The organism is Photobacterium sanguinicancri, from assembly GCF_024346675.1.
Lineage (GTDB): Bacteria > Pseudomonadota > Gammaproteobacteria > Enterobacterales > Vibrionaceae > Photobacterium > Photobacterium sanguinicancri.
The window spans coordinates 230,686-288,356 of record NZ_AP024851.1; the positions used below are offsets into that span (position 1 = coordinate 230,686).

Below are 57,671 nucleotides of genomic sequence, written 5' to 3' on the forward strand. Positions count from 1 at the left end.
GCAACGAATTCGTTATCAGACTCTCAACCTGCTGAGACGTCGGAGCCAGCGGTTCCAACAGCAATGGAGCAACAACCTGCAATAGCCAAAGAAACACAAGAAGAGACACCCGTAACCAATGAGCCGAAACGTAAGCCCGCGTCATCGCGTCGTAAACGAGCAAGCGCAACAAAATCGCAGGGAAGTAAAAAATGATTAATACGGCATTAATGAATCAAATTCAGCTGCGCCTACCTGCTTCACAAGCGTGGGCACAAGCCGTGTCGTCGGATACCCCTGTTGGTATTCCAACTGGGGTATCAAACCGCCATGTACACCTTTCGCAACCTGATATTGAAGCACTGTTTGGTGCAGGTTATCAACTAACGCCGCTAAAGGAACTGCGTCAACCTGGTCAATTTGCAGCCCAAGAGTGCGTCATGGTTGTTGGTCCTAAAGGCAGTCTAAGTAAAGTGCGTGTATTAGGTCCCGCAAGGGCAGAAACACAACTCGAAGTATCAAAGGCTGATTGCTATGCCTTAGGCATTAAAGCCCCAGTTCGAGAGTCTGGAGATTTATATCAATCTGCTGATGCATTGCTAGTGGGCACTGCTGGGCATGCCAATCTGCAATCAAAAGTTATCTGTGCGCAACGTCATATTCATATGTCACCGCAAGATGCTTTGGTACTAGGGGTTGAGCATGGTCAAAAAGTACGCGTCAGTGCTGGGCAGCAATGTGGGTTGGTATTTGAACAAGTGGTTGTTCGAGTCGATAGCCGTTACGCACTTGAGTTTCATATCGACACGGATGAAGCCAATGCCGCAGGTATTCGTTCAGGCGACGCAGTTTATCTCGTGAGTTAACGGAGTAAAGCATGAGTGAGCAAGGTTTTAACGACAGCACTATTAACACCATCGTTGAACAAGTACTCGCGAAAATGGGTAAGCCAACATTAATTGTGCTGACTGCAGCCAATGGTTATCACCATGAAATAGCGAATCAATTGGCTACATGGCAAGGGATACATTGGCATATTTTGGCGAGCCAAAACTCAAACCAGCACCTTAAAAATGAACTGATGGCAGTCCAGCACCTTGGTACTCAAGCCCACTGGGATGGCACAAATCCATCAGAGTGGCTTAACCAATATGCGCAAATACTGTTTCCTTATTTGGATTTTGCCACCCTTGGTGAAGTCAGTAACGGGATGTATTTAAGCCCGGCGGCAGTCTTGTTTCAGTATGCGCTGATGAAAGGCATGCCAACGTACGTATTGGATTATCAGTGTGATTTAACCAGCGAGCTTAATCAATTACTCGGTCTATCGACTAATGCCGCTATGTGTGAGAGAGCAAAACAACAACTCGTAACCATAACAACATTAGGCGCTAAAAGCGGGTCGTTAACTGACATAAAAGCGGTAATGCAAGAGACGGAAACACAAGGCATGGCGTTAAATAAGCCAGAAACACCGAGTGTATCTACAGCTGATCCGCTATCAGGATATATCACCCTTAATGAGGTGAAAAGCAAAGGAGTGAATGCCTACACGTTGCAAGATAATTTAACGGATCTTGCCGCGGAATACATAAAAGAACAACAACAGTGAGTGTGACAATTTTATCCAATCGTAAGACAAAATTTAATTTAAGCTAGGAGCTGAAAATGTCTGAATCTGTAAAAAAATGGTTGTGGATGGTACTGGTTATTGCATCTGAAACCTCGGCAACATCAACCCTAAAAATGTTTGATACCAGTGTTGGTTTCACTAAAACGGCATTGCTAGCGGTTATCGTTCTTCTTTACATCGTTTGTTATTACTCTCTGTCGCAAGCAGTGAAATACTTACCGGTAGGTTTAGCGTATGCGACATGGTCTGGTACTGGGATCTTATTAGTATCAACCTTGGGCATGGTGTTCTACGGTCAACACCCTGATATGGCGGCAATGATAGGTATGACGATCATTGCCAGCGGCATCATCATCATGAACCTGTTCTCAAAAATGGGTGAAGAAGAAACCGAAGAAGTGGAAGTAAAAACAACAATTAAAGAGGGAGAAGTACAATGTTAAATGCAGGCGTATTATGGTTAGCTTTGTCTATCTGTTCTGAAATCACAGGTACCTCGTTCATAAAAAAAACCAATAACTTCCGTAAGCTTGGTCCGTCAATCCTTGTGATTAGTGCTTACAGTATTTGTTACTTTGCACTGACAAAAGCAATGGGTTATATCCCCGTTGGTATTGCTTACTCTTTATGGTGTGGTTTCGGTATTGTTGGTGTAACGCTTTGTTCTATGGTGCTATATAAACAAAAACCTGATCTTCCCGCGATTATCGCAATGGGCTTGATTATCACTGGTGGCATTACCATGAATATGTTCTCACAAATGTAATCACCCTGTGGTTGAATTTGTATTTAAAGCCGGCGAATAGTCGGCTTTGTTGTATCGGTAACTTATTGTTTTACTTGCTACAAAGTAATGTGATTTATGCTGTGGTAGAGTGGCGCTACTCATAAAAGAATAACAGGTCAAAACCAATGAAAGGGATGATGATATTACTGAGTGCGCTTTGTATCAGTGCTTCTGCCCAAGCATTTGAGAGTAAAACGATTTCTACAGGTACGAAAACGAAGGTACAAATTGATGTGCCAAACGTTGGAAAGCGGGTGTGCTTTTATGATGATAAAGCTTATTCGTTAGGCGCTGTCATTAGCGTTGAGAAGATATTACTGGAGTGCTTGCCAGAAAAGTCGTTTGAACAAAATGGTGCACTAAGTTGGCACAAAGTCGGTGTTTGATAGCTGCGGATTGGCTTTATTGCTTTAAACGAAAGAGCAGTGGCGATAGACCACTGCTATTACACTAAATTTGTTTGATTCTAGCGTACCATGCGGCCTGAATTAGGTGCTAGTTTACCAGTCCCACCTTGGTGGTGAGTCGCTGTTACACCCATCTCATTCATTAGCAGTTCTTTCATTGCTGCAGCTTCACGACTGTTGGTTGGTTTCCAGCTCGAAATCACTTTTGCCTTGTTAGTTTTCATAAATGCATCCCTTCTTAAATTAAACCTGGTATAAATGTAATGCGTCATAATGCATACTCTGGTTTAGATTTTATACAAAGCTGAGATAATTTCCAGTATTTAATTCGCATAGCGAATTTGAGCTTTTATGCGAAGGGGGAGGCTTAAGCTGGGTTTTTATTCGCATGCAGTGATTTATTTTGCGAGGCTAACCAAGGTTAGTAGATAAGTAATGTATCAATGGTGAAAAAATAATCAGGTGCTGAATGTGATAAACCGTTAAGCACCTGATTAGTTATCCATTCCTATTAAGAATGTTATGAGTCTCTTGATTACTTAGCGATAGAGCGGCTACGTAATTCAAAGATAAGCTTTTCAGCACTGCATTCAAACTCGATACGAGCTGTTAGCTGTTGACTATCTTCTGTGATTTCATTTGTTTCGTGCTTGAAATTTGCATTCACTTCTTTAGCCAATGCTAAGTAGTTATTTAATTCAGCAAGTAGTGCTGTTTTGCCATTAGCAAAAATCTGCACTTCAGCAACATCATCATTTTCTTTAATGATAAATCCCATTTCAGCTGAAACGCCACAAGCTTCACAGGCTTGATGTTCTAAATCTTGGTTTGACATGACTTTAATCCCCATTGGTTTTATGGGCATAGTGTAATGTCTTGGCAGGTTGAGTGCTATGGAATATTGATGAAAAATAGGATTGTAAAAGTTGAATATTCATCCATTCACGTTCATAGAGCGAAAAAAGAGCCTGATAACAGGCTCAAATGACCTAAGTAAAATAATACTAAATGTAATGTCTAGCGATTATTGGCTTCTCGAATGTCATAGCTGTAACCAAGGTTGACGATAGCGCGGTATTTGACATCCCCTTGAGCGGTTGAAAATTCATCAACTTCAATCTGCGAATCATCAATTTGGATTGAATTTGTTTTAAGGCCGTATTCGTAAATGCCCAGTGTGCGTTTGAGCTTTTTCGGTGATGATTGCTCTATGTTTGACGCGAATTGTCTACCCAGCTTATATGCGCCTTCCCGTGAATCGCTGACGCCTGCGGTAAGGTTAATATTCTCTTGTTTAGAATCCCACGAAAATGCGAAAGCGCTGCTGTTAATCAATAACGCTGTGAGTGCTACCAGTAACTTTTTCATGTTCAATCCTCTCTTAATGCTGCTGTTGTTAAGCACATAATGAAGCAGGTGCAAAAATTGAAGTCGGTTATTAAATCAGACCAGTAGCAGAGCTATAACTTTCACCAGAGATGGTAAAAAAAGGAAATTTCAGCAAAGAAACGAAAGGGGATGAGCGAAGTACTCGTAAAACAAAACGTTAAGGCTGTGATGATGTGGTTGGTGGAAAGCTCGCTAATAGCCGCGTAGATAGAGGCTATCAGCGAGATGCTTTTCTAGTTTCTAGTTTCTAGTTTCTAGTTTCTAGCTTGGCGAAGATATGGATATTGTCCAGAATATGCTGGAAAGGATACTGCTCAAGTTTGGCAAAGCCACTCATTTGGCGTGCTTTAACCTTAGTATTTAATGGCGTTGTCATGCCAATTAAAAAACGAGCAATTGCATGTGGTGACGGTGTTGTTTGAGTTTGCTTAACAACAGCTTCAATAAAAGGATCACACCATGCTTTTAGCGTATTCTCTGAGGGTAACTCAGCGTCCAAGCTCTGACTTGGTAGTGTCGCAATACTGTTGCGACAGACTGAGCAATGGCCACATTGCTGAGGGGCATTCTCATCCGCAAAGTATTGTGCCAAACGGTGGCTTAGACACTCACTGGACTCAAAGAAAGCCAGCATATTGTTAAGCCGCTCAATCTCGTTGGTTTCTTTTTGGGTAAATACACCGTGCAATTTCAGCGCGAGCTTTTCAGTGTCAAAGTGCAGGTTATTAATACTATAAACATCGGTCATTTGCTTGCTTTCTAAGGTGATCCAGCCTTTTTCATTAAAGTAATCTATCGCTGAAACAACGCGTTTTCTGTCTGTGCTGTAGCCTTGCCAAAGGGCATCAAAATCAATGCTGTGCCAAGTGCGAGCTTTGGGTGAGCATGCAAAAATTGCACGGACAAAGTTTTGTCGTTCTCCGGAAAATTGCGACACAATCCAGTCAACAGATTGAATGGTTTTGAACTTATAGTCAGCGAAATAAGTGTATTTAGCCTCGATTACACCTTCCATTTCGAGATAGACCAGCAGTGTTTTTAGCGGCAGGGCGCGAATGTTGGTTTCACGAGACAGTTGGGTCATCATGATTTCCCATTGACCTGTTTGCTGCTTAATGTCACTTAATACTGCTTGAATGCTGGTTAAGTCTGGCGTGTCACCATAAACGAAGTTTTCCAGTACATTCACCCCGTTTCGATTCGCTAAAACCGTACAGTGAGACAGCATATTATCTCGTCCAGCGCGGCCGATTTCTTGGCTATAATTTTCAATTGATTTAGGTAAATCAAAGTGAATAACATGACGAATATCTGACTTATCGATACCCATACCAAAAGCAATGGTGGCGACAATACATTGAATCTCTCCAGCCATAAAACGCTGTTGTATCGCTTGGCGTTTATCACTTTCTAACCCTGCGTGGTAAGCCGTTGCTGGTACACCGTGGTAGCTTAGGTACTGCGCTACTTCTTCGGCAGTATGCTGCAAAGTAACATACACAATACTCGACTCTTGTTGGGCGCTAGCAAGGATTTCGTGTAGCGTGTTGCGCTTTTCTTCTTCATCGACAGCTTTAATACTGAGGTCGAGATTGTGGCGATAAAACCCAGTAATAACGGTGCATTCCTCACTGATAGCAAACTTGCTTTGCATATCAGCAATAACCGCAGGTGTCGCTGTTGCTGTGAGCAGTAATACTTGTGGAATATTAAGCGCTTGTCGGTATTCCGGTAGTTTGAGGTAATCAGGGCGGAAGTTATGCCCCCATTCAGAAATACAGTGTGCTTCATCAACAACGAGCATAGAGATCGGGACTTGTTGGATGAACTGACGGAAGCGTTCATTCTTCAAACGCTCGACAGAAATCATCAAGACTTTCATTTCACCTTGACGTACGGCCTGCATGACCTGTTGTGTCTCTTCCCATGTTTGGCTGGAGTCGATAGAGGCCGCCGCAATGCCTTTGTCATGTAAAAAGGCCAGTTGGTCTCGCATTAATGCTAATAAAGGGGAGATAACTAAGGTTAAATGGGGTAAATGCAAGGCTGGTAATTGGTAGCACAATGATTTCCCTGAGCCGGTCGGGAAAATAGCGGCAGCTGACTGGCCTGAAAGGACATGATTAACGACAGTTTCTTGTCCGCCTCGAAGGCTTTCAAAGCCAAAAATGTTCTGGAGAGTTTGCTGATACATGACATGACCTCTAACTAGTTAGCCGCAGTGTACGAAAGATAAGGTTATCTTTCCATCATCAGCTTAATTTATGAATAAGGTTGATTTATCTAATGTGATTATTTTTACAAACACAATTACCTCCTAAAATACGTAAATATTTGATTGTGATAATATTTATCGATATTGATTGTAGTGTTTTTGAATACACCTAATTGAGTCAAACGCGCCTCAAAAAAATAATCCACATCAAAAATAAAGATACTTGAATCCATTTTTTAATAATCAACAAGTAGCACAGTTAGGCTGTTTTTTATTTGCGAGTATATTGCCCTCAAAATTACAAAAAAGGTGTTAGTATGCAGTGGTTTAATAACCTTTCTTTTCGCTTCAAAGTAGCAGCACCCACAACGTTAGTGACAATTGTTTTTCTCGCAATTTTAACGGTTATTTTTGTGGTCTTTGCCGATCAGCGCAATGCTGAAACGCTGATGAATGATGAAGTAGAGCCTGTCCTTGTACAATTGGATGAAGGTTATCGCGATATGTATCAGGTTATCGCTGCTGGGCAAGGTGTTTTGCTAGCAGGTGGTGATCAAGCATTACTTAAATATAATCAGGAAGAATATTACGATAATGCACGTAAAGCGTTACCGCGCTTAACGTCGGCTCAACGTTTGATTGATATTCAGTTCATAGATTACTCCCACCAAGCTCTCTTAGACCAAATGAAGGGGAGTTTTGCTGAGTTTAATCAACATTATCGCTTTATGGTTGATAACCCAGAAATCGCTCATACTTACTTTGTTGAAAATCAAACGGCGATAGTTGCATCGTTTGATAAATGGCGTAGTGAGTTCAAATCTATTTATGAAGCAATAGAAGTCGCGCAAGCAGAGCTTAGAAAACTGATAGATGATGAAGTTACTATTGCGACATTAGTGCTGGAAGTTGGCGTCGTTATTGCGGTTTTGCTTTCTATTTTTATTACTTGGACTGTTACGAATGCCGTGTTAGCACCATTGCGTCGTCTAACCGCTACAATGAACGATATTGCATCGGGCGAAGGTGATTTGACTCAACGTGTAGCGGTGGAAAGTAAAGATGAAATTGGCGAATTAGCCTCTGCATTCAATCAGTTTACATCAAAAATTCAGCATACGATTCGTGATGTCACAAGTATTGTGCAATCGGTTCGTGAAGAAAGTCATAACATTCATAAAGAGAGTGAAGCAATTCTAGTTGCTGTTACTGAGCAACAAAATGAAAGTGCACAAGTTGCTACAGCTGTACACGAGATGAGTGCAACCAGCGACAGTGTGAGCTCTCACGCTAATGAAGCTGCAGAAGCGACCCGTGTTGCTAATAATGAATCAGAAGCCGCAAAAGAAACATTAGGTTTTACAGTGAGCTCTATTCACCAGCTTGCGAATGAAATCGAATCTTCCAGTGCTGTGGTGAGTAATTTAGAGCGAGATGTAGGCAATATTGCTTCTATTCTTGATGTCATTCGCGGTATTGCCGATCAAACAAACTTATTGGCATTGAATGCGGCTATTGAAGCGGCACGTGCTGGTGAGCAAGGCCGTGGCTTTGCGGTAGTTGCCGATGAGGTACGTTCACTTGCAAGTAAAACACAATCTAGCACGGGAGAAATCCAAGTGATGATTGAGCGCTTGCAGCAAGGTGCTAATGAAGCTGTATCCGCAATGGAATTAAGTCGAGAAAGTGGTACTCGTACTGTAGACCAAGCGAATAGTGCCAATGAATCACTGAATGCAATTGGTCAATCGATTGAAGTCATTAATGAGATGAACTTGCAAATTGCTACAGCGGCAACTCAACAGAGCCAAGTGAGTGAAGATGTAAATCAGAATATTCAAGCCATCGCAGATAAAAGTCAGGCAATGTTGGATAAAGTCCAATCAACAGAGCAGTCATTTGAGCAATTAGCGAATGAATGTGAGCAACTTGATAGACTAATTCATCAATTTAAAGTTTAAATAATTTAGACTTTTAATCCATAAAGGCTGGTTGGTTATTAATAACTGCCAGCTTTTTTGTTTTTTATTGGCTAGATATTCAATTAATCAGAAGTTATTTATTGTTTTGAGTGATTAAGTAAAAATCCCTTTCATATCATTGGCAGCGCAATGTTATCATTATGCCGCCATGTAATAGAAGCCATATACATACTGGACAGAAAAGGCGATTAGACAGTGCTAACATCGAAGTTATTGAAAGGGATCCCTCATAATCATGATGATATTCATGCTTTATTGACCGACGATTCAGGTGGTTTTATTCAAGCTATTTTGGATTGTATGCCTATGCCTGTATTTTATCGTTGTAAAAAAGGTATTTATCTTGGCTGTAATCATGCGTTTTCTGAAGTTATAGGTTTGCCTAAAACAGAAATTATTGGCAATAACTTGTTCCATGTTTTCCCCAAAGAGCAGGCTGAAACCTATTTAGAGAATGATGCTCAGTTATTAGATAAACCGGGAAGAAGTGTTTATGAAAGTGAAATGCAGACTTTCGATAAACGTAATTTCTATGTCCGTTTTCATAAAGTCTCTTTTAATGATCGAACGGGTAATGTTGCGGGTTTCTTGGGAATGTTTGAGGATCTCACTGAACAAAAAAAGATGGAGCAAGAGCTACATCGTTTAGCGACGCGTGATCATCTTACCCAAATTTATAACCGTCGTGCGATAGAAACTAAACTAATAAAAGAAATTGTTATCGCGATTAAATATTATCGTACCTTATCCGTAGCCATGTTGGATCTCGATGGCTTTAAAAAATTAAATGATAATCACGGTCATCAATGTGGAGATAGGTTATTACAATGTGTCGCCAATCAATTATTAGGGCAACGGCGTTCCAGTGATTATATCGGTCGCTTTGGTGGTGATGAGTTCATTATTATTATGCCACATACGCTATTAGGTGGTGCACAGGAATATACCTTTAAGTTGCGACGCTATCTGGAAACGCACTGCTTTAAGGCGTTCCCATCGGAAGTGGGTGTCAGTGTGGGTGTTGCGTCACTTAGCCCTGATGACATGGTAGGGAAAAGTGCTTCACAGATACTGGATGAATTAATTGCACAAGCCGATAGTGCGATGTATCGCGATAAAAGATTCGGGCGTACATCCACTCTGGCTAAGGATGCATCAGTTGGCAGCTAATTAAAGTTATAAGGCGAGAGTTTCTTTTACCATAGCAATAAACCAATCATAACGTAGCGGAAGAGGGCGGTGGCGTTTTCTTACCAAATATAATGCTTCGCTGACTTGGTGCTTCAGTGGATAGACGTGGAGTAACTGAGGTTGATGAAAGCTCTCAACAGCAGATTCTGGCAAAACGGTATAGCCTAGCCCCTGCGAAACGGGCACTAATATTTGGCTTAATTGGTTGATATAGCCTGTGATCTTGAGTTGGTTGATGCTCTTAAATGTCTCTGAGAAATTGGGTGTAAGCACTTGTGAGGCATAGTGGGAACCATCAGGATGATGAATAAAACCAAGTTGATTCAGTGTCGCAAAATCTAACCACTGCTTAGCACCATCATTGCTAGTCGCTTTGTTGTCGGTAATAAACTGCGCGGGTAAAATAAGGCTAAGGGATGACTGACCAATCTCTTCAAAAAACAAGTCACTATTCGAGTCTATTCGCGTCACAATCCCCACATCTAAATCATCGCTAAGAATATTTTTTATTGTTGATTGGTTAGGTCCAGCTTCAACATGAAAAGATAGCTGATTATATTCCTGTTGACGTTGTAGTAAGAGCGGGTAAAGCTGCATTGCTAATGAGCCGGAGCAGCCTATTTTAGACATGCCGCAATAAACATCGTCTGCGGATAAGCTTGCTAGAAACTGGCTCTCTTGCGTTTGTTGCTGCTGGCCAAATTCATACATTTTCTGGCCCGCTTCTGTTAGCTCGAACCGTTTACCAAAACGAATGAGTAATTCATTCCCCAATTGCTCCTCTAACTTCTTGATGTGCTGGCTGACCCCTGGTTGAGTCATATACAACTTTTCTGCGGTTTGGGTGAAATGGCCAGTATTGACTAGGGTGATGAAGGTGTTTACCCATGTTGGATTGATCATTTGTCACACCATAACAGTAAGTTATTATTTAAAAGGAGTTTGATAATTATATATAGTAACTTGTTAATCGAGAAGAGTAGCGTGTTTTCTCTATTGTCAGGTACGCCATTCTGTTAAATTAGTGAGATAGCACACTCTCCCCGTCGAATTATGTAGAGAACCCGCATGGATTTTTTTGAACGCATTAAGTCTTATCTGAACCCGACAGCCGATCCCGATCTGACCGCAGCGTTTGATCACCAAACAGCACGCTTACCAACCCTTTGGTTGCTAGGCAAAACAGGTGCAGGAAAATCTTCGCTTGTTCATGCAATAACACAGCAGTCAGAGATTGAAATTGGTAATGGTTTTCAGCCCTGCACGCAAACCGCCAGTAGTTATGATTTTCCAACGGATAAGCCGCTAGTACGTTTTTTGGATACACGCGGGCTCGCTGAAGCTGAGTATGATGCACATGCTGATATTCAAGCGTGTGAGGATAGGGCAAATGCGTTAATTGTGGTGATGAAGGCTGAGGAACCCGAGCAAAGCAGTGTCTTGAAAGCATTAAAGCAAATTAAAAAGTCAAAGTCGCTCAAGCAAATTTTATTGGTACACACGGGTACATGCTTGATTGGTGACTTAACTGAACGCAATCAGTGCGTGGCGCATAACCAGCAACAGGTTGAGGTTATTTGGGGGACAGAGGTTAACACCGTTGAAGTTGATTTTGAATGTGAAGATGGCAGCCAAGTCGGTGTTGATCTATTGCGTGAGAAGTTGGCAGAACTGCTACCTATTGTGGCGCAGATTGGTGAAGATGCCGAGCATGAAAGCCAAGAAGAAGCGAATTTTGCCAAGCTGCGAACGGAGATCCTTTGGTATGCAGGCGTGGCTGGTGGCAGTGATGCTGTCCCTGCTGTCGGCTTGGTGTCTGTCCCTGTTATTCAAGGAAAAATGATCCATAGTTTAGCCAATCAATATGGTGTCGAATGGGATAAAAATGCCATGGGGGAGTTTATGGCAACCTTAGGCACCAGCTTTGGGGTGCAATATGCTTCTAAGCTAGGGATTCGACAGTTAGTGAAGCTGATCCCTGTGTATGGCCAAACTATAGGCAGTGCGACTGCTGCAGTCGTGAGCTTTTGTACCACGTTTGCGATAGGACGTGTGGCTTGCTATTACCTCTACCGTCAGAGTAAAGGCGAGTCGGTATCAGAAGAAGAATTGAAAGCCATGTACAAATCGGCGTTTGAAAGCATTAAAGAGGTAGCGAAAAGTGAAACGAACAGCCAATAGTGTGAAAGCCGTTTCGTCAATGTCGGCAGGGGTCATTCCCTTATTGCTTGCAGGTATCATACTGCCACTGTGTATTTTGGGCGGTTTTGGTCTGTACGCCATTGTTGAGCTTGGTTATCTCATTCCATTTCTTTTGTTATTAGCAGTGAGTGCTCTGCTGGTGGCATTGCCTGTTTTCTGGTTGAAACGACAAATTAAAGCAGACAGTGAGAATCAAGCCCACGCAGAAGATGGCGAAGGTTTAGTGCGTCCATCAGATGACTGGGGCGCGGGCGATCAGAAAGTGTGGACTGAGCTTAACGATGATATTACCCAGCAACTGGCGACAGACGCTGAATGGGGATCACTACGTGAGCACGCACTGACTTTAGTCACATTAACGGCAACACGATACCGCGGAAAACAACAAAAAGAGTTGGCTTTTTCTTTGCCTGAATTGCTGAAAATGACCGAAGAAGTGAGCCGTCGTTATCGCATTATTTTGAAGCAACATGTCCCGTTTATAGAAAAAATCAGCCTGTCTTTGATTAAAAAAGGGTTAGATAACAAAGAAAAAGCGAAAGCAGGATTAGGGTCGGCCAATTGGTTGTGGAACAGCTATCGCGTTGTGCGCATGGCTAACCCTTATACGGCTATCATGTCTGAATTTCGCAGTAAAATTCTGGGTGAAGTCTTTAATCAAGTGAGTAGTGAACTGCAATACAAACTGAAAAAAGCCTTACTGCAAGAGGTGCTATCGGTCGCAATCGATCTTTATAGCGGTCGATTCAAGGGTGATGACGATGAGTTAGCCATCAGTGCATCTCATGCGGCAGACCAACAAGCGATGGCCGCACCGCTTGAGCCTTTACGGGTGTGTTTAGTGGGGCAGGTCAGCGCGGGTAAATCTTCCTTGGTGAATACACTAACCGGTGAGTTAGTCGCTGAAGTGAATGCCTTGCCCTCTACCGATAAAGTCACAGTGCATCAGTGCCAAGTAGAAGGTTTAGATACCTTGCACTTGATTGATTTACCTGGATTAGACGGGGATACAACCACAGAAGCTTTATTGCTTGATCAACTGTCACAGGCTGATTTAGTGCTGTGGGTATTGAAAGCCAATCAGTCTGCGCGTGATCTCGATACTCAGTTTAAAGCACGACTGGATGCGTATTATCAATTACCAGAGAACCAAAGTCGCAAACGCGCCCCTATTATTGGGGTGTTAAACCAAGTCGACCGTTTATCGCCAGTATCAGAATGGCAACCGCCTTATGATTTGACCAGTCCCACATCGCGCAAGGGTCAAACCATTAAAGCGGCGGTTGATTACAACCAAACGATGTTGCAGTTCCTGTCGGTATTACCTGTTTGTATCAGTGATTCAAAGCCTCACTATAATATGCGCGAACTCGAAGCCTTGATCGACCAATATTATGCTGAAGGGGCGCAGGCGCAGTTAAATCGTCGCCGTTTAGAAGCCAATGGTGATATTAAGGTGAGTGAGCAGTTTAAGCGGGTCTATCAATCGGGTAAGTCACTGTTTAAATTAATGCGTAGATAATCGCTTACTGTTGTTTTAGCCCCTAGACCTAGACCTAGACCTAGACCTAGACCTTGCACTATCACGGTATTGTGATAGTGCAACCTGTGTTGATTAGGCTTTGGCATTGATTGCATCGCGAGTAAAGCCACGGTGCTGGGTGAGCAGTTGACTGGCTTGCTCGGCATTGCTGTTAGTCAGTATCATCACAATGGCTGTTTTGCAGTGACCTTCGCAAGCGTTAAGCGCAATCTCGGCCTGTTCACGTGTGCAGTCTGTGGCTTCAATCACAATGCGCTTTTGGCGCTCAACTAATTTGGCATTAGTCGCTTCCACATCTACCATCAGGTTGCCGTAAACCTTGCCAGTGCGGATCATTGCGCCCGTAGTAAGCATATTCAGTACTAACTTTTGTGCTGTTCCCGCTTTCATGCGTGACGATCCCGTCACGACTTCAGGCCCAACAACGGGGGTTATACTCACATCAGCCAATTCCGTCATAGGGCTATGCGGGTTACAGCTGATACAAGCCGTTGTTGCGCCAATTTCTTTGGCATATGTCATAGCACCCAGTACATACGGCGTGCGCCCACTTGCCGCTATCCCGACCAATACGTCCTTATCGGTGAAGTTTAACGCTGTTAAATCACCCTTACCGAGTTCTTGGTTATCTTCGGCATTTTCAACGGCGCGAAGGATCGCTGTGTGCCCACCCGCAATAAGACCAACCACCTGTTCTGCTTTGGTGCCAAACGTAGGTGGACACTCACTTGCATCTAAAATACCAAGGCGGCCAGAGGTCCCTGCACCTGTATAGATCAAGCGCCCACCTCGCTGAAAAGCCGCTGCAATCGCATCAACAACTTGGGCTATTTCAGGTAAGGTTTGCTCAACAGCAATGGCGACTTTTTTATCTTCGTTGTTGATAACGCTCAGCATATCAAGTGTTGATAAAGTATCGATATCTTGGCTGGCAGGGTTGCGACTTTCAGTCACCATGCGGGTTAAATCTATCTTCACGGTAGCCACTCTTAATGATTTTTTATAAGCATATCACGGTTCGAGCGAATGGAAGGTTAACGACATGTCATGCATCACAGGAATGTCAGTGAACAGACTGAAATCACGAGTTTTTCTATAGTCGATGCGAGCTTCCTGATAGTATGAAAAAACACCTGTTTGACACCATACTTCGTGTGCTGGCATCGAAGAAGGCTTTAATCAAAGTGCCTATTGTTATTGATGCAGTCGTGAAGAGAAGGACATTACTATGCGCAAGTTAATGCCAGCTTTGTTGCTCATTTCTTTTTTGTTTGCCAGCACTGTATGGGCACAAAGTGCCGTTGATATCGTGACAAAATCTGATCGACAGATGAGGGGGGATTCAAGTTATTCCGAAATGACGATGAAGATCATTCGCCCTGATTGGACTCGCAGTATGAGCATGAAAAGTTGGACTAAAGGCCAAGATTTATCCTTGGTATTGGTAACGGCTCCCGCAAAAGATAAAGGCAGTGCCTCGCTGAAACGTCAGCGTGAAATGTGGAACTGGTTACCAAGTATTGAGCGTGTGATCAAAATTGCTCCCTCAATGTTAGGGCAGTCTTGGATGGGATCAGATTTCACCAATGATGATTTGATTAACCAGTCTTCTATCGTGGTCGATTACGATCACCAGATGGTAAAAGAAGATACTGTCGATGGCGTTAAAGCCTGGGTGATCGATGCTGTGGCGAAACCTGATGCGCCAGTGGTGTGGAGTAAAGTGCGTTTATGGATTTCTCAATCCACTTACTTACAACGCAAAGTTGAGTTTTATGACGAGTTTGATGAGTTGGTTAATACCATGGCGACTTTTGATGTCAAAACACTGGGTGATCGTCGAATCGCGACCCGTATGGAAATGGTGCCTGCCGATAAGCCGGGTAATAAAACCGAGATGATCACCCACCAAGCTCAGTTTAATTTTGCCATTAAAGATGACTTTTTCTCCCAAAGCCAAATGAAGGCATTACGCGATTAGTCTTGCTTTTTTAGAATGCGTGAATGAGGCCGTGGCAATGAGATTTCAGGGACAGTACAGCAGAGGGTCGCGATGTTAGTTAAACTTGCTTGGCGTAATTTATGGCGACAAAAGCGGCGTACTGTGCTGACGGCTTCGGCCTTAGCGCTCGCGTTATTTTTGTCGTTAATTATGCGTGGATTTCAAGAAGGCAGTTACGCCAATAATATTGATAATGCAGCGCGATTCTATACTGGGTTGATCCAATTACAAAACAGCGACTATGTTGAAAGCCAAAGCATTGATGATTTGCTGCCAGCATCAGACGAATTTATCCAACCGGCTAAGCAACACGCTAATATTAGTCAGATTTTACCGCGGATCGAGTCCTTTGCGTTATCTGCATCAGGCGATAAATCCAAAGGCGTGATGGTACTTGGGGTACTACCCGAGCAAGAGGACACTTATTCGGGTATTGCCAGTAAATTAAGCCAAGGTGAATTTCTCACTCAAGCCGATGATCAAGTGCTGATTGGTGAAGGATTAGCACGTTATTACAATATTACCGTCGGTGATGAAATCGTCCTGTATGGGCAAGGTTACCAAGGACAAACCGCTGCAGGCTTGTACCGTATTAAAGGCATTTTACATTTCCCCGTTACGCAACTCGATAACCAACTAGTGTACATGCCATTGGCACAAGCACAGGCGCTATACAGCACTGGTGAGCAGGTTACATCCTGGGTGTTACACACCAAAGAATTAGCTGGGTTGACTCAAACAGAACAAGAACTGCAACAAGCTTATGATGTGATGGCATCGCAAGCCTCTGGCGGTCGATCTCTGGACGTTGTTGTTCGGGATTGGCAAGATTTATCGCCTGAAATGGCGCAACAGATCTTGCTTGATCGCGCGGGTGGCTTGTTCTTAATGTACATCTTATACGGTGTGGTTGGTTTTGGCTTATTTGCGACGCTTATGATGATGACATTAGAGCGTCAGCGCGAATTTGGGGTGATGTTAGCAACGGGCATGCTACGCAGCCGACTTTTGCAACTTATCAGCATTGAATCACTCTTTATCGGCTTACTCGGTATTGCGCTTGGTGTTCTTGCAGCGTTACCCATTTTACTGTGGTTTAGTGCTTTCCCTATCGAGCTAACAGGTGAGACAGGTAAAATCATGCTGGAAATGGGGTATGAGCCCATCATTCCCGTGCTGATCAATAGCGCGTTGTTTTTCGATCAAATTCAAATCGTGCTGATTTTGTTAGCGCTGTGTTTGCTGTATCCAATGTGGCGAACGTACCGACTTTGCTTGGTTGATGCATTAAAAGGAGGCGCTCATGGTCATTGATATCTGGTTGGTTAAGCTGGCGTGGCGCAATTTATGGCGTAACAAACTCCGCACTAGCATCATGATAGGTGCGATGGTGTTTGGCTTAATGGGGGTCGCTAGCATGATGGGCTTCATGACGGCGCTACTCGATAATATGATCACCAATGCGATTGCATGGCAAACCAGCCATCTACAAATACACAATACTCAGTATATTCAAAATCCAGATATTCAAGCCACGATAGTTGACGCAGAAAATATTGAAGTGTCTCTTGATGAAAGCTCAGCAGTACAAGCATGGTCGGGGCGCTTATTGGCGGATGGCATGATTGCATCCGCGCGCAGTACGCGTGGTGTTAGGATCAACGGTATTGACATTATTTCAGAAGCCAAACTGACTCCAATAGCGTCGCACATAGTTGATGGAGAATGGTTACCTGAAGAAGGGCGCCACCCTGTGCTGGTCTCTGTCAAAACGGCAGAGCGTTTAAAATTACGGGTGGGCTCGAAAGTGGTACTGACATTCACCGATGGCAATGGAGAAGTGACAGGCGCTGCGTTTCGCGTCAAGGGCTTATTCAAAACCCCATCAACTAGCTTTGATGATGGTAACGTCTATGTCCGAAAAGTCGATTTAGCGACACTGAGCGGCATTAAAGGCATCCATGAAATTGCGATTAAGCTGAGTGATGATGAACAATTGTCGTCTGTGCGTAAGCAGTTATCGGCAACGATGTCAGTGAAAAACACCGTGCGAGACTGGCAGCAAATACAGCCGATGTTGGCATCTGTCATGGCATCATTTGGGGTCAGTAACTTCATCATGCTAATGATTTTTGTGGTGGCTATGGGCTTTGGTATCGTCAATATCATGTTGATGTCTGTGTTTGAGCGTACCCGTGAATTTGGTGTATTGATGGCTGTTGGCATGGCGAAATCAAAAATATTTATTTTGATCATGTTCGAATCGGTATTACTTGGCATCGCGGGGGTGGTGCTGGGCGTGTGCGCAAGTATGTTACTGATGCTTACTTTACAAACAACGGGCTTGCCGTTAGGCGGATTAGCTGAAGGGTTAGGTGCATTTGGTGTCGATACTGTGTTGTACCCCACCTTGAGTGCACAAGATTATCAATTAATGGTGGTCACTGTGGTGATTACCAGTTTATTCGCGGCGATTTATCCTGCCCGACAAATATTGAAGCAGCGTCCAGTTGATGCAATGGCGGAGAAGCACTGATCATGACAATTCAGACTCAGCAACTTTGTAAAATTTATAATCAGGACACTGATTACCCCGTTCATGCCGTGCACCAGCTTGATTTGACCATAGCCCAAGGTGAATTTGTTGCTGTGATGGGGCCATCAGGATCGGGTAAAACCACCTTATTGAATATGCTCGGTGGGATAGATACACCCAGTTCAGGCACTGTGGATATTGATGGCTGCAATATTTGCGATTTAGATGAAAAAGCCTTGATTGCTTTTCGGCGGGATCACATTGGGTTTATCTTCCAAGATTACAGTTTGTTACCTGTTTTAACGGCACTCGAAAATGTTGAATTTGTGATGCAGTTGCAAGGACATAGTGAACAAGAGTGCCGTCAACGTGCAACGGAGTTATTGACCCAAGTAGGGTTAGCTGACCAGCTCCATAAGGTGCCATCTAAACTGTCAGGCGGGCAGCAACAGCGTGTTGCGGTTGCCCGTGCATTAGCGCCGCGTCCGCGTTTTGTGATGGCTGATGAGCCAACAGCTAACCTCGATGCCAAGAGCACCGCTGAGCTGCTTGATATTATGCTGCACTTGAATGAACAAGAAGGCACGACCTTTATTTTCTCGACCCATGATCCTCGTGTTATCAAGCGTGCGCGTCGTGTAATTGTGTTTGAAGATGGCCAGTTGAAAGAAGACAAGTTGCAACAGGAAAATGCGCAAGAGGACGTGGCCTAGTGAAAACTCAGGGACTATTAGCCACTGTTGCTATGATGGCATTGCCTGCTGTTGGGCAAATACCGGGCTTAGCCCCAGAAAAAAATTGGGATTTAGGCGGTTATGTGAAATACATGGCCACAGCGACAATCCCCGATGAATCATCAAATAGTCTCGATCATTTAATTCACCACCGACTCAATTATGAATACCGCTTTGACGATGAGCTACGTTTTAATCTTGGTATGCGTAATCGCTTATTGTTTGGTGATTCCGCTGAGCTAGCAGGGTATGGTGACTTGATTGGTTACGATCCTGGTTATATGGATCTCTCGAAAAACTGGTTAGATAAAACGGGTGTTGTCGGTAATAGTCAGTTTGACCGTTTATATATTGATTGGCGTCGAAATGATTGGCAACTTCGCGGTGGTCGCTTTCGTATAAATTGGGGAATGGCGACCTTATGGAACCCCAACGACTTATTTAATTCTTACTCTATTTATGATTTTGACTACGAAGAAAGACCTGGTTCTGATGCGTTTTTCGTCAGTAAAAAACTCGGCTATGCCAGTTCGATCGACCTTGTTTACAGCCCAAATAATGATAGCGAATTAACGAGTTATGCGGGGCGCTACTTGTTTAACTATCAAGGTTGGGATGCCCAACTGCTGGTGGGTAAATCGGGTTTAGATCAGGTAATAGGGACTGGTTTTGCTGGCGACATCAAAGGCGCAGGTTTACGCGGTGAACTGAGTTGGTTTAATCCTACCCAAGATGAATGGCAAGGTGCTCAGGTTGCATCTGCGGTTGTCGGGAGCCTTGAACTTGATTACAGCTTTGGTGGGCAACGAAACTGGATGGGCCGTACTGCCATGCTCTATATTTCAAATCCCCAAGCCCCAACTAGCGCGATTGCTTTCTTAAATTTACCGCTTACTGCACGTACGCTTAGTTTTACTGAATTCACATGGTATGGCGATGTCAGTTTTGATATATCTCCCCTGAGTCGCGTCACGTTTTCTACTACGTATTATCAAGATGGCTCTTATTTTATTGGCGCATCGAATAGTTATTCTTTGGCAGATGATTGGCAATTGATGACAGTATTGCAACGCTTTGATGGCACAGGGAATAGCTTATTTGGTAAAGCGGCCAGCACCTTATTATTTGCCCAGTTAAAGTGGAGTTATTAGCTTTAAAATTTTCATTGTTAAATTCGGACAGGGTAGGGAATAACCTTATTGTCTCGTTATAAACGTAAAAAAGCCCGAGCAGGAAAAAATTCTGCTCGGGCTTTATGGATATTTTCAAATGTAAACGTTAGGCAGTTGCGAGTTCGATAGGCTTTGTTTCGGCGCGTTTTCTTTGTGCCATCGCTACGCCACTTAATACCATTAAACCACCAACGTAATGATAGATAGCCAGTTGTTCACCAAGGGCGATACTGGCAATGACTGCTGTCATCATTGGCATTAGGTTCATGAACATCGCCGTACTATCTGCGCCTAAACGCTGAATACCTTGTAACCAGCACCAAGGTGCGATCACGGAAGCTGGAATGGCTGCGTACATGATCAGTGGCAGTGCTTCTGGTGTAATGGTCATACGTTCACTGGTAAGTAGCATCGGCGTTAGCATAATAACGGCTAGAACCCCTTGGCTATATACCGACTGCCAGTTAGACAGTGGTAGATCCCAGCGTTTGAGTAAGACACAGTAGAGCGCATAAACAAATGCCGCGATCAGTACTAACATGTCACCTTTATTAATGCCTTGCGCTAATAATTGATTTAAGTCGCCATGGCTCAGCATTAACACTAATCCCGCCAGTGATAAAATGGCGCCAACGATGGCCAGTGGCGTTAAACGCTTATTTAGCAAAGGTACACTAATGAACATACTGATCAGCGGTACTAACGATACTATCAGCGCCATATTGGTGGCTGTCGTTGTCTCTGCAGCGAAGTAACCTAATGACTGATTCAATACCATACCAAGAAAGGCGAGAAAGGCAATTTTAGGTAAGTATGGTTTAATTGTGTTGCGTGCTTTCCATACGGATTTAGCCATGAAAGGCGTTAATACCAACATTGCAAAGAACCAGCGATAAAATGAAATGGCACCAGGATCGATCACACTGAAAGCCATTTTATTTACGATGGCATTCCCTGCCCAAATCGAAACGGTAATTAAAGGGAATAAATAGAGCATTGTTTGCCTTTATTAGAAAATAGAGAGAAGCAGGACGCTTGATAATAGTATTGTGTCACGTCAGCTAAGGTATACATATCTCTAATCGGACATCGTAAGGGCATAGTCAGACATTTAAGGGTTTTATATTAATCAAGCCTAAAAATGGTCACTGTTTCATGGATTGTTTGATTTTTATCTTATTGATAAATAATAATTATATTTCTATTGATGATTTTATTTCTTATTCTTTCTTAAAAGGAAAGGGTGTCAGCACTGTGAGGACAATCACGCTCAATTTCGTGCATTTAGAAATCTTACGCTATAATGTGGTCAGACCAGAATGTTGAAAAAGGAGTTTTCAATGCGCAAGAATCTAAAAATTTACCAACGGTTAAGTAAAGTCCCATTTGGTCATCGAATTTTCTCGTGGGTTGTTTGTAGAATGGCACCGTATTTTGGGTCAATTAGACCTATAGTGACAGAACTAAAACCAGGTTATGCCCGTGTTGAAATTAATAAGCGTCGCCGAGTGACAAATCACTTGAATACGGTGCATGCGATAGCCATGTGTAATATGGCTGAATTAGCGGGAGGTTTAATGACGGATGTTTCGATTGCAGGTAACAGCCGTTGGATCCCAACCGGTATGACGGTTAAATATGTTAAAAAGGCCAAAACCGACTTAACGGCGATAGCCAATGGCGAGAATATTGATTGGCATAGTGGCGGCGATAAATTGGTCCCTATTGAGGTAACAGACACGGAAGGGAATACCGTTTTTACTGCAGAAATAACCATGAATGTACGTACAGCGTAGCTACTCTGCAATAAGAGAGTATTGCGCCTGTGTTGTAATATGTTTACCTTAGCTGTGTCGGCTTTAACCCACCTCACAGCTTTGGTGAACATGAGTAAAATTTACCAGCCTCTTTTTGATGATCAAAATCCACCCGGAGAGATTTTTTTTGGTCATGAAGTCTTTCTTCCGAATACATCAACATTAAAGCATCAGCATTCTTGGGGGCAGTTACAGCTAATCAGCGGCGGTATTCTGGAGCTGAATGCAGAAGGAAAGCGTTTTTTATCTCCGTCACAGTATGCTGTCTGGGTTCCCGCAGGGGTGCAACACGAGAGCTTTATGCGTCGTAGCATGAATTATTGCTCAATGAACATTATTCATCCCCTTGCGGATGCGCTACCCCAGTACGCTTGTTTGCTTGAAGTCAATCCAATCATGGAAGCCATTATTAATGATCTAAAAAATCGACGGGTCACAGTAGCTGAAACAGAATCTGATCGACGTTTAGTGAATGTATTGTTTGATCAGGTCAAAATAGCGAACGAACATGATCAATTTTTACCAATGTCGGATGACAAGCTACTTAAACCGATTTTAGTAGAATTAGAGCGTAACCCCATAAGTACTGTCACACTGGCGGAGTGGGCTAAAAAACGACATACAACCGAACGAACATTAGCGCGTCATTGCCAAGATAAGCTGGGAATGAGTTTTACAGAGTGGCGACAGCGACGTAAGTTTGTGTATGCATTGCACTTGCTGCGAAAAGGCATGTCGGTAAAAGAAGCTGCATTGACCCTTGGCTACCACCAAGCATCGCCGTTTATTACTCTGTTTAAGCGTCACGCAAATTGCACGCCAGAGCAATACCGACAACGGCTTGGCTTGGCGCTATTAGAACGAAGGTAATATACGTGAGCGAAATGTGCCGACTTAGCGAATAAGTTGCGACGTATTCGAACGATATACTTTTATTATGACAATGCCCCCAATTACCCCTAAAACATTGGCGATAAAGTCAGCGATGGAGGCAATACGCCCCGTACTGGATGCTTGTAAAATCTCAAGTATTCCGCCGTATATCACAATAGCGATACACAATATGTATGCCCATCGTTTACTTTTTGTTGAAAAATACGCGAGTAGAGTGAATAAGCTATAAGCGGCAAAGTGCTCAACTTTGTCATGATAGATAAAAGTGAGGTGCAGCAGCTCTACCTGCGTTAAAGACAGTAGACAAATGAGCGCACCGTATCCAATAAATATGAGTTTACGCATTGGCTGATTTTTCATGCTATTGCTGCTTTCACCTGAGAATGAGTGAATGCTTAGATCTCAAGGCTAAAGTCAGCATATGGTTCGTTGTTTAAGCGTAGCGAGCCTGAGGTGTCTCATTTTGTGGGATTGAGACAAGAGGTGTTCGTAAAATCGTATGTGAAGGAGCAGCATGATGCTAAAATATGTGAACTTTGCACACTGAGAAACCTGAGGAAAACATGCATAACCTGACACTTTTATCGCCAGCAGAGAAAAACCGCATAGAGTTAGATAAACAAGCCGCATATATTGTGTGGCAGTTAAAGAATGCGAAGGCGGGTTATGAAGCGATCACAACGCAAGCAGAAAGCATTGCAGATGATGACGAACGCGATTTCTTTAATCATGCTATTACGAAATATAAAATAAAAATGGGCGTGCGCTAATTAACATTAATGGCTGTAAGTAGACGTGTTAACTATTTAAAAATGAAGTTAGAATGTAGTAAAGTGTTAGCAAATATAACGCGATAGAAATAGCGACTATTTAATATGTATATTTTGGTCAAATAAGTTAATTAAACCTGTCATTCATCATGTTTTCATACAAAACATACCGTAAAATATGTTTATGCTGAATAAGTACAAAGGATATTAATGACACTTTCTATTGAATGGTTCAACCAATCTGAAGCTCGGCATGCGCGCTGGGATAATGCAGGACTATCTCTTTGCGATGTTGAGCAAGCTTTGCAGCATTATGGTTCGGATGATTTTCCGATTGCTTTAGAAATGGCGGAGTATTTGTTTGGTTGTTGGAGCGCTCGGCGTATAGCAATGTTACCTATTAACACGCGTGATACCTTGTTTGATATTTGGGATAAACACCTAACCAAAACGTTATAAGCCGCAATCATTGCGGCTTTATTTAGATAGCATAGCTGAAGATAGAGGCTTAACGTAATGGCTTTTCCACATATTCATAACGCTCACCTGCTTGCTTGTAAAAGACATTATCGATAATGGCATAAGATGCACCAGCAATGATGGCAAACGTTGCTATTTCCGGTAACGATGAACGGTGATAGTGCTGCTGACGTGGCGGTTGCTGCACAACAATGACCTGACTTGAATGGTGATGTTTGTGCTTGTGCTTATGTTTGTGCTTTTTTTGTTTAATCACGATGACATCGTGATGGTGATCTTTTTTAGCCCATACTATCGTTGGTGATAAAAAAGAAATAACTAATAGATATGAAATGAAATGTTTCATAAATGTTTACTCACTCACTATTGATAAGAATAATAGTACATTCCAAAGTGAAAACTATTGTCAGGCTCCTGTCAGTGGCGTGTCATAAAATCCCCACCGTAAAGAATACGAACAATAATATGATTACGCCCTAACGTTGATATGCAAGGCGCCCCTTACGTTAGATATTGGTGCTGAGTAATATTTGATTAATGTTAAATTGTTTATTGGATTTAGAATGAAAAATAGGCTGATTTAACTAAGAGTGGCTCATGATTACTGGTTTATAGATATTAAAAATGGCGTACAAATGAAGTGCCAATCCTTTTTGGATGGTTCCGTGGCGTGATTTTGTGCACTTACTTCATGAAGGTGTCATTCTGTCATTTGTTGGTTGACTCTGTTTGCTAACAGTCGGAAGATGATTACTTACTCAATTGATATAGTAATCGAATGTATTCCCACAGGTCATCACCCTTCATGTATGCAGTCCGAATTGGTATATTGTCGCTAATTATTGCTACTGGGTGCATAGTATCTGTTCAAGCGAAGCCCAGCGATTTTATTTATACCCCCTCAGTTATTCAACACGACAGTCGCTTAATGTCTGCTTATATCCAATCGTTACGCGATCCTGAGCGAGCGTATGGTTTTATCAAGCAGTTTATTGCCTCTAAATCGGGCAAGCCCATGACAGGTTGGGAGCGTGTCTACTATGTACTGACGATGTCGCGTCTAGAGGCTTACACTCTCACTGAGGAAAAGCCATTAGATGTTATTGGTGAACTCGAGGAGTTAGCTAAAACACTGGATCAGCCTTGGATAGAAGGTGAAGCTTTGCTACATCGGGCTATATTGGCCAAAGAAACAGGGGAGTATGAAAATGGGTTACGCTATTTGGATGAAGTACTGTTAATTGCTAAACAAACTGGGTTTAAGAATCTCACTGCTCGTGCATTAAAATGGCAGGCTAATATTTGGTATTACCAATCTAAATACGATCTGGTTTTGTCTAATTATCTGAAGGCTTTGTCATATTTTGAAGAACAGCAGGATTATGCTCAAGTAGTCTTAGTCTTGTCGAATATCGGTAATATGTATACAGATCTCGATCAGTGGGCTTTAGCGAAAAAATACAATGAAAAGGCATTTGAAGTCTTTAATCACAATCATATAAAAAATGATTATACAGCAACCTTGCTCTATATCCATGCAGGGCTGGTGGCGAATTATTTTAACCTTGAAAATGAAGAAGCCGGTTATATCCGTAAAGCTATCAAGCATGCATCAAAAACAGGCTCTAGTTACATTCAGCTAGTCACGCTGACCAACTATACATCCGTGTTACTTGATGAGAATAAACTTGAAGCATCGCTGAAAATGTCGAAAGAATGCTTGCAACTCGCTGATAACATTAAAGATAGGGTAGGTCGAGCGTTTTGTTATGAATCAAAATCGTTAGCGTATCTTGAGCTCAAGGAACTTAATGAGGCGATCAGTACAGCGTTAGTCGCTCTCGATATTTATAAAGAGTATGGTAGCAATTCTCAGGTGATTAGGTTGTACAAATTGTTGTCTGATATTTATAGTAAAAACGGTAACTATAAAGTGTCATTAGAGTATTTCCAGCGTTATGTAAATGAAAAAGAAAGTCACTATTTACGTGCAAAGCGAGAAGAGATTCGTTCACTTCAAACACAGTATATTACTCAGAAAAAAGAGCATCAAATTGCTTTGCTAAAGGCTGATAGTGAGTTGAAATCAGCTCAGATAACGTCTCAACATTCACGAGAAATTATTTTATTGCTAAGCATATTATTAGGTGCCGCGGTATTGGGGTTACTATATCGCCGCAATAACCACTTATCTAAAGATAATGTTGAATTGGCACAATCAAATGTGTCGTTAACTGAACAGTCGTTCCAAGATCCTTTAACGGGTATGTACAATCGCCGTTATATTCAGCAATGGATCACAGGGGAAATTAAGGGCGAGATGCCTAGAGTTAGTAAGTATATTGTTGCTTTGCTCGATATCGATTATTTCAAGCAAATAAATGATATCCATGGTCATGATATTGGTGATCGTGTGTTACAAGAAATATCATCTCGGCTTCAACATAGCTGCCGTACTCATGACAAAGTTGCCCGCTGGGGAGGCGAAGAGTTTGTCGCTATTTTCTCCGTGAGTGATAGCTCAAATACCTACGAATTATTAGATCGTATTCGCCGTGCGGTATTACTAGAAAATGTCAGTATTGAAGGTCGGAAGCTTGAAGTAACAGTATCGATTGGAGGGGTTGAAGTGGAATCGAGAGATCTACTTGCTTCACATTGGCAAGAGTATTTAGCGAAGGCAGATAATGCTTTATATCAAGTGAAGTCGAATGGCCGTAACGGCGTTGGTATTGAACTTAATTAACCCTTAGTCAGGTGCTTTCTGAGCGGCAGATAGTGGAATGATTATTGCGGCTAATCCGTAATAGTAAAAGAGAGGCCTTAGCCTCTCTTTTTGATCACTATTAAAACATTCGGATTTTACTGGGTAGCAAGTACTCTGTTTTTTTGGAATACAAAACGCCAGATAAATAAAACAAATGCAATATAAGCTAAGCCAATCGCTAACGCGTGCCAGTGATAGCCTGAATACATAGCCAGCGGCATTAACGAAATAATAAAGATATCGGTAATAGAGCCAGGTACATAAGCGATTGCATAGTCATCTAACACCTTGCTCTTCATCTCCGGATCAACAATGCGCAGTAATGCGATACCCATCGCTACTGTACCGGTTAGCCAGCCCCAAGAGAAAATTCCTTTTTCAAACCAATTATCACCCATGATGCGTGGGGCAACCCAAAAGATAAGGAATAAGGTAAAGAGTACGCCACCTGTTGCGAGTACAGCCATTGGTGCAATGTACTGGACTAATACCGTTACCTTAATGGCTGAAATACCAAATACGATAAGGTAGTCGGTACTAATACCAGAGGCATGATGAAAAGCGCCATCACATAGATATTGTGATGCACCTGAACGCTGCGCAATCATACGAACGAACATACCGCCCAAGAAACCTGTTACAAAAGTTGGGATTTGTACTTTGTCATGGAACGACGACAGAAAATCAGCAGAAACATAAGAGAACGCCGTTACCACAACAACTAGCGCAGCATGAATAGCGAAAGAATCAACAGACAGTGATGACATGGTTGATTTCATTGCCCAGCGCTGATCATTTTCCTGAATTAAGCCTTTGCGTTCATGCTGGTTCATGTTGGTAAAAGTACTGAATGTTTTGATCAAACCTAGCTTGAGTGCAACTTGCAAGATCAACATGCCAATAGCGATTGAGATGAAAATCCCAGCAGTGGCAAATGTTAAGCTAAGTGTAAAAGCATCTTCCCAGCCAAGGTTTGTGAAAATATCACCCACTACCGCAGAAGTACCATGGCCACCCATAAAGCCCGCGGACATTGGAATACCAAAGGCAGGGTTTAGATCGGTAAATACAAAAGTTGCTAAGAACAAGCCAAACATGGCAGCAAATAACCACTGAGAAACAGATGCTACCTGGTTAAATGCCCACATGCTTCCTGCGCGCTTAGCCACAATTGAAGGGGATGGAACATCGGTTGCTAGACCAAGTGCAGAGAACAGTGCCGCAGTCAGTAAACCAGCGTTGCTGGCGAAAGTGTCGCTCCAAGGTAACAGGTCTAAACCTGCTGAACCCAGCGCTAAACCTAAAATGCCTGCGATTACCGCAGAAGGCAGGTACATACGCTGCAACAAAGTGATATGCACACGTAAAACCTTACCAAGAATCAACAGTCCGCCTGCAATCGCAAGATCAGATAGCATTAATCCGTTAGGCATAAAAACTCCTATCGTATAGAGAACGCAAAGTCGCAATAAGCGACGTAGATGCACGACAATGAATGACATGCAAAAACACGTATTATTGAATGTGTTGGTGAGTACGGGCGAGTCCTGCCGGTCAGCCAACTGAGTGGCAGAATCTTACTGATTCTGCGAGAGTCGGTACGAAAGTACCAAAATTGATATGTTGAGCGTGATGAGGTTCCGATCCTCATCTGATATTCGTACAGCTTAGAACTATTGTACGGTATGGAGTAAATGCTCAATTCACTCTGTGCGCGGATATTAATCAAAAAATCACCGCAAATCAAACAGGATTGATTGTAATGATGAATAATTTCAATCGAAAGCGATGGCTTAATGTATTTTAGGCATTTTAAATTTATGAAGATAAAACACTAAGTCTTTCTATTATTGGTGCTTTTGGGTTTTTATGATGACTTTAGCTGATTCCACTTCTGTTCTTAGTTAAGAGTATCAAAACTAAAATTAAATTAAGCATAACTTACTAGTTAAATGACGGTAGGCTAAAGTTTGTCCATTTTTTGCAAAGGAAAACCGATGTCTGCACCTCCAAGTTCAACAAGTGAAGAGCTAAATTCAGATGCGAAATTAAAAAATAGTGTCCCTATAGCTGATGATGAGCCGTTGTTAAAGTGGTCGCGCTTATCTCATTTTACCCCAACGGTATGGACTGTACTCATAGGTACGTTAATGGCTCGTACGAGCTATTTCATGGCGTGGCCATTTTTGATTGTAATTCTGTATAAGGAATATCATGCGGATGCGATCACCGTAGGGGCAATGCTCGCCTCTTCTGCAGTATTAGGCGTGTTTGCAGGGTTATATTCAGGATTTCTCTCTGACAAATTTGGCCGAAAGTGGGTAATGATTAGCGGTTGTATGGTGGCAGCATTTTGCTATGCAGGGATTGGATTTGCTGATTCATTATGGCAGTTTTTCGTTCTTATTATGTGCTGCGGTTTGATGAGACCGATGATCGAAGCGCCTGCAAAAGCCGTGATCAGCGATAATTTAACAAACTTAAAAGACCGTGAGTTGGCAATGAATGTTCGTTATTTCATTATTAACCTCGGCGGGGCTATTGGACCGCTAATTGGTATTACGTTAGCAGTAAACCAGCCCCAAGTACTGTTTGTGGTGACTGGGTGTGTCTATGTCCTATTTAGCTTGCTGTACTGGAATTGTTTTCGCCAATACCCAGAAGTGAAGCATCAACGCTCGGCTGAAGTCATGCACTTTGGCAGAACATTACGGGTTGTATTAAAAGACCGATTATTCGTTAAATTGCTGATTGCCAACATCATCATGATGTTTGTGTATGGGCAGTATGAATCTTCAATACCTCAAATTATTGTGCGGTCAGGCTTAGATAATGCCGCATTTTTTGTCAGTGCATTAGTGATGGTAAATACCTGCACGATCATACTTTTTCAATTCCCTATTTTACGATTATTGCAGCGTTTCCCGTTATTTACCCGTAGCCAAATAGGAATGGGATTAATGGCAATGTCGCAAGTGGGATTTTTAATGGTGCCTGTGGATTGGCCGGTAGGCTGGTTGATTGCGTGTTTCATCTTAAGTCTTGGTGAGGTTATAGCGTTTCCTACACTTAATGTTCAGATAGATAAATTGGCACCTGCGCATTTACGTGGGAGCTACTTTGGTGCCGCTGCTATTTATTCTTTAGGCTTTGCACTGGCACCTTTGGTCGGCGGCATTATGATTCAGGCGTACGGCGCAAGTGAGCTGTTTATTTTATGCTTGGGAGCTTGTGCAGTAATGATGATTCTGTACCGTGCGGTGAGTAAGAGTGAAAGCGAGAAAGCGTTAGACGCGAAAGTTGCACCTGAATGTTAACAGTACTTTTCGTCTGCGAGTATGCCTAGAAGCCACATAGCCCCAGAATAGGTGGGGGATGTGGCTTCATTGTTAGGTATATTTACCGCGTTGACTCGGAGACCTGCTGCTCCGTACGCCAAGTCAGTAGCGGAAGCTTGCTGGTGTTGACCGTTAGTTTGCCATCTTGGTTAAAGAGTACTAGCGCAGTATCTTGTCTTTGGTATGGCATCAGGTCGAGTTCTACTGCGTAGTTGATATTTGAGTTTTGTAATTTGCAGATATCAAGGAAAGACTGCTTAGTTGCGTCATTTGGCTTGCTGAAGGGGGTATCTGCGGGCAATGTACTTTCATCCAGTGTTAGTCCAACCAATAGCGTTTTACTGGATACTTGCTTTGGTAAAGCGCCTTTTACAAAATGGCTGAGGTCGGTGTTCTTTTGAGCCTCAACAAGCTCGGTATTGAAGTAAGGATCACTGTTATTGGTGATGACTGCAATACAAGCTGTGAGCGCATCGCTTTGAACATTATTGTGAGTCAATCGATTGATGATAGCGACTTTACCTGCCTTATCCCAATAATCTGCAAGCGTTACTTTTCCTGTTTTGTAACTGCTATCAACAAAAAGACGGAACATGCTTTTTTGGTAACCGAACTGATTACTATCGGGGTCGGTTGAAGTTGGGGCGAAGAAGTAATGTGCTTTAGCATCACGGTAATGTTGGTATGTGACCTTATCTGTCCGCTGGCTTGCATCAGCAGTGTACGATAGCGTAATACTCACTTCTTGGGTATTACTACCGTAACTCTGTAGGGCAAATTGATGACCGTTTACTTGTGTGTCAGATTTTTCTTGGCGAATATCATAGTGACGGAAAATTGCAGATGATTGGTTTTCGATAGATATCCTTACTGGGGAGGTTGAAGATATATCTGTGCGTTCGTTAACAAAGCTAAAGCGAAAAGGGGTATAACCATCAAGGATAGGGGCTGCTTTATCATTTGCTATGCCTGTTGCTAGGCTAAATGCACCATTTTTAACTTGGGGCTTCACTGGCGGGATCGGTTTTGTGCTAGAACCGGCGCCAGAGCCATTACCGTCACTACTGCCTCCACCGCAACCCGTGAGCATGGTTGCTAAAATGATTGATGTGGCTAGATACTTTACTTTCATTGGTTAAATCTCGTAATAATTGTGGCTGCATTTTAATTTGAACGGTGTTTTTTATCAATGAAAGAGTGCTTTCGATTTGCTGTGTTCAATGGTTTTAGCCCTAAATAGTAAAAGTGTGATTTGTTGATATTGAAGCGGTACGGTAGGGAAGTGCAGTATTCATGTGTAAAAAAGCCCGCTATAAAAGCGGGCTTAAGAAGCTATATGCTAACCCGTTAAGGGTTATATATGCTTAGCGAACGTTTTCTGCCATAGCAGCAACAGGTGCTGTTGAAGCACAATTTTCGCTTTTTTCAGTACGTTTCTGTTGTGCTGCATGCATTTTCACTACAGCAATAGGGCCTGTAACGAAGGTTACTGCAACCAAGAAAGAAACAGGTACCGCTGTAATAACGATGAATGACTGAAGTGCATTCAATCCGCCATCACCCGCAATAAGTAAGACGCCAGCCACAACACCCATCATGATAGCCCAGAATAGACGCTGAACTTTAGATGGTTCTTTATCGCCAGATACAGCCATCGCAATGGAATAGGCCATGGAGTCACCTGTGGTCGCCACAAAAGTAGTGGTTAGTACAAGGAATGCTGGGATAAGCAGAGTGCTAAATGGCAGCTGAGCTAAAGATGCAAGCAGTACTGCTGGTAAACCGCCTTCATTTAATGGACCTGAAATACTACCAGGGTTCGCTAATTCAAGACCAATACCCGTACCACCAAGTACAGAGAACCAGAAGTTAGTCGCAATAGGCGCAGCCACAGCAACGGTTAGGATTAGTTCACGAACACTACGACCTTTAGAAATACGAGCAATGAAGATCGCCATCATAGGTGCGAAACCAATGAACCAGCCCCAGAAGAACCATGTCCACCATGAGTTCCAGCTTGGGTTAGAAGAACTTAGGCTCATTTCTGGTAGGTTTTGGATGTAGTGGCCAAATGCTAAACCAAACTGCTCAAAGATGAAGCCCGTCGGACCTAACACCAAAATAGCAAGAAGTAGTGTACATGCACCAATTACATTCATACGACTTAGCCATTGAAGGCCTTTGTCCATGCCTGTGAAAGCTGAAACAGAGTAAATTGCGACTACACCTGCCAGAATCATCATTTGGGTGAATATTGAGTTCTCCATGCCTGTTAGTACAGTCAGGCTGTAACCTAACTGAGTCGCAAGGAAACCGATTGGACCAATAGTACCTGCCGCAACGGCAATGATAGAACAAGAATCGATCACTGAACCAAACCAGTGATTTTCAAGCTTGTTACCTAGAATAGGGTAAAGCAGGGCACGAGGTCGTAATTTAACACCGCACTGGTAGTGGGCGTACATCAATACAATTGTGCTTAGAGTGCCAAGAACGGCCCATGCAAGGAAACCCCAGTGCATGAAACTTTGGCTTAAGGCTGGGGTAACGGCGGCTGCAGTGCTGCCCTCTACGCCAGGAAAACTTGGTGAAGGAGTAATAAAGTGGAAGATTGGCTCTGCCGCAGACCAGAATACACCACCGCCCGCAAGCAGGGTACACATGATCATAGCTACCCAACGAAATGTACCAATCGTTGGCTTGGACTCACCACCCATTTTTACTTTGCCGTAGCGGCTTGCTGCAATGATAAGCGCTAGAGCAAAGTTCATGATCATTAAGCATTGCCACCAATAACCGAAAGTCGCCGATGCTGAAGTAAACATTGACTGGATCGCAGAGGTGAAAGTGGACAGATCAAAAAGGGCTGCAAGTATAAATAAGAGGATAAATCCAATTGTTAGTGTTGGAACAAGTTTGTCGCTAGTTTTGTGACTAATCGTAGACATAAATATCTCACAGTATGCGTGAGGGAAGAGACTCTACCAGCTTGAATCATGAAAAACCAGTCAAAAATGTTTCGTGTACGAAATAAATGATAAGGATTTAGTGTGATGGTAATCACTATTGTAAATCGATATTTCACAGGCATATTAAAGGTTTAACCAATCATAATTGCAGTGTATTGGCTTTTTTTATTGAGGTTTTTCCGTGGGTTAATTCTTTTTTATTTTATGAGTGGCTATGTAATCACAGAGTTTGAAGGGGGATGCCATTATGCAATTATATGTATCGTTGTTTTTACCTCTAATGAGTTAGATACAACACAAATTGAGATCGAAGTGAATGAGTGAATAATTTTACAAAAAGGTGTGTTTATTTTGACATGCATAACTAAGAGGCGGAGAAAACAATCCGCCTCATTTCACCACACTGTATATAGAGGGGTGCGTGGTAAAAGATGGATGCGTCGAGTTAATAGTTGCAAGATCTGTTGAGTTTACGAAGTAGGTTGTTCGATTTCATAAATGGCTTCACGGATATCATCAAGACGGCGATCCAGAATAGCTTGCGCATCATATAAGCCTTGATTATAGAAATGCGCCCCCATCTCTTTGGCAATAAAGTCGAGTAAGAATTCACCGTCAAACTGCGCTAACTCATGATCGAGTTCTTGGCTAAAGTATTTTTGAAGCTTTGAGACCAGTACTTCTTTCTGGTCTCGAGTCAGTTTAATTGCGCTCATGGTTTTGTTTCTCCGATCATTTGCTTGAAAGCTATTACGAGACAATGGGTTGTGACGTTTTTACCGTCGTCACCATAACGTAGCTATTTGTAAAATATCAGGTGTAGGTTCATTATCAATGGTGTTTCGCCATTTTATAGTGAGGTAAATACCTTGGCTGGACTCAGTTTATTAACATTGTTAGACGATATCGCCAGCGTGTTGGATGATGTTGCCGTAATGACAAAGGTTGCAGCGCGGAAAACCGCGGGGGTACTTGGTGATGATCTTGCGCTAAATGCCCAACAAGTCTCAGGTGTACGGGCTGAAAGAGAAATTCCTGTCGTGTGGGCCGTTGCTAAAGGCTCTTTTCGCAATAAGCTGATATTAGTCCCTGCAGCGTTGCTGATTAGTGCTATTGCACCATGGCTAATCACGCCTATGTTGGTCGTTGGCGGCCTATATCTTTGCTTTGAAGGTGCAGAGAAAATTGCGGAGAAATGGTTTCATTCACAGCCTGATGACCAAGTTCCGATCTCACAAGTCGACAGTCAGCGCGTAGAACAACAAGAAGATATAGATGTTGCAGATTTTGAACGTAAGAAAATAGCGGGTGCAATAAGAACTGATTTCATACTATCTGCAGAAATTATTGTGATTGCATTAGGCACAGTGCAAGGACAGGTATTTTTGACGCAGCTGGCGGTAGTGAGTTTAATTGCTATTGTAATGACAATCGGCGTCTATGGCTTAGTTGCTGGCATTGTGAAGCTGGATGATGCGGGTTTCTATCTAGTTGCTAATAGCAAAACGGGTTCTTTTAAAAATACATTTGGCCAGGGGCTTGTTCAGCTTGCCCCTCATTTAATGAGAGCGCTTGGGGTTATTGGCACAATTGCCATGTTTCTTGTTGGTGGGGGTATTATTATGCATAGTATTCCACAGTCACATGATTGGCTACATACCTTAATTAGCATGCTTCCAGACTCAACGCTTATTACAGTGCTGCTGCCTTCTGTGGTTAACGGCATGGTAGGGGTACTTTCTGGTATCTTGGTACTATTGATTGTAGATTTAGCTAAGAAGCTAAGAAGCTAAGAAGCTAAGAAGTTAGACATAAAAAAGCCGATGCAGTGTAGACCGCATCGGCTTTTCTAATTATGTCGTGAGTTGTGCTGAATTAATCAGGCATCTCAGCATTGTGGTAAACGTTCTGAACGTCATCACAATCGTTTAGTGCATCAAGGAATTTCTCGAATGCGGCAATATCGTCACCTGAGATTTCAGTCATTGTTTGTGGAACAAATGAAATCTCTTCAACATCGATGTTGGTGTCAGGCATTGTAGCTGCAAGCGCATTCTTCACCTTGAAGAATTCAGTGTGCGGTGCGTAAACAGTAATTACGCCGTCTTCACACTCGATGTCAGTAACATCTGCATCTTCCATCATTAGGTTTTCTAGAACGGCTTCATCGTCGTCACCTGCAAATTGGAAAACAGCTTGGTGTTCAAACATGTGGCCAACTGTACCTGGGCCACCAATTTTTGCGTTGTTCTTAACAAACGCTTGGCGAACATCCATGAAAGTACGGTTGTTGTTGTCGGTAAGACAATCAACGATAACCATGCAGTTACCTGGTCCGAAACCCTCGTAGCGCGCAGTAGAAAAATCTTCACCAGCACCACCTTTGGCCTTATCGAGTGCTTTCTCGATAACATGGCTTGGCACCTGATCTTTTTTGGCTTTTTCTATCAAACGCTTGAGTGAAAGGTTGCTGTCTGGGTCTAGGCTACCGTTTTTAGCACAGACGTAGATCTCTTTACCGTATTTTGAGTAAACCTTGATCTTTGCGCCAGCCGTTTTTGCCATTGACAATTTGCGTACTTCGAATTTTCTTCCCATGGGGAAACTCTCTATCTTTGTTTATTACATAGTTGTCGCGATTTTATCAGTTAGTAGGTGAGAAAGGCTAGTCTCAACCAGTAACTAACTGCGATTAGCATGACAAATAGCAATTTTTGTGAAATTGATAAGAACGAAGTAAAGATAATAGCCTAGAAGGCTGAAATTTAAGCACTTATTGTGATTGTATTGCAGAGTTAGCGACAAATTTGTGAAAAATGGTAGTTAACGCGCATATTATAGACAATTGAGCATTTTAGGGGTTTACAGCTAACAATTATGAACGTATTATTCGCCGCACTTACGGAGAGATGGCTGAGTGGTCGAAAGCACCGGTCTTGAAAACCGGCGGCGGTTTATCCCGTCCTAGGGTTCAAATCCCTATCTCTCCGCCATATTTTAGCAGTTAGTAGAAATACTGATTGTTTGACTTCTGGGAACTAGGGTTCAAATCCTCCGTTCCTAGAGCGTCTCCACCATATTCTGGAAATTGGATTCTTTTATAGATTCAGGTTTCATAAAGAATTGGAGCGGTAGTTCAGTTGGTTAGAATACCGGCCTGTCACGCCGGGGGTCGCGGGTTCGAGTCCCGTCCGCTCCGCCAACACAACGAAGCCTCGTCAGAAATGACGGGGCTTTTTTGTGTCTGAAATTTGAGTCAGGTTCGCTGAGGCCAGAGTCGTTTACCTGTCTTTATAGTTTTTTAATATGTAAAAAATGTCAAACAGTATATAGATTAGATGCCTATCATAGTCAAAAAGAGTCGATGATTGCCATCGACTCATAACCGCTAAATTACGTTTGTGTTAGTCATCTTTTCTAGTTGATGATGAATTGTAGCTTTTTAGTTTGAAAAACCTAAGGTATACAGCAAGAATACATTTAAAATAATGACTAGAACCACAATCAAGTTGCCAATGATAGAGGTGGCTCTATGATTGTGAAATGGCCCCATGATTGTTTTGCTGTTTGTGAAAATTAATAGAGGAATAATAGCCAGTGCAATCCCAAAGCTCAGTACCACTTGGCTCATGATCAAAATTTTAGTGCTGTTGACACCCATTGCTACCACAATAAAAGACGGCAGCATGGTGACTGTTCGACGAACCCAAATTGGGATGTGAAAGTTTACAAAACCCTGCATGACGACTTGTCCAGCCAGTGTGCCGACTACCGTTGATGATAAGCCAGATGCGATAAGAGAAATACCAAACAAAATTGCCGCGCTTTTACCCACAAGTGGTGTTAACGTCATGTAGGCTGTTTCTATCTCTGCCACATCTTGGTTTCCTGTGAAATGGAACACTGCTGCGGCCATTGCAACAATAGCTATATTAACGAAGCCAGCAATGGTCATAGCAATAAAGATATCGGTTCGAGTTGATTTCAATCGTTGCGTAGGGCTTACACCATAGCTGTTTTTAAATAATGCCGAGTGTAGATAAATAACATGTGGCATAACAGTCGCACCTAACATTCCAGCGGCTAAATATACTTGATGGGGATCTGTGAGACTCGGTATTAACATCCCTTGCAATAACGCCCCTCCTTGCGGTTTGGCAAATACCAATTCAACCACATAAATAATGGCCACTAGCATCAATAAACTAGCAATCACCACTTCAAGCGGTTTTTGTCCTCGACGGTTAAAGGCTAAAATCACAAAGGTGGCTACTGCGGTAATGCATACTCCGTCAAAGAGTGAAACACCAAGCAGGAGTTGAAAGCCAACCGCAGCCCCTATGAACTCAGCCAAATCAGTTGCCATTGCGATGATCTCAGCTTGAATCCAATAAGGGTAAACGGCCCATTTAGGTAAATGATCCCGCAAATGTTCTGCCAGATTTTTCCCTGTCACAATTCCAAGCTTTGCAGAAAGGTATTGAATCAGCATTGCCATTAAGTTGGCCCATAGAACTACCCATAGTAGTTGGTAGCCAAATGATGCTCCAGACTCGATATTGGTGGCAAAGTTACCAGGATCGATATAACCAATGGCAGCAATGAAAGCGGGCCCGAGTAATAACATTTTTCTTTTCAGCTTAGCGCTAAAACTGATAGAGCCTGAAGATGCCGACACTGTTGAAATAGACATAATTTATTCTTCCTGCGAATGTATATTTCAACAATATTACCAATGCAAATGAGAATCAATATCATTTGTGATTTATTATGAGGTGAAAATAGTAATCTAATATTGAGCTTTTAATGTTAAGTACGGGAGTGATGAAATCTCACGTAGAAGTGAGCAGGGTGTGCTCAATCTTTTTGTAGGAATTGTAGATGTTGATTTTCTGTTTATCTATAAACGACTAGACGACTGGTCTAATTGATCGTAAGCTAATGCCATGAAATCAGAAACTCAAGATACACGACAGCACATTCTCGATACTGGCTACCAGCTGATTGCTCAGCAGGGTTTTTCGAATGTCGGTTTGTCGCAACTACTTAAACATGCCGATGTGCCGAAAGGCTCGTTTTACCATTATTTCCAATCGAAAGAGCAATTTGGTGAAGCGCTGATCCAAGATTATTTTGAAAACTATAAGATGCGTCTTAAAGCTCGTTTTGAAGACAGTGATCTGAGCGCTTATGATCGCTTGCTTAGTTACTGGCAGTGTTGGATCGATATTCAAGCTCAGGAATGCTCAACACAGCGTTGTTTAGTCGTAAAGTTAACGGCTGAAGTGGCTGACTTATCTGAGATGATGCGAGTTGCATTACTTGATGGGGTCGAAAGTGTACTTGGGCTGATTGCCGATTGCATTGAAGCTGGCATCAAAGATGGCTCTATTGCCGAAATGGACAGCTATAGAGCTGCAGAACACCTTTATAATCTGTGGGTTGGTGCGAGCTTGTTATGTAAATTAACTCAAACCCAAACGGGTCTCCAGCGCGTGATGAAAACAACCCAAACCATACTTAAAAAAGGTATGGACGAATCTTTATGATCAGCTGAAAAAGCAGGTCATGTCTTTATTAAATTTACTCACTTTTGTTCACTTTTTTGAGAAAGAAGCAAAAGTTCAGTCTATAACTAGACGACTGGTCTATTTTTAGGTTGTGAACTAGCAAGTCAGCAAATTAAAAGGATATAACATGACAAACTCAACAACAGAAAATCGCCGTTTTGTCTTAGCTTCACGCCCGCATGGTGTACCAACAGCTGAGAACTTTCGATTAGAGTCAGTCGCGAAACCTGTGCCTCAAAGTGGTGAAGTGCTATTGCGAAGTGTTTACCTGTCGCTCGACCCTTACATGCGTGGCCGTATGAACGATGCTAAATCGTATGCTGCGCCAGTTGCGCTAGACGATGTAATGGTGGGTGCGACAGTATGTCAGATTGAAGAATCAAACAATGCTGATTTCCCTGTTGGTGAGTGGGTGCTTGCGTATACGGGTTGGCAAGATTATGGGGTTTCTAATGGCGAAGGCTTGATTAAGCTAGGTAGCCAGCCTCAAGCGCCATCGTATGCATTAGGCATTATGGGTATGCCTGGTTTTACCGCGTACATGGGCTTATTAGATATCGGTCAGCCAAAAGAAGGGGATACCTTAGTTGTTGCGGCGGCAACGGGTCCTGTTGGTGCGACTGTGGGTCAAATTGGTAAACTGAAAGGTTGCCGTGTGGTTGGTATTGCGGGTGGTGAAGAAAAATGTCGTCATGCAGTCGAAGTACTTGGTTTTGATATATGTATTGATCATAAAGCCGATGACTTTGCGTTACAGTTAGCTGCTGCGTGTGACAAGGGTATTGATGTGTACTTTGAGAATGTCGGTGGCAAAGTTTTTGACGCTGTGATGCCGCTACTCAATACGGGTGCACGTATTCCATTGTGTGGATTGATTTCGCAATACAATGCGACATCATTGCCTGAAGGTCCAGATCGTCTTTCTATGCTAATGGGTACCTTGCTTGTTAAACGCATTAAGATGCAGGGTTTCATTATTTTTGACGATTACGCACATCGCTATGGTGAGTTTGCTCAAGACATGTCAGCATGGCTGGCTGAAGGGAAAATTCAGTACCGTGAGCATATCGTTGAAGGTTTCGAAAACACCACTGAGGCGTTCATTGGTTTACTTGAAGGTAAAAACTTCGGCAAGCTGGTAATTAAAGTGAATGAACCGCTATAAGTTGCCCTAAAAGTTCAGCCAAAATTTTAATATGAATTTGAAGCGTAGTGCGAAAGCTCTGCGCTTTTTTAGTTTTGTTCTGATTGGAAACTGCGCTGGAAGCCACTTAGGTATAGAATAGTTTTAATTAGCTAATTAAGTAGTATAGAAATGAACATCGAACATATTTGGGGTGAGTACCGCGCCAGCCTTCAAGCTTTTTTACGCAAAAATGTATCTAATACTGCAGATGTCGATGATTTGCTGCAAGAAGTGTTGATTAAGACATACACCCATTTAAAGACGGTCAAAGATCCTACGCAGATCAAATCCTGGCTATTTCAGGTGGCGAACAACGCTATTATTGATTTTTACCGTAAGCAAGGCCGCCAGCTTGCGCTGCAAGAGGATGAACTTTGGTATAGCAAAGAAGAAGAGAGCATTCCAAGCCAACTTGCGGGCTGCATTTCCCCATTTATTCAAGCGTTGCCCCAAGATGAAGCCGAGATGCTAACAGCGATTGAAATCAACGGCGAAACACAGAAAAACTATGCCGAAAAGCATGGCATAAAGTACTCAACATTGAAGTCTCGCGTGCATAAAAGTCGCGAAAGGCTACTTGGCCTGTATCAAGAGTGCTGTGACTTTTCGCTCGATTCAAAAGGTAACTTGATGGAATACAAGCAAAAGCCAAATTCTTGCAATAAATGCTAGTCGCTGTGAGTATGGATGATAAAGAACCGCTGCATATAACCGCGGTTTTTCATTAGTAAAGGGATCCGTTAAGAGGTTAACTCAGATATAGCGTAGGTCGGTATTACGACTAAATAGCACTATTATAAAGTTCTCTGAATGCTGTTAATAACTTGTATTGACTGGCAAAACCTTCGTTATTAATCTTCCAACTGGTTAAAGATGTGATCTGATAAAATGTAATAGTTGGTTGAGTGAGAAGTTTGTTAATAATGACATAATTGCCGCTATCGGTTGTGGGCTCTAGAAAACTAACACCGTCACGGGTTGTTATTTTAGTAAAGCGAACATTTTTACCATCGACTTTGAATATGTCTAAAAAAGCGTAGTGATCTTTTAGAGAAAGTAAGGACTTATCTCTTGTGCATTTATCGGGAAGTTCAAGTTTAAGGACAAAACTGATCCTTTCTGGTTCCGCTAGCACAATAGGGACAAAGCATAGCCCAGCTGAACAGGAAGCGCTGCCCACGATCATATTGGGTGAATGTGTGTCGATAGACCAGCCTGATCGCGTTATGTTCCCTGATTCTGGGTGTGCCCAAACACTTGCGGATCCCCATGAAAAAAGTGTGATTAAGATGAGTAAGACACACTTATTCATTAGATACTCCAAAGCAGTACGTCCCTAGTTGGTTAGAACGAAAACAAATGTCGCCGTTAGTATCGTTTAATACATTTAATTGATGGCTCGTTCCGTAGCCGAGAACGCGAGCAAATTCATTATAAGCTCTCACCTTACACGCTTTTTGAGGATGATTAACAGTCACATGACCTTGTGTAAGTTTGATTGTCTTATTAAGAAAGTGCTGGTAGTAATCATAAGTAGCGGAAACATAGCTGCCAATACAAGCATCGTTAGGACTAACATTGCTCACTTGTATCTTAATAGTATGATCTTTTATCTCTAATTTAACCTCTGCGAGGCTGTAACTATTCACATTAATATCTTTAATAGTTGTAATATAGCGGCCTTTGTTAATTTTATAAAATGAAATCCAATCGTGGATGATGTAAATGTTTGTTGAGACGAGGAGCAAGATGATGACTTTATATTTAAGAACCATAAGAGCAAAAATCTATTAAATTATTATTGTTTCGTAGATTATCGATAAAGGCGTTAATAGAGTAGGTGGTATTGATACGCTTATTGTTACCCTGACATGATAAGTACACTCTATAGTTGTTGATACTAAAGCTAAGCTTGTTTGATGTTTTATTGAAGAAGTCGCTGCCCCAGCGCGAGGTACGGTAATCTGAATTTACTTCTTCATTTAAGTATGTAAGTGAGTAAGATGAGGTGTTGCTTCCACTTTTATGAAAATATTGAAAGAAAACCATCGATTGCAAACAAATTAAGAAGAACATAAACACTTGAAGTGTTATTTTATTCTTTAGCAATAGACTACGACATTTTTTATCGTTAACTTTATTATTGTCATCGGTCTTAGCCGTCAATATATCAGTTGGATTCACAACGTGCTTCCACTGTTTCGATATACGATAGCCCACTCTAGGCGTAGTGACGATTAATTTTGTTATACCAACTTTATCGAATTTCTTTCGTAAAGTTGATACCACTTGTGTCAAACTTTTGTCGGGGTCTGAGATCACCCGACCTTCCCATAACTGTTCAACGCATAATTGTCGAGTGACATTTTTATGATTCAACAGTAATTCAAGTAGCTTCCCTTCTATAATGGTAAGTGTGATTTTATATTCGTCATTGATAATGATTTGGTACGGATCGGCACATAACTCAATAGAGTTACTCTCATTGATAATACTTATGCTGTCCATTTAAGAGTGGCCACTTATAATCGGCGAAATTCAATGTGACTATTATTAACAAGCCTTATAGCTAAATAAAGTTAAATAAGGCTAAGTGATTACTTTTCAGTCTTTAGCCGTGCATAAAAAAACTAAATAACTGTAAAAACCACAAAATTCATCGCTATTTATTGCTTTTAATGGCGGTTTTAGATGATAAGTATCACAAGTTTTGGCTGTGTGTTATTTGTCTTTATTTAACATGTTCTCATCGTTCTGCTTCGGTAATCTTGCCCTGTTTTTATACCAATTAAGGATATGGCGTGATACTAACTAAACCGAGAAAAACCGTCTTAGATGGTGAAACCAATAGCCCTACAATAAGTGATAGCCTCAATCTCTCCTATAATGTCGATGCAAAAGACAAGCAGCTGAGCTTTATCCCGGTTGTGCAACAAATTCATAGTTATACAAAACCGTCAATTAATCGTTGTGAAGTGTTTTTCAGGCCAAAAGGCTTACGTACCGAAGTTTTCTATCAAGAACTCAGTGATGAGGAGTCATGCTTTATTGCCAAGAAGCAACTGAAGTGGTTGATTACCTTTGTTGACGTTAAATCGCGCAATAAAGATCTGCTTGTCGATGAGTTTTTTGTGAATGTCGACCCTGTTGCTTTATCTTCAGTTGTTGCTGATATTATCTCGTTACGAGATGTACTAGCAGTTCGTGATGTTAAATTAGTCATTGAGATAACAGAGCGAAAGCCTGAGGCATTAAATGTAGGGTTGATTAAAGAGATACATGAGTACGGCGTCTTCTTTGCATTAGACGATTACTGTTTTAATCATGATGTTAGACATGGCCTATTGACGACAGATTGTATCAGTTATATTAAAGCTGATGTGAGTAGTATTCGAGAGCTTATAAATCCTACTGTTGAATTAAGAAAATATAGTAATCAATCGTTAATTATCGAAAGAGTTGAATCGGTTAATGATATTGATATTTGCCTTCAAATTAAGAGTGAAGGAATTCAAGGATTTTATTTAAGTCGGTCTGTAGGCATTGAAAGTATCTATGTTAATTAACGTCTTGTAAGTTAACTGTTAATAGATGATTGATGTTGTGAAGATTCGTATTTTATACCTTAATCTTAATGAAATAGTTTAGATGTGATGGATTTATAATGTTTAAGAGAATAACTATTGTGTTGATAGTCTTGTTGACTATTTTTGTTTCCGTAATGATTTCCTATAATGCATTTTCGATGTTTGACTCAATGCGCGACCAAAATAAAGTCAGAGTTGAGCAAATCCTCCAAATACAAAGTCAAATCGTTAATAAGTTAGAGGGATTAGCGGCAAGAGGTGATTTATCTGAGGAGAAGGCGAAAGCCGTAGCACTTGAGATATTACGAGGAATCCAATACTCAGATAATGAATATGTATGGACAGCAACACGTGATAATCAAGGTCTCTTACGTTTTATCTCTGCACCATCAGATCCACAAATTCATGATAAGTCATTTAGTGAAATTGTCGGTGAACAGACGGAGCTTGCGCTGATGTCTAATATGTCGAATAAAGTGAGTAACACGCCAGTCAATTATGTTTGGCAGTCAACAAACGATGATGTCACAACCGATATTAATAGCGTAGCTATCAAGACTGCGGACTGGGGATGGTTCTTGGGCAATGGTGTTCAAGATCATGAAATAAAAGAAGAGATTAAGACCACGTTAGGCTACAACATGGCTATTACATTTCTGCTTTATGTTAGCGTAGTAACGATTATGTATTTGGTGATAAAGCATGAACTGAAAGGGATCAGTCCAATTACACGATTTATTGGTGCAATGGCCTCTGGTGATTTTGAGCGATTGAAGGTGACTAAATCCGGTAATGAGTTAGATATAATTGCTAATTCACTCGAAGAGTTACAGTTACGTGTTCGCTCTATCGTATCGCTATCAGCACATCATATGCAGAGTATCCAACAGAGTCAGCAACGTCTGACGGATATAGTACAAGTCAACATCGAAAATTCTGAGTATTCATACACAGAAATTGAGCAAGTGGCGACCGCCGCCACAGAGCTGTCAGCTACCGCCGCGGAGATAGCACTGAATGCGCATGAAGCAGAAAATGCTGCGGTAACAGCAATCGAAGTGATAGAAGAAAGTAGCAATATGGTCATCCGCGCAGAAGAGATCACCTCCCAAGTGAATGACTCTATTCTTGCATCGTCCGAGATTGTGCATGGGTTACGCAATTATTCTGAAGATATTGTATCTGTGATCCAAGTGATCAATAACTTGTCAGATCAAGTGAATTTATTGGCACTTAATGCGGCGATTGAAGCGGCAAGGGCGGGTGAGGCTGGACGAGGCTTTGCTGTTGTTGCCGATGAAGTACGTTCATTAGCAGGCAAAACGCAGCAAGCAACCGTCGGCATTCAAGAGATTATTGATAATTTGCAAAAAAATTCGATTGAAGCTGATGTGAGCATGAAAGAAAACGTGACTATGGTAAATGCGTCTAAACAGATAATTACTGATTTTACTTTTGCGTTTGAAAACATCTCTTCAAAAATCAGTGATATTTCAAATGTGAATGCTTTGGTTGCAACGGCAACGGAAGAACAATCCTCGGTGACGAAAGATATTTCTGAGCGGATTGAAGGCATCAATAGTGCAGTTAATACCAATGTTGATAATAGTAAGGAAACCTCATTTATCAATAATACGATCACTGCCTCTGTCAGTGAACTACAAGATGAGATGAGCTTCTTTAAAGTTGCCGAATGTTGATTATTGAAGGTAGTCCCATTGTCCCAAAAGTCTCTACAAGAGTCATTTTCTTTAATGGCTAGTAAATCTATTGCTAGATACGGTTATTTTTCACTCGACACTATCGTTCAATGCAGAATTAAGCACAGGAACAATAAGGTTCAGATAAACCTTGCGACCAGAAAGAAACTTGTGCCTTTTAGTTGTAATAAACAAAATAAAAAGTCGGATTCTGTTCTTAAGAAAAGATTTGAATCTGATAAGACGATCCAACCAGAGAAGACTGTGAGCCGATTTTCCAATTACCGACTTGTCTGCATCTGGAATGAAATATCGTCGTTGACTGAAAAGTTAAGTTTTAAAAAATAGTAGAGCTAAGAAAATAATAATATTTTAGCCATATGTCTATTTGCTAGGTGATTTCATTCCAATACAAAAGGGAAGTCATGTTCAAGAAGTTATGTATAGTAATATTTGCAGCTGTATCTATTAACGTAAACGCTACTAGCGGTATAACGCTTGGTAATAGATTAGATAACCTTAATGAGATGAGCATTCCTAATGCCCTCATTAAAGCACAGATTGAGAGAGGTGACTTTGAATCACTTTTTAGTCTTTATCGTGGGCTCAATCAGGAAAAAGCGAATGTTGAATACCTTAGCCAAAGTATCAACGTTGATGAAGTAGTGAATAAGCTTACTTCTGTCCAGCAGCAAGTAATGAATGAAGCTTATAACACAGTAAAAACCAATACAGGCAGAGTGTTACCTGTTGATTCAAACCTTGTGCCATCAGGGCTGATTATCTTAGGTGCTACACCTAAGCTTGGTATTTTAGAAAGCCGACTAGAACAGGCTTATCGACTTGCCATGCTTTATCCTGATATACCCATTATCGTATCAGGTAAGGGGCGAAAAGCAGGAGAGGTTGAAGCAGATTACATGCATGACTACCTTGTGTCCAAAGGTTTGGATAGCCAGCGAATCTATAAAGAAGATGTATCTGAAGATACTGTAGGTAATGCCGTTTTTACGTACTTTAGGATAGAGCAGGAACCCGCGCTTCAAAACATCAAAGATTGGTTGATTGTCACCAATAATTTCCACGCTATGCGGGCGTTATTTAACTACCAACGGGTGTTCCCTATAAATATGCATATTGCTGTTTATCTGGCACCTTTATTACCTGAAGGTATGATTAACCCTGAACAAGATAAAATTCTTAGAGATCTCGTGGCAAGTGAGATCCGCTCTGATTCTAATCAGCAATTTTTACAGTTATTAAAGCAAACCTGGTTTGATGCTGGCAGTTATTCGTTTGAAGGGAAAGATATTACTAGTCAGCCATGCCCAATTCTTACAGAGATGCTACTTCACCATGAATTGTACAAAGATAAGAAAGAAGCACTGACATTGAGTTTTCAATGTGTGCTGCGAATGAGTAGCTAATGTAACGATACTGCCGTTAAACTCAGGGGAACCGCTGTGTACTTAAAGTTAAGCACTCAGCGGTTTTTTGCCTGTTATTCAGAAGATTGAATAACGTCTGATTTAAGCTCGACTTGTTGGGGGAGAAGTCGGCTCATTCTCACTCAGGGCAAAATAGGGTTATAGCGGCTTACGCTGTAATTTCTAATCGGTTGTTTTCAGGATCAAGCACCGTACTTTCGTAATAACCATCGCCTGTTCTTCTTGGCCCATCAAGTACCTTATAACCATCCTGCTGAAGTCGTTTTGTCAGGTCATCGACTTGTTTTTCAGAGCCCAGTGAAAAAGCAATATGTATTAAACCAGTATGCTGTTGGTAAGGATCGTTAGCGTTTGCTGGAATTGTATCCATCTGCATGATCTCTAAACGAGCACCTGAATCAAATGTTAGAAAGTAGGATGAGAAGCCTTTGGTCGTATTCACATACATGTCATTGTGCGTCGCATTGAAGTAGTGAACGTAGAAATGCTTCAGTGCTTCTATGTTTTTAGACCAGAGTGCAATATGTTCGATTTTCATAATCATTCCTCGGTGAACTCAGGCTATTATGTGATTAAAAGCAGGAACGAAAAAGAGTCGACTTTATCTAATGTAGTGCCGTATTTATCGTTTTAGGACGGGATATCTAGGAAAAGTCACCATATCTGACTAAAATACGGAAAAAATAAAAGGCTAAGGTGCTTGTTTTGCAGGAAGTGAAACTATTTCGTTATTATTCAAGGTTAATCCCACTCGGCGTAAAAGAAGAATTATCACTGACATTGAGTGAGGTTGCTGACAAGTTGAGTTCCAGTTTGCGTCATGCGCGTAATTTGTTGGGACAAATGCAGGCGGTCAATTGGCTAACATGGCAGCCGAGTGTAGGAAGAAACCAGCGTTCGATTCTGACACTGCACCTTGGGCTTAAAGAGTTGCAGCAGATCATTGCCTTACAGTTCGTCGAGGCGGGGTATTATGATAAAGCGCTAGAGATGCTGGATGGGAATCAGCAGTGGTTTGGCTCTTTGTTGAAAGACACATCGGGTGCGACTCAGCGTTCAGGAGAGTTACATCTACAGTTAACCTATTACCGCCCATTCAGTCGAATTGTTCCGCATGAGCCACAGCGTAATAGTGAACGTTTCTTTTTACGACAAATATACAGTTGCCTTGTTCGCTGCGATGCCGATGGCAATATCGCGGCGGATTTAGCTCACCATTGGCAGCATGATAGTACAGGTACCTGCTGGAAGTTTTATCTCCGCCGAGGGCTCACTTTCCATGATGGCAGTGAAATAACAGCGCCGTTGATTGCGCAGCTTATTACGCAGTTACAGCATCAGACGACTTATCAGCAGGATTTAGCCCACCTTGCGTCAGTGACTGCCACACGCGAACACACCTTAGTGTTTGAACTAACCCAAGCGGATTTGGGTTTTGCAGGGTTACTTGCTGACCCTAAATACTCAATCCAGCCACCTAATCAATTGTCGACAAGTTCGAAGCGTGCAATAGGGAGTGGGCCCTTCCAAGTCGTCAGTCATACAAAAGAAAAACTGCACTTACAAGCATTTCCGCATTACTACGCCTGCCGTGCGTTAACCGATGAAGTCACTATTTGGCATGTGCCGACTTTTAAGAAAAAGAAATTAACGTTAGATGGCGAAGCCAGTGCGGTGATTAACGACGATTTCCCAGAATTACCGACATGTCGGCAGTATCTGCAATGCCTAGATAGCAATCAAGTTGAAGGGAGCGCTTCAGATACGCACAGAGGTGCTTCTGAATATGATCAAGCCAGTATTATGCAGTCGGAGATGCAACGAGCCTTACTAGAGCATGGCTGTGTGTACCTTGTGTTTAATCAGCGACAGTCAGTATTAACGGAAGAACAGCGGCATTGGTTACGTGCTTATTTAGCACCGAGAGAGATATTACAAGCCGTTGGTACGACAGAAGATCTTCAAGGCTTACAAGCTGCTACCAATCTGCTACCAATTTGGACCGCAGTGTATACGCCGCTAACGCACGCATGCCCTTTACCCAAGAAACTGTCTATTGCGCACTATGATCAAGGTGATTTACGTAATGCGGCACAGGGAATAGCCAAGCTGCTGGAAGACAAAGGGGTGCAAACATCAACAATAGGTTATAGCTATGAACAGCTTCAAGCACAGATCCGAGCAGACTCAGTCCGCGAAGATTTGGTGTTAACCAGCACCAGCCTTGATGATAACCGCCCAGCATCGGCATTTAGGTGGTTATATGCAGATCCGCTACTTAATAACTTGCTCTTGACCGCACAAAGAGAGTGGTTAACTACACAGTTAGTATCGATTCGACAAACCACTCAGCTAGACGCTTATTTATCTGCAATTGAGCCTTTAGCGACCGCAATGATTAATGCCTCTTGGCTCGTGCCTTTATACCACCATAAACAAACACTTCGCTTTCAGGATGTTTTACAAGGCGTTGCAATAACAAATTGGGGATGGCCCGAAATCAAAGACGTGTGGATTGAGAATTGAGTCAATTTGTACTCGAAGATCACAATTACTGCTGGTTTTGTTTATCAGGCAAGACCAGCTAAATTTTTTGGTTATTAAATAAAATATGAACTTTAAAGCTGTGGTTTATAAAATTAGTGTGTTGTTATAATAAAATATTGAATGAGAATCACAAACAAGTAATTAAATCCCCTTGGGTTTTATAAAAAAAACGCCTTGTTTTTGTCACTGAATTTTGACATTTTTATTTACAGTTACATGTAAGCAAATACTTACAGTACGTCGCTTTATCTTTGCTTTATTATTTGACACTTATACCGTCACCTATATGATATGCTAACTTCTCACCTCCGATTTATATTATTTATATAAGGTTCGTTAATGATGCATTATAAGAACTTATCTGTAGGGAAAAAGATTGGCGTTGTCTTTTTTTCTATAGGCTTAGCTGTTGCTGCACTAGGCTATTTTTTAATTTCAGAAATTTCAGCTATCAAAAGTAATCTACTAGACATAACAGATGGCACTATGCCAAGGATCGTTCTGGTACAAGATTTACAAACAGATATTGCAACGCTACGAATGGATGAGTTTTTTCTGTTATCCAATAGTAATAAAGACGAAGTGAATACGGTATTAACCAGTATTGAAAAAGCGAATCGTAACGTTTCTGCCATGCTAGAACAGCTTCAATCAATGTCGATCTCATCTGAATATCGTAATCAACTTCAGAGTGTTATTAGAGATTGGGATATATATGTATCGAGCAAGAATGGTTTTTCATCAGCAATAAAAAATAAAGAAATAGCTCTCGCGAATAAAATTACATATGATTCCTATCAGGCATTCAATACTCTTCAAAGCTCTCTAGACAAACTATTAAACCTAGCTAATGAAGAAAGTATGAGTGAAAGAGAGCAAGCATTAAATAATGTTCAGCAGTCAAATACATTTACATTCATTGGCATCCTATTATTAATCGCTTTCATGGTTGTTATGAATTTATTCTTAACTCGTCAGGTTTGTTTGCCTCTATCGCTTGTGACTACTCTTGCAGGTAAAATTGCAGCGGGCGATCTGACTCACCGTTTAAATCGAGAAAATATTGGTAATGATGAACTTGGTGTCTTAGCTGATTCATGTGTCACCATGCAAGATCACTTGCGTGACTTAGTGAATGATATTTCAAGCTCGGTTACTCAGTTAAGTGCGGCGATTGAAGAAGTGAGTACGGTTTCATCAAACGCATCGGACGGCATGAAGCACCAGCAAGATGAACTGACTATGATTGCAACGGCCATGAACCAGATGCAGTCAACAGTACAAGAAGTCGCAAATAACACCGAAGATGCTTCAAGCGCCGCCAACAAAGCAACGGAAGACGCGAATGAAAGTACCCGCGTAGTTACGAAGAACATCGAAGAAATTCAACGTGTCGCTAGTGTTATTGGGCATGCTGGCGAAATGGTGACTCAATTAGAGCAAGACTCAGCCAGCATCAGCATGGTGGTTGACGTGATCAGTGGTATTGCAGAGCAAACTAATCTTCTCGCATTAAATGCGGCCATTGAAGCGGCACGCGCTGGCGATCAGGGACGCGGCTTTGCTGTGGTGGCTGATGAAGTTAGGACTCTTGCAGGGCGTACTTCTGAATCAACCAGCGAGATTATTGCGATTATCGAAAAGCTACAAAAACGGGCGAAAGACACCGGTGAGGCAACCAAAGAAAGTTGTGTGTTAATTCAGTCTTGCGTTGAACAAACAGAGCTAACAGGCACACACATTTCACAAATTGAAGGTGGGGTGAACCAAATTGCTAGCATGAACATGCAAATAGCAAGTGCATGCAGTGAGCAAACATCCGTGACTGAAGAGCTTAGCCGAAATGTCGAGAATATTAATGAGTCTTCTCATAGCGTAGCGGCGGGTTCAGAACAAACGTCGCAAGCCTGTGTTGAATTGAGCCAACTAGCAACGGGCCTTCAAAGCATGGTCGGGCGTTTTAAGATTGTGTAGCTAACATAAACTCAGCTCTTATTTATCTGTAAACATTTCAAGCCTTACTGAATCCAGTAAGGCTTTTTCTTGTATGGCTGTTAATGGGAATTGTTTATTTACTTCTCAATACGCAGCAGATGAAATTGTTTTTTACCTCTACGTAAGACTAAGTACTGCTGTTGTAGTGGTAAGTAGGTGCTAAGGTCATCGGAAATAGCTGTTTCGCCATTAACACTGATGGCTTGATTAGCCATAAACTCCCGAGCCTGTCTGTTAGACGATGCAAGACCACTCTTCACCAGTATAGCTGGTAGTGAAAGTGTAGTATCAAGGGTGCTACAAGGTAGACCATCTAACTCTAATTGTTGCAATTCAGCCAGCGTGAGCGACTGTAGTTCACCAGAGAATAGTGCGAGACTAATACTTTGTGCAGAAAGTAGCGCGTCTTCACCGTGCACCAACGTTGTTAAGGCTTCTGCCAGTATTTGCTGTGCTTGCGGTTTACCGTTATGAATCGAATCTTGGTGTTCAATGTCTGCAATAGCGTCGACACTTAAGAAAGTGTAGTAACGCAAGAAATTGTAAACATCAGCATCAGCACTATTTAACCAAAACTGGTAAAAGCTGTAGGGTGATGTTTTGGTCGGGTCGAGCCATACAGCACCGCTTTCCGTTTTACCAAACTTCGTACCATCTGATTTAGTGATTAACGGTAGCGTCAAACCAAAGACTTTCTGTTGGTTTAAGCGGCGCGTTAAATCGATACCACTGGTAATGTTTCCCCATTGATCGTTCCCGCCAATTTGCAAGCTACAGTCATGCTCCTGATTAAGGTGCGCAAAGTCGTATGATTGCAGTAATGAATAAGAAAACTCTGTAAATGAAATCCCTTGTTCTGGGCGATTTAAACGCTGCTTTACGGACTCTTTATTGATCATCGCATTTACTGAAAAATGCTTACCAATATCACGGAAAAAACTGATGATATTCATGCCTGAAATCCAATCAGCATTGTTCAAAATGGTCGCGGTATCTGATTGTTCACTATGTAATACATGCTGTATTTGGCCGCGTAAATCTGCAACCCACTGCTTTACGGTTTGTTCATTATTAAGTGTACGTTCATTGGCTTTAAAACTTGGATCACCAATCATACCGGTGGCACCACCAACGAGTGCAACAGCACTATGGCCGGCAAGTTGAAAACGTCGAAGCATGACTAAAGGAACCAAGTGACCGATGTGTAAACTGCCTGCTGTCGGATCGAAACCACAATAGACAGTGCGTGACTCAGCCAAGTGTTGTTGCAGTTCATCGCTGTTAGATGCTTGTGCAATCAGCCCGCGCTGTTGCAATTCATTAAATAAGTCTTGGTTGATAGTCGACATATTGATTCCTGTAGAACGAGATATGCAGCTATCCTGACGTGAAGTGACAGACATTTTGTTATCCCTATAGGGATAGAATGGTCTTTTTGTTATGCTAAGTGCATCGTTTTATCCGTATGAAAGAGAACAATGAATAATACGGCGTGGTTAACAGCGTTAACGCAAGCCATCGATGCTCAGAATAAAGCGAATTTCGCATCCGCCTTGGTGGCATTTATTCGACAGCATGTCGATTTTGATTGTGTGGTGATCTTGGGTTATAGCCGTCAACGTCGGCCTGTGTATTTATACGATGCGATATCGGAAAACAGGGAGCTATTGTTTCAACATTACCTGAACCGTTCTTATGTAGATGATCCGTTTTACCGTGCTTTTGAAGAGGGGCTTGCGGAAGGCGTGTATCTGCATGATGCGCTGGCCGACAAGCTGGGCATTAACCCTGACTATGTGAATGATTTTTACCAATCGACTGGCTGGCATGATGAAGTCGGGTTAGTGATCCCCCTTGATAGCGATAGATGGGTGGTGATTAACCTCGGTTACTTACAAAGCAAGGCGGCGGGGCTGTTCTCAGTAGAGAAGAAAAAGCAATTACGCAGTTTACAGGCGATGTTTGATGTTATTGCAGCCTTGAGTCGACAGCATTGGTTAAATCAGTCGTTTTTATTGGCTGATGCGCCAGCGAATAATACGCGTATTCGTTATATCGTGGCACAAGCCATTGATGAATTTGGGTTGGCTGTTTTAACCGAACGTGAGCATGCTGTACTGAAATTAATCGTTCAAGGATTTGACTCAAAAGACATTGCGCAGCAGCTTGGCATTGGGCTCGGCACTGTTAAAAATCACCGTAAAAAAATATACGCGAGTTTAAATGTGTCATCGGTGAGTGAGCTTTTTGGTTTGTTTTTAAATTATTTAATCACGATAGATGCAGCTAAGTAGCGTATTTATTTAGATGATTCTTAAGGAGAAGCTAATCGAGCGTTAATTGCCTAAATAACCATGAATATATTTCTACAAGGAAATTGTGGAAACGTGTACTATATAACCCGTTTGACCTCTTTTCTGATGTGATATGCAGCGAAATGGTTGTAAAAGATTTAAGTGAGAAATTTAGTGATAACAACAACGCCTAAAGATGAAAAGTTCTTTATTGACTCTCATTATGGTGTCGTTGTACATCGTGATTTTAAGCCCCTTTACGCAGATGAGGCTTACGCTAATTATTATGGTTATACATTAAGTGAAGAAGTACTCGCGTTACCTTCACTGCTTCAACTTATCTCTGAACCTGAGCACACTAAAGCGCTTGATACGTATAGCGGGGTTATGTCTGGTCGTTTGAAGCCCGGTGTGCGCTCTTATCTAAATATTGATAATGCTGGTAATGAATTAATCGTGCTGACTGTTGACCATGTGGTTGAATGGAAAGGCGAACCTGCAATGCAAATCACCATTATTGACCTAAGTTCCCAAATTGCCACGCAAAGGCAACTTCAAGCCAGTGAAGAACGGTATCGCGAACTGATAGATGGCTCTATTCAAGGCATTATTGTGCACCGCGATCTTAGGCCGCTGTTTTGCAATAAAGCGTATGCACAAATGCATGGTTTTAAAAACGAGCAAGAACTGATTGCCAAAAACTCCATTCTTTCTTTGATCACCCAAGCATTTCACCAACAAGCTATCGATGAAAACGCCGCTTTAATGAATGGCGATGTTGAAACAATTAAAGCAGAAGTGAAAGGTTTTAGGGCTGATGGCTCCACTATTTGGTTAAGTTTGTTATCGCGCCTTGTCACTTGGAATGGTGAACTCGCGGTACAAGTGACTGCGATGGATATTACAGAGCAACATATATTGCGTGAGAAACTTGAACATCAGGCTAACTATGATGGACTGACCAATTTGCTGAACCGCCGAGCAACTTCAGAGATTCTGGCTCAGCAGTTTGACGTCGCCAAAACGGAAAACCAGCCATTAAGTTGTGTGATGATCGATTTAGATAATTTTAAACAGATCAACGATCAGTACGGGCATCAGGTGGGTGATGAAATTTTGTGTCTATTTGCAGCTGTCAGTCTTCAGAACTTAAGAAGTACCGATATTCTTGGGCGCTGGGGTGGCGAAGAGTTTATTTTGAGCTTACCTGGGCATAACCAATCGCAAGCTGCGGCAGTGGCAAATCGGTTGTGTGAGGCGTTATCACAAGTGGCTGTAGAGACAGATCTTGGACCATTGTTTTTTTCTGCAAGTATGGGCGTGGCAACGATTTGTCCTGAAATTACCACATATGATCAACTGGTATCTAAAGCCGATCGTGCATTATACAAAGCGAAACGTAAGGGTAAGAATTGCGTGGCTTTGTTCAATGATATTGAGAGTGAGTCGTAAACCAGATCTACTGTTATCACCTTAGCCGCATAGTGTTTTTCCCTCCTTTATCCATCGATTCACAGTACTGAATATTGTTGCAAAATAGTACTTCTTGCCATCACTCTAGCGCACACTTAAGAAACATCTCCTATTCACTCCTCGATATAGATAAATGTGCTTTAAATCACACCAAAACCACCCTTGAAATATAACCCTTAACATCTTAGTTACATTGTGTTTATTATGCCGTATACAAATCAATCAAAAAGCAATGTAAAACAGGGAGTGTTTCATGCAATCAGTAGTCGATTTTCTGAATGGAATCATTTGGAGCCCAGTACTTATTTACTTGTGTTTGGGGGCGGGGTTATTTTATTCCGTTACTACGCGCTTTGTACAATTACGTCATTTTCGTGAAATGTGGCGTCTTTTGTTATCGGGGAAAAGTTCAGATAAAGGGATCTCATCTTTCCAGGCGCTAGCTGTTTCATTATCAGGCCGAGTTGGTACGGGTAACATTGCAGGTGTTGCTGCTGCCATTGGTTTTGGTGGCCCCGGTGCCGTCTTTTGGATGTGGGTTGTTGCATTTTTAGGTGCTGCGACCGCGTACGCTGAATCGACGCTGGCACAGATTTACAAAGAAGAGGACGAAGGTCAGTTCCGTGGTGGCCCTGCCTATTACATTGAAAAGTGTATGGGACAAAGTTGGTATGCTTGGATCTTTGCGATCGCAACGATCTTTGCGTGTGGCGTATTACTACCCGGCGTGCAATCAAATAGTATCGGTAACGCTGTTGAAGCTGCATTTGGTTCAGGAGCGATGATCGAAACTGCGATTGGCACCTTTAGCTTCGCAAAAATTGCGACTGGCACCATAATTTCAATCATTCTTGGTTTTATCATTTTTGGTGGTGTTAAGCGTATTGCGCACTTTACGCAAATTGTTGTGCCATTTATGGCATTGGCGTACATCATTATCGCGTTTGTTATCATTCTACTAAACATCAGCCAAGTACCTGGTATTGTCATGATGATTTTAGGTGATGCATTTACACCAATGGCGGGCTTTGGTGCTGCAATTGGTTGGGGTGTTAAGCGTGGTGTTTACTCTAATGAAGCAGGCCAGGGTACAGGCCCTCATGCTGCCGCGGCTGCGCATGTTCAGCACCCAGCACAGCAAGGTTTAGTTCAGTCATTCTCTATTTACATCGATACACTGCTAGTGTGTTCTGCTACTGCATTTATGATTCTTCTTACTGGAGCTTACAATGTACATGGTGGTGGAGAAGGGGCATTTTTAGTTCAGAACCTATCGGCAGAAATTGGCGCAAATGGTCCTGTCTTTACGCAAATGGCGATTGAAAGTGCGCTACCAGGGTTAGGAAAACCATTTATTGCTTTTGCACTGTTCTTCTTCGCCTTTACTACGATATTGGCTTACTACTACATTGCAGAAACGAACATTGCGTTCATTCGTCGTAAGTTCAAAGTGTCGGGCATGATGTTTGTGTTGAAGATTGTCCTGATGGTGTCGGTGTTCTACGGTACGGTAAAAGCCGCAGATCTGGCGTGGGCTATGGGTGATGTTGGTGTTGGCGTTATGGCGTGGCTGAATATTGTGGGTATTTTAATTATCTTCTTTATGTCAAAACCCGCACTTAAAGCGCTGGAAGATTATGAAGCACAGCAAAAAGCAGGCGTGACAGAATTTACGTTTGACCCTGTAAAACTTGGCATTAAAGGCGCGGATTACTGGGAGAAAAAATTCCATGGTAAAACAGCGGTTAAACCAGAAGATGCAGATGGCAGTGCTCCCGCTAAATCAACGGTGTAGTCATCCAGATGAGATATAAGGCTCTGAAGGATTAAAATGCGAGAGGTTACCCCATGGGTAGCCTCTTTTTTGTTTCGTTTATATTAACCGCCAGTAGTCAGTATTAACCACAAACAAACCATGAGTGGGCTGGTGCCGTGATATAAGCTCGGTCGTGCCATTCTAGTTTTTCCATAATGGGGGCGGTACGAATATCACCTTTCATTTTTGCTGTTACTAAGACCCGAACTTTCCCTACATCGACACTTTCGACTGTACCTAAAAAGGTATGGCCAAGAGGGCTATTGTTTGCTTGATCATATAAACAGACGGTTTGCCCTGTGGAATTGTAGATATATAAGCTTTCCTGATCCCATGTCTGATCGTCGAGTGGGGCAACTGGCGTTTGATATAGCTGACCGTAGCTGTCGTTTTTAGACATTAACTGCCTAGTTGAAGAGTAAGGCTGGTAACCTAATATTTTGGCCGATGCTCGCCATTCATCCTCGGCGGCATCCGTATTTTCTATTACACGCATTGTAACAAATGGGCCATCAAGGCAGAGATCAGCCCAAAGTTCTGTGCTTGAAATTCGGGCATAAAAAATAGGCGCTTCTTCAATAGTGTTGGCATTACTTACACACCAAGTCCCTGTGGACTGATGAACTAACTTCCCTTGATTTGCATCACAGGTACGCTTTGCGAGTTGTTGGTACTCGGCTATATCAGTGGTGGCACTTTCTGGGCTGGTGGCGCAATAACGATATGCAAAAGAATAGGTATCTTTAGGATAAAACAGACCTTTATCAACTACCGAACCATTTCGACGAGCATCGGTCATGTCAATGTAGACTTGGGTGGAATGTAAAAAAAGCAGATCGGATGATTTAGTGAGTAAGGGGGTAGAGCTACAGGCTGTTAGTGTTAGCAGTAGAGTCGTTAACAACCATTGTTGTGATTTTTGAAATATAGCCATACACGCCTCTTTTACAGACAGGGGTTAAACAAGTGTAAAAGAGTCACGCTGAAGCTGGATGTCTTAGAAATGAAACGAAGTGATTTCTATTGATGGGAAGCAAATAGGAATGCGGTAAAAAGTAAGCCACAGAGCGGTGGCTTACTTTTAACGATCATTGGCAAATAACTGTTACAAATAGCTACTTACTCAGCGTTTCATCTAACCACTGGTTAAATTGCCCTTTTGGCAGCGCGCCATTTAATTGATCAATCATCTGACCATTTTTGAAGACCATAATCGTTGGAATGCTACGAATACGGTATTGTCCTGCT

General features: G+C 42.1%; 55 protein-coding genes and 2 tRNA genes (2 of these 57 only partly in view). 35 read left to right on the forward strand and 22 right to left on the reverse strand.

Annotation, left to right across the window (positions count from 1 at the left end; all coding sequences use genetic code 11):
* From OCU87_RS17990 to OCU87_RS18015, 6 genes are all read left to right on the forward strand, one after another.
* Positions 1-195, forward strand: partial view of a BMC domain-containing protein gene (locus OCU87_RS17990; RefSeq protein WP_261858996.1) — the final stretch only. The gene continues 438 nt to the left of window position 1, outside the view; the window shows 195 of its 633 coding nt (coding positions 439-633); its start codon lies off the left edge, out of view; its stop codon occupies positions 193-195.
* A complete protein-coding gene (locus OCU87_RS17995; protein WP_261858997.1) occupies positions 192-845 on the forward strand; it encodes a phosphate propanoyltransferase in 654 nt (217 codons plus the stop codon). The genes OCU87_RS17990 and OCU87_RS17995 overlap by 4 nt, the downstream gene beginning before the upstream one ends.
* 11 nt (positions 846-856) lie before the next feature.
* Complete coding sequence (locus tag OCU87_RS18000) at positions 857-1,591, forward strand: hypothetical protein (RefSeq protein WP_261858998.1); 735 nt, start codon at positions 857-859, stop codon at positions 1,589-1,591.
* Between the two features lie 56 nt (positions 1,592-1,647).
* Positions 1,648-2,055, forward strand: a complete 408-nt coding sequence (locus tag OCU87_RS18005; RefSeq protein WP_261858999.1) for a DMT family transporter — start codon at positions 1,648-1,650, stop codon at positions 2,053-2,055.
* Positions 2,049-2,378: a DMT family transporter gene (locus tag OCU87_RS18010; RefSeq protein ID WP_062689475.1), complete on the forward strand. Its 330-nt coding sequence runs from the start codon at positions 2,049-2,051 to the stop codon at positions 2,376-2,378. The genes OCU87_RS18005 and OCU87_RS18010 overlap by 7 nt, the downstream gene beginning before the upstream one ends.
* Positions 2,379-2,524: 146 nt before the next feature.
* Positions 2,525-2,785, forward strand: coding sequence for a DUF1496 domain-containing protein (locus tag OCU87_RS18015; RefSeq protein ID WP_062689477.1), 261 nt, complete (start codon positions 2,525-2,527; stop codon positions 2,783-2,785).
* 80 nt (positions 2,786-2,865) lie between these two features.
* Here OCU87_RS18015 and OCU87_RS18020 read toward each other — a convergent pair whose 3' ends face one another.
* From OCU87_RS18020 to OCU87_RS18035, 4 genes are all read right to left on the reverse strand, one after another.
* Positions 2,866-3,030, reverse strand: coding sequence for a hypothetical protein (locus OCU87_RS18020; RefSeq protein WP_164488546.1), 165 nt, complete (start codon positions 3,028-3,030; stop codon positions 2,866-2,868).
* Between the two features lie 311 nt (positions 3,031-3,341).
* Positions 3,342-3,641 (reverse strand): DUF406 family protein, encoded by a 300-nt coding sequence (locus OCU87_RS18025; protein WP_062689478.1) that lies wholly within the window; start codon positions 3,639-3,641, stop codon positions 3,342-3,344.
* Positions 3,642-3,823: 182 nt separating this feature from the next.
* Positions 3,824-4,174: a DUF3316 domain-containing protein gene (locus tag OCU87_RS18030; protein WP_261859000.1), complete on the reverse strand. Its 351-nt coding sequence runs from the start codon at positions 4,172-4,174 to the stop codon at positions 3,824-3,826.
* A gap of 268 nt (positions 4,175-4,442) precedes the next feature.
* Positions 4,443-6,389, reverse strand: coding sequence for a RecQ family ATP-dependent DNA helicase (locus tag OCU87_RS18035; RefSeq protein WP_261859001.1), 1,947 nt, complete (start codon positions 6,387-6,389; stop codon positions 4,443-4,445).
* 338 nt (positions 6,390-6,727) lie between these two features.
* On the opposite strand from OCU87_RS18035, the gene OCU87_RS18040 reads away from it, so the two are divergent.
* Together OCU87_RS18040 and OCU87_RS18045 are read left to right on the forward strand one after the other, a co-directional pair.
* Positions 6,728-8,371 carry a methyl-accepting chemotaxis protein gene (locus tag OCU87_RS18040; protein ID WP_261859002.1) on the forward strand — a complete coding sequence of 548 codons (1,644 nt, stop codon included), beginning with the start codon at positions 6,728-6,730 and terminating at the stop codon, positions 8,369-8,371.
* 216 nt (positions 8,372-8,587) lie between these two features.
* Positions 8,588-9,562, forward strand: a complete 975-nt coding sequence (locus OCU87_RS18045; protein ID WP_062689482.1) for a GGDEF domain-containing protein — start codon at positions 8,588-8,590, stop codon at positions 9,560-9,562.
* Between the two features lie 6 nt (positions 9,563-9,568).
* Here OCU87_RS18045 and OCU87_RS18050 read toward each other — a convergent pair whose 3' ends face one another.
* Complete coding sequence (locus OCU87_RS18050) at positions 9,569-10,486, reverse strand: LysR family transcriptional regulator (RefSeq protein ID WP_062689484.1); 918 nt, start codon at positions 10,484-10,486, stop codon at positions 9,569-9,571.
* A gap of 165 nt (positions 10,487-10,651) precedes the next feature.
* On the opposite strand from OCU87_RS18050, the gene OCU87_RS18055 reads away from it, so the two are divergent.
* Both OCU87_RS18055 and OCU87_RS18060 read left to right on the forward strand, forming a co-directional pair.
* On the forward strand, positions 10,652-11,764 hold the full coding sequence (locus OCU87_RS18055; protein WP_062689486.1) for a YcjF family protein: 1,113 nt from the start codon (positions 10,652-10,654) through the stop codon (positions 11,762-11,764).
* Complete coding sequence (locus OCU87_RS18060) at positions 11,745-13,307, forward strand: GTPase family protein (RefSeq protein WP_261859003.1); 1,563 nt, start codon at positions 11,745-11,747, stop codon at positions 13,305-13,307. The genes OCU87_RS18055 and OCU87_RS18060 overlap by 20 nt, the downstream gene beginning before the upstream one ends.
* A gap of 93 nt (positions 13,308-13,400) precedes the next feature.
* On the opposite strand, the gene murQ is transcribed toward OCU87_RS18060, so the two are convergent.
* Positions 13,401-14,306, reverse strand: a complete 906-nt coding sequence (murQ, locus tag OCU87_RS18065) for an N-acetylmuramic acid 6-phosphate etherase (protein ID WP_206422899.1) — start codon at positions 14,304-14,306, stop codon at positions 13,401-13,403.
* Positions 14,307-14,556: 250 nt separating this feature from the next.
* Between murQ and OCU87_RS18070 the strand changes: the two genes are divergently transcribed.
* The 5 genes from OCU87_RS18070 (at position 14,557) to OCU87_RS18090 (ending at position 19,751) form a co-directional block, all read left to right on the forward strand.
* Positions 14,557-15,309 carry an outer membrane lipoprotein-sorting protein gene (locus OCU87_RS18070; RefSeq protein ID WP_261859004.1) on the forward strand — a complete coding sequence of 251 codons (753 nt, stop codon included), beginning with the start codon at positions 14,557-14,559 and terminating at the stop codon, positions 15,307-15,309.
* A gap of 72 nt (positions 15,310-15,381) precedes the next feature.
* A complete protein-coding gene (locus OCU87_RS18075; protein ID WP_261859005.1) occupies positions 15,382-16,644 on the forward strand; it encodes an ABC transporter permease in 1,263 nt (420 codons plus the stop codon).
* On the forward strand, positions 16,634-17,866 hold the full coding sequence (locus OCU87_RS18080; protein ID WP_062689493.1) for an ABC transporter permease: 1,233 nt from the start codon (positions 16,634-16,636) through the stop codon (positions 17,864-17,866). The genes OCU87_RS18075 and OCU87_RS18080 overlap by 11 nt, the downstream gene beginning before the upstream one ends.
* A gap of 2 nt (positions 17,867-17,868) precedes the next feature.
* Positions 17,869-18,579 carry an ABC transporter ATP-binding protein gene (locus tag OCU87_RS18085; RefSeq protein WP_062689494.1) on the forward strand — a complete coding sequence of 237 codons (711 nt, stop codon included), beginning with the start codon at positions 17,869-17,871 and terminating at the stop codon, positions 18,577-18,579.
* Positions 18,580-18,611: 32 nt separating this feature from the next.
* Positions 18,612-19,751 (forward strand): hypothetical protein, encoded by a 1,140-nt coding sequence (locus tag OCU87_RS18090; RefSeq protein ID WP_261859373.1) that lies wholly within the window; start codon positions 18,612-18,614, stop codon positions 19,749-19,751.
* Positions 19,752-19,878: 127 nt separating this feature from the next.
* Here OCU87_RS18090 and OCU87_RS18095 read toward each other — a convergent pair whose 3' ends face one another.
* Positions 19,879-20,769, reverse strand: a complete 891-nt coding sequence (locus OCU87_RS18095) for a DMT family transporter (protein ID WP_261859006.1) — start codon at positions 20,767-20,769, stop codon at positions 19,879-19,881.
* A 343-nt stretch (positions 20,770-21,112) separates the two neighbouring features.
* Between OCU87_RS18095 and OCU87_RS18100 the strand changes: the two genes are divergently transcribed.
* Both OCU87_RS18100 and OCU87_RS18105 read left to right on the forward strand, forming a co-directional pair.
* Positions 21,113-21,568 (forward strand): hotdog fold domain-containing protein, encoded by a 456-nt coding sequence (locus OCU87_RS18100; RefSeq protein WP_062689497.1) that lies wholly within the window; start codon positions 21,113-21,115, stop codon positions 21,566-21,568.
* A 90-nt stretch (positions 21,569-21,658) separates the two neighbouring features.
* The gene (locus OCU87_RS18105; RefSeq protein ID WP_094958104.1) at positions 21,659-22,459 is read left to right on the forward strand and encodes an AraC family transcriptional regulator; all 801 of its coding nucleotides are present in this window, start codon (positions 21,659-21,661) and stop codon (positions 22,457-22,459) included.
* A 24-nt stretch (positions 22,460-22,483) separates the two neighbouring features.
* Here OCU87_RS18105 and OCU87_RS18110 read toward each other — a convergent pair whose 3' ends face one another.
* Positions 22,484-22,843 carry a VanZ family protein gene (locus OCU87_RS18110; protein WP_062689499.1) on the reverse strand — a complete coding sequence of 120 codons (360 nt, stop codon included), beginning with the start codon at positions 22,841-22,843 and terminating at the stop codon, positions 22,484-22,486.
* Positions 22,844-23,046: 203 nt separating this feature from the next.
* Here OCU87_RS18110 and OCU87_RS18115 point away from each other — a divergent pair, with 203 nt between their 5' ends.
* Both OCU87_RS18115 and OCU87_RS18120 read left to right on the forward strand, forming a co-directional pair.
* Positions 23,047-23,253 (forward strand): DUF3283 family protein, encoded by a 207-nt coding sequence (locus OCU87_RS18115; protein WP_062689519.1) that lies wholly within the window; start codon positions 23,047-23,049, stop codon positions 23,251-23,253.
* A gap of 210 nt (positions 23,254-23,463) precedes the next feature.
* The gene (locus tag OCU87_RS18120; protein ID WP_062689501.1) at positions 23,464-23,712 is read left to right on the forward strand and encodes a hypothetical protein; all 249 of its coding nucleotides are present in this window, start codon (positions 23,464-23,466) and stop codon (positions 23,710-23,712) included.
* Between the two features lie 49 nt (positions 23,713-23,761).
* Here OCU87_RS18120 and OCU87_RS18125 read toward each other — a convergent pair whose 3' ends face one another.
* Complete coding sequence (locus tag OCU87_RS18125) at positions 23,762-24,079, reverse strand: hypothetical protein (protein WP_261859007.1); 318 nt, start codon at positions 24,077-24,079, stop codon at positions 23,762-23,764.
* Between the two features lie 582 nt (positions 24,080-24,661).
* On the opposite strand from OCU87_RS18125, the gene OCU87_RS18130 reads away from it, so the two are divergent.
* Positions 24,662-26,479, forward strand: a complete 1,818-nt coding sequence (locus OCU87_RS18130) for a GGDEF domain-containing protein (RefSeq protein WP_261859008.1) — start codon at positions 24,662-24,664, stop codon at positions 26,477-26,479.
* Between the two features lie 116 nt (positions 26,480-26,595).
* Here OCU87_RS18130 and OCU87_RS18135 read toward each other — a convergent pair whose 3' ends face one another.
* Positions 26,596-27,933: a sodium/glutamate symporter gene (locus OCU87_RS18135; protein ID WP_094958328.1), complete on the reverse strand. Its 1,338-nt coding sequence runs from the start codon at positions 27,931-27,933 to the stop codon at positions 26,596-26,598.
* Positions 27,934-28,497: 564 nt separating this feature from the next.
* Between OCU87_RS18135 and OCU87_RS18140 the strand changes: the two genes are divergently transcribed.
* Entirely contained in the window at positions 28,498-29,817 is a 1,320-nt protein-coding gene (locus tag OCU87_RS18140) for an MDR family MFS transporter (protein ID WP_083540869.1), read from the forward strand.
* Positions 29,818-29,899: 82 nt separating this feature from the next.
* Here OCU87_RS18140 and OCU87_RS18145 read toward each other — a convergent pair whose 3' ends face one another.
* From OCU87_RS18145 to OCU87_RS18155, 3 genes are all read right to left on the reverse strand, one after another.
* Entirely contained in the window at positions 29,900-30,970 is a 1,071-nt protein-coding gene (locus OCU87_RS18145; protein ID WP_062689509.1) for a hypothetical protein, read from the reverse strand.
* Positions 30,971-31,202: 232 nt separating this feature from the next.
* A complete protein-coding gene (locus OCU87_RS18150; protein ID WP_261859009.1) occupies positions 31,203-32,786 on the reverse strand; it encodes a BCCT family transporter in 1,584 nt (527 codons plus the stop codon).
* 491 nt (positions 32,787-33,277) lie between these two features.
* Complete coding sequence (locus OCU87_RS18155) at positions 33,278-33,523, reverse strand: DUF2164 domain-containing protein (protein ID WP_094958331.1); 246 nt, start codon at positions 33,521-33,523, stop codon at positions 33,278-33,280.
* A gap of 153 nt (positions 33,524-33,676) precedes the next feature.
* On the opposite strand from OCU87_RS18155, the gene OCU87_RS18160 reads away from it, so the two are divergent.
* Positions 33,677-34,600 (forward strand): DUF808 domain-containing protein, encoded by a 924-nt coding sequence (locus tag OCU87_RS18160; RefSeq protein WP_094958332.1) that lies wholly within the window; start codon positions 33,677-33,679, stop codon positions 34,598-34,600.
* Between the two features lie 82 nt (positions 34,601-34,682).
* Here the strand turns inward: OCU87_RS18160 and OCU87_RS18165 are convergent, their stop codons facing one another.
* Positions 34,683-35,405 (reverse strand): YebC/PmpR family DNA-binding transcriptional regulator, encoded by a 723-nt coding sequence (locus OCU87_RS18165; protein ID WP_062689515.1) that lies wholly within the window; start codon positions 35,403-35,405, stop codon positions 34,683-34,685.
* A gap of 305 nt (positions 35,406-35,710) precedes the next feature.
* Between OCU87_RS18165 and OCU87_RS18170 the strand changes: the two genes are divergently transcribed.
* A tRNA-Ser gene (locus tag OCU87_RS18170) sits at positions 35,711-35,800 on the forward strand.
* 132 nt (positions 35,801-35,932) lie between these two features.
* Positions 35,933-36,009: transfer RNA gene (locus OCU87_RS18175), tRNA-Asp, on the forward strand.
* Between the two features lie 240 nt (positions 36,010-36,249).
* On the opposite strand, the gene OCU87_RS18180 is transcribed toward OCU87_RS18175, so the two are convergent.
* A complete protein-coding gene (locus OCU87_RS18180; RefSeq protein WP_261859010.1) occupies positions 36,250-37,500 on the reverse strand; it encodes an Nramp family divalent metal transporter in 1,251 nt (416 codons plus the stop codon).
* A 253-nt stretch (positions 37,501-37,753) separates the two neighbouring features.
* Here OCU87_RS18180 and OCU87_RS18185 point away from each other — a divergent pair, with 253 nt between their 5' ends.
* The 3 genes from OCU87_RS18185 (at position 37,754) to sigZ (ending at position 40,235) form a co-directional block, all read left to right on the forward strand.
* Positions 37,754-38,356 carry a TetR/AcrR family transcriptional regulator gene (locus OCU87_RS18185; protein WP_261859011.1) on the forward strand — a complete coding sequence of 201 codons (603 nt, stop codon included), beginning with the start codon at positions 37,754-37,756 and terminating at the stop codon, positions 38,354-38,356.
* A gap of 148 nt (positions 38,357-38,504) precedes the next feature.
* The gene (locus OCU87_RS18190) at positions 38,505-39,542 is read left to right on the forward strand and encodes an NADP-dependent oxidoreductase (RefSeq protein WP_261859012.1); all 1,038 of its coding nucleotides are present in this window, start codon (positions 38,505-38,507) and stop codon (positions 39,540-39,542) included.
* Positions 39,543-39,692: 150 nt separating this feature from the next.
* Entirely contained in the window at positions 39,693-40,235 is a 543-nt protein-coding gene (gene sigZ / locus OCU87_RS18195; RefSeq protein WP_261859013.1) for an RNA polymerase sigma factor SigZ, read from the forward strand.
* 109 nt (positions 40,236-40,344) lie between these two features.
* Here sigZ and OCU87_RS18200 read toward each other — a convergent pair whose 3' ends face one another.
* From OCU87_RS18200 to OCU87_RS18210, 3 genes are all read right to left on the reverse strand, one after another.
* Entirely contained in the window at positions 40,345-40,875 is a 531-nt protein-coding gene (locus tag OCU87_RS18200; RefSeq protein ID WP_062691150.1) for a hypothetical protein, read from the reverse strand.
* Positions 40,868-41,212: a hypothetical protein gene (locus OCU87_RS18205; protein WP_162267767.1), complete on the reverse strand. Its 345-nt coding sequence runs from the start codon at positions 41,210-41,212 to the stop codon at positions 40,868-40,870. The genes OCU87_RS18200 and OCU87_RS18205 overlap by 8 nt, the downstream gene beginning before the upstream one ends.
* A gap of 115 nt (positions 41,213-41,327) precedes the next feature.
* Positions 41,328-42,071 (reverse strand): winged helix-turn-helix domain-containing protein, encoded by a 744-nt coding sequence (locus tag OCU87_RS18210; protein ID WP_062691152.1) that lies wholly within the window; start codon positions 42,069-42,071, stop codon positions 41,328-41,330.
* Positions 42,072-42,364: 293 nt separating this feature from the next.
* Here OCU87_RS18210 and OCU87_RS18215 point away from each other — a divergent pair, with 293 nt between their 5' ends.
* The 3 genes from OCU87_RS18215 to OCU87_RS18225 all read left to right on the forward strand — a co-directional run bounded on the left by OCU87_RS18215 (position 42,365) and on the right by OCU87_RS18225 (position 46,277).
* Positions 42,365-43,129, forward strand: coding sequence for a YuxH family protein (locus OCU87_RS18215; protein ID WP_261859014.1), 765 nt, complete (start codon positions 42,365-42,367; stop codon positions 43,127-43,129).
* Positions 43,130-43,227: 98 nt separating this feature from the next.
* On the forward strand, positions 43,228-44,850 hold the full coding sequence (locus tag OCU87_RS18220) for a methyl-accepting chemotaxis protein (protein ID WP_083540976.1): 1,623 nt from the start codon (positions 43,228-43,230) through the stop codon (positions 44,848-44,850).
* A gap of 425 nt (positions 44,851-45,275) precedes the next feature.
* Complete coding sequence (locus OCU87_RS18225) at positions 45,276-46,277, forward strand: YdcF family protein (RefSeq protein ID WP_062691156.1); 1,002 nt, start codon at positions 45,276-45,278, stop codon at positions 46,275-46,277.
* Between the two features lie 169 nt (positions 46,278-46,446).
* On the opposite strand, the gene OCU87_RS18230 is transcribed toward OCU87_RS18225, so the two are convergent.
* On the reverse strand, positions 46,447-46,836 hold the full coding sequence (locus tag OCU87_RS18230; RefSeq protein ID WP_062691157.1) for a VOC family protein: 390 nt from the start codon (positions 46,834-46,836) through the stop codon (positions 46,447-46,449).
* A gap of 176 nt (positions 46,837-47,012) precedes the next feature.
* On the opposite strand from OCU87_RS18230, the gene OCU87_RS18235 reads away from it, so the two are divergent.
* Together OCU87_RS18235 and OCU87_RS18240 are read left to right on the forward strand one after the other, a co-directional pair.
* Positions 47,013-48,824, forward strand: a complete 1,812-nt coding sequence (locus OCU87_RS18235; RefSeq protein WP_261859374.1) for an SgrR family transcriptional regulator — start codon at positions 47,013-47,015, stop codon at positions 48,822-48,824.
* Between the two features lie 360 nt (positions 48,825-49,184).
* A complete protein-coding gene (locus OCU87_RS18240) occupies positions 49,185-50,819 on the forward strand; it encodes a methyl-accepting chemotaxis protein (RefSeq protein ID WP_261859015.1) in 1,635 nt (544 codons plus the stop codon).
* 98 nt (positions 50,820-50,917) lie between these two features.
* Here OCU87_RS18240 and tyrS read toward each other — a convergent pair whose 3' ends face one another.
* Entirely contained in the window at positions 50,918-52,189 is a 1,272-nt protein-coding gene (gene tyrS / locus OCU87_RS18245; RefSeq protein ID WP_261859375.1) for a tyrosine--tRNA ligase, read from the reverse strand.
* Positions 52,190-52,318: 129 nt separating this feature from the next.
* Here tyrS and OCU87_RS18250 point away from each other — a divergent pair, with 129 nt between their 5' ends.
* The 3 genes from OCU87_RS18250 (at position 52,319) to OCU87_RS18260 (ending at position 56,402) form a co-directional block, all read left to right on the forward strand.
* Positions 52,319-53,134: a helix-turn-helix transcriptional regulator gene (locus OCU87_RS18250; protein WP_261859016.1), complete on the forward strand. Its 816-nt coding sequence runs from the start codon at positions 52,319-52,321 to the stop codon at positions 53,132-53,134.
* A gap of 174 nt (positions 53,135-53,308) precedes the next feature.
* Positions 53,309-54,586 carry a sensor domain-containing diguanylate cyclase gene (locus OCU87_RS18255; protein ID WP_261859017.1) on the forward strand — a complete coding sequence of 426 codons (1,278 nt, stop codon included), beginning with the start codon at positions 53,309-53,311 and terminating at the stop codon, positions 54,584-54,586.
* A 274-nt stretch (positions 54,587-54,860) separates the two neighbouring features.
* A complete protein-coding gene (locus tag OCU87_RS18260) occupies positions 54,861-56,402 on the forward strand; it encodes an alanine/glycine:cation symporter family protein (protein ID WP_261859018.1) in 1,542 nt (513 codons plus the stop codon).
* Positions 56,403-56,505: 103 nt separating this feature from the next.
* On the opposite strand, the gene OCU87_RS18265 is transcribed toward OCU87_RS18260, so the two are convergent.
* Positions 56,506-57,357, reverse strand: coding sequence for a hypothetical protein (locus OCU87_RS18265; protein WP_094958374.1), 852 nt, complete (start codon positions 57,355-57,357; stop codon positions 56,506-56,508).
* 181 nt (positions 57,358-57,538) lie between these two features.
* A protein-coding gene (gene trxC, locus OCU87_RS18270; protein WP_062691224.1) for a thioredoxin TrxC crosses the window boundary here: on the reverse strand, positions 57,539-57,671 show its 3' portion. Its footprint extends 302 nt past the window's final position; the window shows 133 of its 435 coding nt (coding positions 303-435); its start codon lies off the right edge, out of view; the stop codon is at positions 57,539-57,541.

Bases quoted from the DNA above. Each gene is read 5' to 3' on its own strand.
- OCU87_RS18165 (WP_062689515.1), bottom strand. From the start codon at position 35,405: ATGGGAAGAAAATTCGAAGTACGCAAATTGTCAATGGCAAAAACGGCT.
- OCU87_RS18090 (WP_261859373.1), top strand. From the start codon at position 18,612: ATGATGGCATTGCCTGCTGTTGGGCAAATACCGGGCTTAGCCCCAGAA.
- OCU87_RS18150 (WP_261859009.1), bottom strand. From the start codon at position 32,786: ATGTCTACGATTAGTCACAAAACTAGCGACAAACTTGTTCCAACACTA.
- OCU87_RS18265 (WP_094958374.1), bottom strand. From the start codon at position 57,357: ATGGCTATATTTCAAAAATCACAACAATGGTTGTTAACGACTCTACTG.
- OCU87_RS18220 (WP_083540976.1), top strand. From the start codon at position 43,228: ATGTTTAAGAGAATAACTATTGTGTTGATAGTCTTGTTGACTATTTTT.
- sigZ (WP_261859013.1), top strand. From the start codon at position 39,693: ATGAACATCGAACATATTTGGGGTGAGTACCGCGCCAGCCTTCAAGCT.
- OCU87_RS18020 (WP_164488546.1), bottom strand. From the start codon at position 3,030: ATGAAAACTAACAAGGCAAAAGTGATTTCGAGCTGGAAACCAACCAAC.
- OCU87_RS18110 (WP_062689499.1), bottom strand. From the start codon at position 22,843: ATGAAAAATCAGCCAATGCGTAAACTCATATTTATTGGATACGGTGCG.
- OCU87_RS18070 (WP_261859004.1), top strand. From the start codon at position 14,557: ATGCGCAAGTTAATGCCAGCTTTGTTGCTCATTTCTTTTTTGTTTGCC.
- OCU87_RS18230 (WP_062691157.1), bottom strand. From the start codon at position 46,836: ATGAAAATCGAACATATTGCACTCTGGTCTAAAAACATAGAAGCACTG.
- OCU87_RS18130 (WP_261859008.1), top strand. From the start codon at position 24,662: ATGTCTGCTTATATCCAATCGTTACGCGATCCTGAGCGAGCGTATGGT.
- OCU87_RS18180 (WP_261859010.1), bottom strand. From the start codon at position 37,500: ATGTCTATTTCAACAGTGTCGGCATCTTCAGGCTCTATCAGTTTTAGC.
- OCU87_RS18190 (WP_261859012.1), top strand. From the start codon at position 38,505: ATGACAAACTCAACAACAGAAAATCGCCGTTTTGTCTTAGCTTCACGC.
- OCU87_RS18210 (WP_062691152.1), bottom strand. From the start codon at position 42,071: ATGGACAGCATAAGTATTATCAATGAGAGTAACTCTATTGAGTTATGT.
- OCU87_RS18025 (WP_062689478.1), bottom strand. From the start codon at position 3,641: ATGTCAAACCAAGATTTAGAACATCAAGCCTGTGAAGCTTGTGGCGTT.
- OCU87_RS18040 (WP_261859002.1), top strand. From the start codon at position 6,728: ATGCAGTGGTTTAATAACCTTTCTTTTCGCTTCAAAGTAGCAGCACCC.
- OCU87_RS18050 (WP_062689484.1), bottom strand. From the start codon at position 10,486: ATGATCAATCCAACATGGGTAAACACCTTCATCACCCTAGTCAATACT.
- OCU87_RS18055 (WP_062689486.1), top strand. From the start codon at position 10,652: ATGGATTTTTTTGAACGCATTAAGTCTTATCTGAACCCGACAGCCGAT.
- OCU87_RS18250 (WP_261859016.1), top strand. From the start codon at position 52,319: ATGAATAATACGGCGTGGTTAACAGCGTTAACGCAAGCCATCGATGCT.
- OCU87_RS18155 (WP_094958331.1), bottom strand. From the start codon at position 33,523: ATGAGCGCAATTAAACTGACTCGAGACCAGAAAGAAGTACTGGTCTCA.
- OCU87_RS18240 (WP_261859015.1), top strand. From the start codon at position 49,185: ATGATGCATTATAAGAACTTATCTGTAGGGAAAAAGATTGGCGTTGTC.
- OCU87_RS18030 (WP_261859000.1), bottom strand. From the start codon at position 4,174: ATGAAAAAGTTACTGGTAGCACTCACAGCGTTATTGATTAACAGCAGC.
- OCU87_RS18140 (WP_083540869.1), top strand. From the start codon at position 28,498: ATGTCTGCACCTCCAAGTTCAACAAGTGAAGAGCTAAATTCAGATGCG.
- OCU87_RS18085 (WP_062689494.1), top strand. From the start codon at position 17,869: ATGACAATTCAGACTCAGCAACTTTGTAAAATTTATAATCAGGACACT.
- OCU87_RS18200 (WP_062691150.1), bottom strand. From the start codon at position 40,875: ATGAATAAGTGTGTCTTACTCATCTTAATCACACTTTTTTCATGGGGA.
- OCU87_RS18185 (WP_261859011.1), top strand. From the start codon at position 37,754: ATGAAATCAGAAACTCAAGATACACGACAGCACATTCTCGATACTGGC.
- OCU87_RS18095 (WP_261859006.1), bottom strand. From the start codon at position 20,769: ATGCTCTATTTATTCCCTTTAATTACCGTTTCGATTTGGGCAGGGAAT.
- OCU87_RS18080 (WP_062689493.1), top strand. From the start codon at position 16,634: ATGGTCATTGATATCTGGTTGGTTAAGCTGGCGTGGCGCAATTTATGG.
- OCU87_RS18135 (WP_094958328.1), bottom strand. From the start codon at position 27,933: ATGCCTAACGGATTAATGCTATCTGATCTTGCGATTGCAGGCGGACTG.
- OCU87_RS18005 (WP_261858999.1), top strand. From the start codon at position 1,648: ATGTCTGAATCTGTAAAAAAATGGTTGTGGATGGTACTGGTTATTGCA.
- OCU87_RS18125 (WP_261859007.1), bottom strand. From the start codon at position 24,079: ATGAAACATTTCATTTCATATCTATTAGTTATTTCTTTTTTATCACCA.
- OCU87_RS18105 (WP_094958104.1), top strand. From the start codon at position 21,659: ATGAGTAAAATTTACCAGCCTCTTTTTGATGATCAAAATCCACCCGGA.
- OCU87_RS18000 (WP_261858998.1), top strand. From the start codon at position 857: ATGAGTGAGCAAGGTTTTAACGACAGCACTATTAACACCATCGTTGAA.
- OCU87_RS18100 (WP_062689497.1), top strand. From the start codon at position 21,113: ATGCGCAAGAATCTAAAAATTTACCAACGGTTAAGTAAAGTCCCATTT.
- OCU87_RS18075 (WP_261859005.1), top strand. From the start codon at position 15,382: ATGTTAGTTAAACTTGCTTGGCGTAATTTATGGCGACAAAAGCGGCGT.
- OCU87_RS17995 (WP_261858997.1), top strand. From the start codon at position 192: ATGATTAATACGGCATTAATGAATCAAATTCAGCTGCGCCTACCTGCT.
- OCU87_RS18015 (WP_062689477.1), top strand. From the start codon at position 2,525: ATGAAAGGGATGATGATATTACTGAGTGCGCTTTGTATCAGTGCTTCT.
- OCU87_RS18145 (WP_062689509.1), bottom strand. From the start codon at position 30,970: ATGAAAGTAAAGTATCTAGCCACATCAATCATTTTAGCAACCATGCTC.
- OCU87_RS18225 (WP_062691156.1), top strand. From the start codon at position 45,276: ATGTTCAAGAAGTTATGTATAGTAATATTTGCAGCTGTATCTATTAAC.
- tyrS (WP_261859375.1), bottom strand. From the start codon at position 52,189: ATGTCGACTATCAACCAAGACTTATTTAATGAATTGCAACAGCGCGGG.
- OCU87_RS18260 (WP_261859018.1), top strand. From the start codon at position 54,861: ATGCAATCAGTAGTCGATTTTCTGAATGGAATCATTTGGAGCCCAGTA.
- OCU87_RS18010 (WP_062689475.1), top strand. From the start codon at position 2,049: ATGTTAAATGCAGGCGTATTATGGTTAGCTTTGTCTATCTGTTCTGAA.
- OCU87_RS18035 (WP_261859001.1), bottom strand. From the start codon at position 6,389: ATGTATCAGCAAACTCTCCAGAACATTTTTGGCTTTGAAAGCCTTCGA.
- OCU87_RS18120 (WP_062689501.1), top strand. From the start codon at position 23,464: ATGACACTTTCTATTGAATGGTTCAACCAATCTGAAGCTCGGCATGCG.
- OCU87_RS18115 (WP_062689519.1), top strand. From the start codon at position 23,047: ATGCATAACCTGACACTTTTATCGCCAGCAGAGAAAAACCGCATAGAG.